Source organism: Acetobacterium tundrae, from assembly GCF_008086615.1.
Classification (GTDB): domain Bacteria; phylum Bacillota; class Clostridia; order Eubacteriales; family Eubacteriaceae; genus Acetobacterium; species Acetobacterium tundrae.
The window spans coordinates 1-57671 of record NZ_RXYB01000001.1 but is presented as its reverse complement, the minus strand read 5'-3'; the positions used below and the strand labels follow the sequence as shown (position 1 = coordinate 57671).

Here is a 57671-nt window from a genome sequence, read left to right as displayed (position 1 = left end):
GCTGCTCTAAAAATACGCGTAGATCCTGACTCATTACTTACCTCACCTTTTTAATATTTTTAATTACGGTATAACGATCTAAACGACAATTGCTTAAGCCTGACTCTCAATGAGAAAAAGGCAAAAACAATTGTCGTTAATAAAAATTAATTAAATTATAGCAGAAACATCAGTATAAAACTTTTATTTAACCAGTCCTGATTTTAAAACAGCATCATAGGCTAATTTTGTAATAACAGTAGCCACAATCCAGTTGACGGCAATAAGAATTAGGGTTTCGATAATGGCGACATCAAGAGGTATTTCCAAAATAAAGATCATGCCAACCGTAACGATACAGTTACCTAAAATACAAACGCCTGCCTGAGCCAGAATATGATGGGACCATTTTGTCATATCGTATTTTGAAGCGACAAACGAAACCCAAATTGTGCCAACGGCATTAGCAAATATAAAAGCTACCCACAAAGGCGAATACATCACTGATGTTAAGGCTTCTATCTCTGCCGCAATGATTCCACCGGGCTGTTTGTAGATAAGCGTAATAAAGGCTGTAAAAAATGCCCAGCAGCTACCATTTATCAGGTACATACCGGCTTTTCCCCATGGTAACATATTATCAATTTGACCGGTAATTTGGCAGGCAATTACAAAAACAATCCCCATTACAACTGCGCCGATTAGCGATTTTGTGTCCGTTTTAAAAATCTTTTTTCTCTTCAAAGCTAGTTCATTTTCCATTTTAATCTCCTTAGTATTTTATATTTATAAAAACATGATGCATAACATAATTGAGATATACATCATGATAATAAACAAGATCATGATCCCTTCAAAAGGTCTTAGTCCAATTGTCTTTTGAAAGTTTCTTGTCTCATATCTGCCAAAGCCTCGCAGCTCAACCGAAAGTGATGCGTCGTTGGATATTCTCAGGGCCCGGTAAATCAGCGGCATCACGGCGGCTGGCAAATTTCTGATATGTTCCATCACCGTGTCACAGGGAACCCCTCGGGCCGAATTGCTGTCACAAATCGAATGATATTCATTGACCATTACCGGAAAAAAACGCGCCGTAATGGGCACCAGCATGGCATAACGATAGGGGATATGCCATTTAATCAGCATCTGCGCAATATCCGTGGCATCGGTGTTATAAGCAAATTGGATGGCACTGATGGTAATCACACAAATTCTTAAAAATCCTAACAGTGAGGCAATGAGTGAACCGTTGTAAACAGTTAAAATCCACCAGGACCAAACCGGCTCACCGACTCTCCCAAATAATAAATTAATAATCAATACCTGAGAACCGGCAATCAACAGCAGGATTGCAATCACTTTAAAACGTTTAAGACTTTTTTCAGTAATAATTTCGGTTATCAGAATGGTTAGCAATAGCACCAGATCCAGCATCATATTCCTCGAAATTAATGCTGTTAGAACAAGAAACAAGCACCAGGTCAGCTTTAGACGCGGATCCCAATTTTTTACATTTATCATCGCTAAACCTTCCTCCCTACATAAGTTCCATTTTTATTAAATCATCGGTAAAGCAGTCCATCTGGTCTGCGTTGAAATCTAGCACCAGTTCGTGTCGATTCATGACCACGATCCGATTAGCAAAATATTTGGCATCACTTAAGTCGTGGGTAACTAAAAGGACCGTTTTCCCCTGCTGGGCAAGCAACAAAAGTTTTTCCATCACCAGCCTGCTTTGACTTTCATCCAATCCGGATGTCGGTTCGTCGGCGATGATAAGCTCCGGTTCGCTGATGATGACGGACCCCAATGCCAAAAGTTGACGCTGACCTCGGCTAAGCCGTTGTGGATGCACCTCCTCTGAGCCTTCAAGACCGATAAACGCCAGAACATCCTGAATTTTTTTGTTTTTTTCCGCTTCCGAATCGTCCTTACGCTTTAAAACATATCCAATTTCCTCTTTTATGGTGCTGCAGAAAATCTGATCATCCGGATTCTGAAAAAGAAAACCGATTCGTCTCCGGAGTTCGCCGATATTTTTCTTTGTTACGGGCGATCCAAACAATTCGATGGAGCCTTCGGTCGGCTTTAACAACCCCTCGATCAGTTTAAGCATCGTCGATTTGCCCGATCCATTCTGTCCGATCACCGCGGTAAAGTCCCCTTTTTTTAACGTAAAATCAATGGCTTTGCATCCGACGATGCCGCCCTTATAAATATGGGAGGCCCCCATCAATTTGACGATATCTGTTTCATGATCAACCATTAATTCTATTGGTCTCCGTTTTTTTTCTTTTTGCTGGTATTTATTTTTGTATTCTTCGGTATTCATATAATCCTTTACGGTGCCGTTTTCCATAACAACAACCCGATCGGCATATTTTAAAACCTCTCTTGATTTGTCCATAACAACCATTGTCGTAATTTTTTCATTCTTGTTAAGCCATGAAAGATACTTGTAGAGTTCCGCACTGGTTTTGGGATCAAGCTCTGCCGCTGGCTGATCCAGCAGTAAAATAGGCGCTTTTAATGTCAGGATGCTGCCCAAAACAACTTTTTGAGCCTGGCCCCCGGACAAAGCATCGGTATACCGGTGTGCAAAGTCCTGGATGGAGAGAAATGACATGATTTCTCCGACGCGGGATTGTATTTCCTCGCTGCTCAAATTCATATTGGCCACCCCAAACCCCAGCTCATCATAAACGACTCTGCTGATCATCTGATTTTGTGGCTCCTGCATCATATATCCCACATAATCCGCCATTTCACAAAGCGGAATTTCTTCCACATTCCGATCGGCCACTCTGACTGTCCCGTCAATTGTACAGGGATAAAATTTGGGTGCAGCCGAAGTAATAGCATGAAGCAATAAGGATTTTCCGGAAGCCGTTCCCCCTGTTACCGCAATAAAATCACCTTGATTGATGTCCAGTTTTATATTCTTTAAAGCCGCCTCTTTCTCCTCTGGAAAGACCAATGCTTCTAAATCAATGCTTATAATTGGTTTCATTCAGTTAATAATCCCCTTCTATACAAAAAAAAAGCTTCGACTATAAATAGTCGAAACTTTACCTTCGTTTCTCAAAATCAATTTCTGGCAGGTCTCCTGACTCAGGTTTATCAGTTTTTGCGCCTTCCCGTTTTACCAGTGACATATACAAAAACAAAACCATTCACAGTGATGGGTTCGTACAGGACTTACACCTGATTCCCTATTCTCCTCTTACAAGGCACCACAAATCTTCAAATATATTCTATTAATTCTATAATAACGGATTTAAACATAATTGTCAAATTAAATATTTAGGATTGTCAGAATATAAACCAGGGCTATGGTAAGCAAAATAATGGCATTCCATCTCAGCAACTTTATATCGGATAAATCAAACATTTCTTTTTTATTGATTAATATCAGATTGTAAATACCCCCGCCGATAACAATGACCATGATGATGATCACAATTTCGCTCATCCGGGCATAGGACTCCAAGATAACCAGAAATGCCGCGACGACATAAAGAGCGCCATAAAGGTTAAAATTTCTTTTGTACTCTCCTGCTACCGGCCCTTCTAATGCACCATTTATCAATTGTTTCTGATATTTACCATAATAAACGATTGACAGGATCCCAACGACTAAACTCAAGATGAAAATAACGTACTGCAAAACCTCTTGCTCAATAATATTCATATTATCGTCTAATTTCCAGCATTTTCAGTTTTAAATCATTTTCAAGTTTCTGGAGTTCGGCTTCGGCTGACTTTCGTTTCTGTCGGCCTTCATCCTGAATCTTTAACACCTCATCAAAGGTTGTAATTAACGATTCGTTGGTTATCTTTAGGGTTTCGATATCCACAATTCCCCGTTCGGATTCTTTGGCTGTATTAATGGTTTCCATTTTTAAAGTTTCGGCATTTTTTCGTAACAGCTGATTGGTCATATCCGTTACTTGCCGCTGGGCTCTGGCGGCCTCACCGGAATGAGCTACGCCCAGAGCCAGCACCATCTGACTTTTCCATAAGGGAATGGTATTAACAATGGAGGACTGAATTTTTTCCGCCATCAAGGTGTCATTATTCTGAACCAGTCGGATTTGCGGTGCCATCTGAATTGAAATCAATCGGGTCAATTCGAGATCATGAAGCTTCTTCTCAAAGCGGTTGGCCATTGCCGAAAAATCATTCACTGCCTGGGCATCTTCGGGCAATCCACTCATTTGGGATTTCTGTATAAGGGCCGGTAAATCGGTGCTTTGAATCAGTTGGATCTTTTTCTTTCCCGCCAAAATATACATCGATAACTCTTTGAAATAAGTTTTGTTGACTTCATAAAGTTTATCCATCATAGCCACATCTTTCATCAGCTGAACCTGATGTTTTTCCAAAGATTCACAGATCCGGTTGATATTGGTTTCTGCGGCGGCATATTTAACCTGCATCGAGCTGATTTTATTAGCATTTTTTTTAAAGAAACCAAAAAAGCCTTTTTCTTCTTCTGCGGATTCAAAGTTTCGCAGCTCTGAAACCATGTCCCCAAGCATTTTACCGACTTCTCCTAAATCCTTGGTTCTGACGTTGCTCAGAGCGGTCTCAGAAAATTCCGCAATTTTTTTCTGAGCACCCACACCGTACTGCATAATCAGCGCCGAGTTGCTGAGATCAATTTTTTCTGCAAATTCATTGACCATTTTCTGTTCTTCCGGGGATAGGCGAGCTTCATCGAAAATTTTATCTTCGGTTGCCATCTGATTTTTTTGATTGACCACTGGTGATTTTCCCTCGTCAAAAGGGTCAAAAGTCAGGGTCGGGGTTACCTGGTCAAAATCTTTCAGTCCATCATCCATATTTGTCTCCTTATTCAAAATCTTTTTTTGTCAGTCCCTCTTGGGCCAACATGGTATTTAATACTGAAATGTCCGTTGAAACATCTAATGCTGTATCTTCGTAAAAACCATCTAAGAGATTTTCAAACGCGTGATTAATAGTATCCATTGTCTCTTCAATTTCTTTTTTGGTGGCCATAATATTGGCTCCCTGAATCGGCTCTGCATCCATGTCCTGGTAAACCTTAACCAGCTTAAGGGTTGTTGGCAGATAATAGTTCATAAATTTTCGGATTTCCGGAACTTCCTTGGGATTTTCTTCAATGTAAACAAATATTTTTGTAATTATAATTTCCAATCGGTCAAGCTTGTTGGAAATAGCTTCTCCGGGGATGTCGTCATTGGCCTTTCTGATCTGTCTGATGGTCTGTTGTCCCTCGTCGATAACATCCTGTACCGCTTTCATATCAGGGTTACTCCGATCAATCACTCTTTGTCGTTGTACGTCTTCTTTGCGTTTCTGTTCTTCGTCCTGAAGGCGCTTTCCTTCTTTCATTTTCCGGTTGGCTTCATAAGCTTCATCGCTGATCAACAGGTAAAGTCTGTCCTCATCAATGTGTCCCTGAGGAAACATCCCCACTTGAATCATTTTTTTCAAATCCTTAACGACATATTTTGAATTGCGTCCCAAAGGCTCGGCCAATTCTTTAATTTCACAAAACGGATGGCCTTTAAGGCGTTGAACATATTGTCGGAAACGCTTGACTCTTCCTCTTAAACTCGATCCTTTTGCCACCATGCCAATGCATAATACCAAAATAAACAAAAGCGTCCCCAATGATACTTCCATTGATCCCATTGAGGCATGAATCACGTTGGACAAAATAAGAACCGCAAGCGAAAAAACAATCGCCAAGCCCATTCCGATGCTTCCAAAAACGATCAGCAGCATTCCAGAGATTCGGCCATGAGGTGATTTTGTGATAAGGTTTGTCTTTTTGTTGGCAATACTCCGATAATTGTTTTGTTTTTCCACTGTTTTATTCTGTTTTAACTCCTTAGTTTCTACGGTTTCGTAATCTGAAAACTCCATCGGTCGATCATACGTTTTGCTTTTATTATTAATGTTCTTATATTGCTTTGAATAATCTTTGCTTTCATTCCAATTACGAGTGCTTTTTTTGACTTCTTCCAATGCTCGATTCACTGTTTCTGTGATATTCTGATTCAATTTTTTGAAGTCAGTTGAACTTAGGGCATCCTGGATGATACCTTTGATATCATCCCCTATATTCGAGTATTCCTTTTTTCCCATCGCGTAACCTCCAGCTATGCTATTAATTATATCTTATTAAATATCAAAATACAATTATCAATACACGCCTTTATGCTTAATCTTAAGATAACTTCTCAAATTGTAGGTATTTGTACCCACAACAAAAAAGCCTGATTCAATCAAGCTTAGGATTGTCGAAAAATTTGAATTATATTTGCAAATTATTTGTCAGCCTTTTGTTTCTTATCCTTCCGTTTTTGCATACAAAACGGCAATTCTAAATGACATCCCAACAATAGTTCCTCATTAAGAAGAATATCATCTGTTTTGCCATCTGCAAAAACACTGCCATGATGTAAAATAATGACACGATCACAGATATCAAGAGCCATATCCAAATCATGGGTTGCGATAATTTTTGTCATTTCCAATTTTTCCAGCGTATTGATGACGTTGCGTCTTGCGCTGGGATCTAAAAACGAGGTAGGTTCATCAAATAATATAATCTGAGGATTCATGGATAACACCGAGGCAATGGCAATAACCCGTTTTTCACCTCCCGAAAGACGATGAGGCATTCGATCCCGAAGATGGGTTACGCCCAGCATTTCCAAAGCATTGTTGACCCGTTCTTCCACTTCTTCATCAGATAAAAGCTCATTTCTGGGACCGAAAGCAATGTCATCATAAACTTTAGTCATAAACAGTTGATCATCGGGATTCTGAAATACCATCCCAACCTTTTTTCGAACATCTTTCAGGGTTTTCTTTTCTACCGGTAAATCCCCTATTTTTATGGAACCTTCCTTTATTTGGGATATTCCAATAATCAGCTTAAAAAGGCTGGATTTTCCGGCTCCGTTGGCTCCCACCAGAGCAACGCTTTCGCCATCATTTATTTTTAAATCAATTTCTCGAATGGCAATATGTCCATCGGGATAAGCATAGCTTAATTTTTCTATTTCTAACACAGTTTACCTCTCTATAAAAAGCTGCCAATAATCTGGCTTAAATCAAAAAATCGCATCATTATCAATAAAAAAGCGGTTCCCAGCAAAAATATCCAATCCGCCGACTTAATCGGATCTGGTTTTGCATATAAGTAATGTCCATCATAACCCCGGCACTTCATGGCGTAATAAATGTTTTCGGCACGATCAAAACTTTTCAACAGTAATTGACCTACAAAAATACCCATATCTTTCATTTTTATACCTTTGCCTCCCGGCGACCTTAGCATATAAGCGGTGTACATATTTGAAACCTGCTCAAGCAGTACTGATATATATCGATAGGTCAGCATAATCTGTTCAACAATCAGTTTGGGAACCTTGATGGATAATAACTGATAGGAAATCTGAGGCAAGGAAGTTGTTGCTATTAAAATAAGAACCGCCATCACGGTGAAGACCGTTTTGATTGTAATGGAAAAGAAGGAGATCACACCGTATGTAATCGGGATTCCGCCAATCATTAATGCCAAATTCTGATTAAATATGATGTTTGAAATCCCTGCAAAAAAAGAAAAAGGCAAGGCAACCAGCATTCGAGTCAGCAATGGCTTATAGGGAATTTCAGCCAAGGCCATTAAAATAACCGGATAAAATGCTAAAACCACCAATCCTGTAATATTATAAGGGTCAAACGACACAACAAGAACAATATATAAAAGCGTGATCACCAATTTAACCATTGGATGCAACTGATGAATAATCGTTTTTCCTTCGGCCATTTCTTCTAGCGAGTTGATGGTATTCATGGAATCCGAAATATTTGCCATAAGTAATTCCTTCCCGTAATTTATAGTCTAACTAAAGAATAACCTCTGCTTTTCAGCAGAGGTTACCAGCAGAATCTTTTATTAGTTTATCACAAGTAACTATAAAAGATAAATAAATTTTTGCTTTTTTAAGCATCCGGCTGATTTTTCTTTTTATTCTTAATGGCATAAATCAACAATCCGGTTCCACCTGCCAATAGCAAGGTAATCCCTCCGCCGATAATCCCAGAGAGACTGGTACCAGCAGCTGAACTCTTTTCACTCGTGGATTTGAAGCTATACCCCGGTAAAAAGGCGGTTGCTTTCTGAATGTCCGCCGCCGTTTCATAAACGCTGCCATCAGCTGCCAATTCAGTTGTACCGGTTACATTTTTCATTGCCCATTCCAAACCATCTGGATTTGTAGAAGCAAAGACGGAAACTCCGCCACCGATAACTACGGCAAACACCAGTAAAATTCCCACAACTTTCTTAATCGATACCGTCTTGGCCAACTTCTTGTTTGCCACTGACGTTTCCAGTAATTCCGGTCGCATTTTATAAACGAAAACTAGTATTCCTCCGGTAACAATCCCTTCCACAAGACCAATAGCCAAATGGATTGGTATCATTAATCCCAGGAACGTAACGAAAGGTAGTTCTGTGATCCCAGATGAAAGGGTTTCAACCACAACTGAAAAGGCACCAAGTGATAAAGCAATCACGACTGAAATAATTGATGCGGTCGTAATACGAGTGGGCGTCAATCCTTTCTTGACAATCGGCCTAAAAATAAGAGGATAGATCACCAAACATGAATAAAATCCCATATTCCATAAATTACAGCCTAATGCCAGCAAACCTCCGTCAGCAAAAAACAAGGCCTGAATCAGTAATACTGCCGTTATTGTTAAAAAAGCCGGGAACGGTCCCAGCAGCGCCGCCAATAGAATACCGCCGCCAATGTGTCCACTGGAACCGGTACCGGGAATTGTAAAGTTAATCATTTGACCGGCAAAGATCACCGCTCCCATAACACCCATCAGGGGTATTTTCTTTTCATCTAAATCGTCCTTGCATTTATAAGCTGAATAAGCGATTGCTCCAGCACTTGCCGCAAGCATGATTCCTCCTACTGCTGGTGAAACCAGCGCGTCTGCCATGTGCATAATATAGTCCTCCTTATTTTCAAACTACAAGAAATGCGCTTCATGAGTTTCCTTGGCAACTGTCAGTGAGTGACGTATCCATTTAGCTGCCTGTCTTCGTACAAAAAAATACCATGAAGTAATAAACCTTGCTTCTGCAAAGAAAATACCTTCATGGCATCGTTAATTTTATTAAATTTCTCATATTTAAGATCTTCTGAAGATCTTTGTTTAATTATAAACAATCTTTGTCACTGCTGTCAAGAGTAAAATTATTTTAGGCTGCAAAGGTTTTTTTCAGGTCATCGTCTATTTCTGGTATTTTCATTTCTGTTTCTCTTCTCATTACTATTACTATTTCCTGATCTGCCTTCATTACTGTTGCCGTTTTTAATTTTGATTTTTTTATACTTAGTTTTATTTTTACGCATAAAATCGACATACATTATTCTCAGAATTGCGGCAATGATTATTAACACCACAATTGTGATATACCAGTACATGATGAGATAGTCTACCCATTTTCGAGTCTGCATGGTATTAGCCGCATAAATGGGTGTGGACTCTACGAGTTTATCTCCATTATAAACATCGACTTCACCAATTTCATCCCCTTCGTTCACATCGCCTTTAAGACTGGCAATGGTTTTATCTCCAATCAAGCGGTTTCCATCCCATTTTATTTTAGAAGTGTAACCATCCATGCTTGCTTCCGGAACGAGGCTGATTAGAGGTTCATTTGTCTTTAACTTTAATGTATTCCCATCAAACACATGATAGTTTTCTATCTTAACCTCACCATAATAATTATCATCACTGGTCCAATCAATAAAATCGTATTCTTTGATTAAGGCATTGATCGTCGCACTGGCTTCTTTGAAAACGGTTGTTTCATCACCATCCAGTATAACGCCGATGATATTTTCTCCGTTCCCTTCACCTTCAAAAACAAAACATTTTCCTGCTTCATCTGTAGAACCGGTTTTGCCGCTTGTGGCGTAACCATTGAAAAGTGGATTAGTTCCTGCTGAAAGATCATTCGACACACGATAATCGTCTGATAACTCATCAAAACTGCTGTACAGCAAAAGGTTTGTATTGTTCCATTTATGTTTGACCATATTTGTTTGGATCTCATGGACCTTGGCCCGGGTTACCATTCTTACTGGATCATCGCTAAATGCTACTTCAGCCAACTTCAGCATATCGGCCGGAGTTGTATAATGATTGGCATCCTGCAAACCATGAGGATTCACATAATTAGTCCCTGTCATTCCCAGTTCTTTTGCTTTGTCATTCATGGCCTTAATAAACCGGTCATATGCTTTTGACGAATCAAGCGTTGTATCCCCGGCTATTTTCCGGCCAATGTTAACAGCAATGGTTTCTGCCGCATCATTACCTGATGGTAAAAGCAAACCATAGAGAAGTTCCCTTAAGGTAATGGTTTCTCCAACTTCCAGACCCGCCACACTGCTGTCTGCATCAATATTTTCTATTTCATCGCCCACCGTAATGGTGTCATCAAGATTTCCGTTTTCAACCGCCACTAAAGCGGTCATGAGTTTAGTGGTACTTGCCGGATAAAATTTTTGATCCTGTTTTTGTTGATAAAGAATATCTCCACTATTCTTTTCTAAAATTATTACCCCTTCATTTGTACCAAAGGTCGGAAGACCAGCTGCAAAAATGTTGGGTGTAAAAAAGACAAGACTAAGAATTACTAACAGTCCTATTTTTCGTCTCATATCCCCTCCCAAATCTTCTATTTAATATAGCGCGTTTCCTTAAACAATTCCTTGTTTTCTTTAATTGCTTCTTCGCTCCCCAGGACACACAAGACATTTTTCTTAAGGACGCTTGAAATCATATCGCAAAAGCTTCTTAATTGTTCAACAGACGTTTCTAAAATTTCTTTTCGTTCTTTTTGCAGATCTTCAACCGTTACTCCGCTAAAATAGAAATTATCCGAAATTTCACCCTTTACCGAAGCACTCAACGGTACATCTTTACTGCTGATGGTACCAATAATATATTTTTCCAATTCTCGCTTTGAAAGATCAAGATTTTTAATATAGTCAATCGTGCCCGCATAAGCATCCAAAGTCTTTTTTAACTTTGGATCCCGATAGGAGCCAAAATACAAATCACCGCCTCGGCCAATGCTAAAGAACGCACCATAGGCACCCCCTTGAACTCTCACTTTGTTCCATAAATAATCCATTGATAAAATACCTTTTAAAACAAGTTGCGCTCCTGAATACTCAAAACCCAACTCCCGAATATTATATCCCTGAGAGACATACTGAATTTTTGCCGCCGTTAAAAAGCCCTCATTACCAATCCTTATTTCGAAATTAAAGGGATTTATTTTATCTTCTCGCTGTTGAAGCTGTGATAGATACGTTTCTAACGCACTCAGGGTTTTCTCTTTTATTTCTTTTGTCCCGGTGATACTGATAATCGGTTTTTGAGTGGTAAATATCCGCTTTGAAATTCGCGTCATCTTTTCTGCCAGTGCAGCGAATTTTTCATCAAAATTAGCTTCCAGATCAGCAATAAAACGATAGAATTCAATCCCACCGAACTCTTCAAAAAGGCGCGCCGATTGTGAATAATAAGACTGCAGCCGCTGAACGCCTACCACATGTCCGGCGGTTAAAAACTGCGTTTCCTTTTGGGTTTTAATCTCTCTAATCATATCATAGATCAGGTTTTTTTCATTATACTGAGTTTGCGTCAACACGTCTGTCATCAGATTGATCAAGGTTGGTATTTTTTCAGTAATAGCTTTTCCTTTGATATAACAATTGGATCGAAAATCGCCTAAATGATGAACATCATCGTAAGACTCAATACCGAAGGAAAGTCCGCCTGTATTGATTTCAATTTCTTGACTCAATCGATGATAATCCATATTCTTGGTACTCAATCCACCTAACATTTTACACATAAGCGACAGATATTTTAAGTCTTCCTGGGGAATATCACTATAATCAAAATAGAGTTTTAAATATGAAATATCGCCTGTAAATCCGGGATGAAAAAGTAATGTGGTATCCAGAGTCTCTTCAATCTCCAAGGGGTACTTTCGTCCTTCTTTGTTTATATCCTCTAAAGAAAGTTTCGGAATCTTTTCTAAATTCTCAGGACTATCTTCTTCGTTTTGTCTTTTCATCAATATTTGGGTTTCGTTAACCAGATTCAGCAGTTCTTCCTGAGATAATCCCGCCTTGTAGGCGGCAAGCTTTTCTTCCAGTTTTCTATCTGCCTGTTCTTGAAGGTTATTATCTGGAACAATGGTCACCAATGATTTAAAGGTGTTGTCGATCAGTAAATGTTGGATCAATTTCTCAAAGTAACCGTCTTTCCAGCTGGATTTAAACTTTTTAAAAGCTGCCTTATATTTTAAATAATCCGTTGGATCATTTCCATAGAGCCAGTTATCCATAATATCGATGCCATAGATCAAACCTTTTGGATACGAACCGTATTCTCCCTCAATATGGGAAAATTCATAAATATTTATCCCCGCTTCCACACTCAGGGGATCCAGACCATCTTTGACAAGTTTTTTTAAAACATCTTCAATCGTTTTTACAAAAAGTTCTCCATCTTTTGCTTCTGTATTTTTAAGGGTAATTGAAAAGCAAGGCTGTTTTAATGAATTACTGTATTGATAACTCACGTCTTCAGCAATTTGAAGCGCCAATAGGGCTTCCTTTAATGGTGATGAATTATTGCTTAATAAAATATGCGATAGGATATCGAAGGCCAATGCTTCTTCATAAGGCAGTGTATTTCCCAGAACCACATTGAATGCCAGATAAGCCCTGTTTTCCAGGGGTTCTTCTTTTGAAACACCATAAGAAGCCACAAGATTTTGCTGCTTTTTAAATGGTGCTTGTTCTTTTATATCACTATCCACCGTTTGTTTTTCAAAATCAGATAAATATTCATCATTGAGATATTTTAAATGATCTCTGACATCGCCATCTCCATACAGGTAGATGTAGCTGTTGGATGGATGGTAATATTTTTTATGAAATGCCAGAAAGGCTTCATAAGACAGTTCCGGAATAACTTCTGGATCCCCACCGGATTCAAATCGATAACAGGACTGGGGATAAAGGGATTCAAAAACTTTATTCTGAAGAACCTCTTCTGGATTTGAAAAAGCCCCTTTCATTTCATTATAAACAACGCCGTTATAAATAATGGGGTCCTCACTGTTTTCAATATGATAGTGCCAGCCTTCCTGATAAAAGGTATAAGGATTTTCATAAATATTGGGATAGAATACCGCATCCATATAGACATCCATGAGGTTCATAAAATCTTTGGCGTTTGTGCTGGCAATCGGATACATTGTTTTATCCGGATAAGTCATGGCATTTAAAAACGTGTTGAGCGAGCCCTTGGCCAGTTCTACAAAAGGTTCTTTAACCGGATATTTTCTGGATCCACATAAAGTTGAATGTTCAATAATATGCGGCACTCCAGTACTATCTGTTGATGGTGTTCTAAAACTAATGGAAAAGACTTTATTGTCGTCTTCTGCTGAAACATATAAACATTGGGCACCGGTTTTTTCATGGATAAACATCCGTGCAAACCCATCAATTTCTTCCACAAATTCTTCTTTTTTCAGAATAAACCCATGAACATTCTCTTCTAATTTAAACATTTTTTCTTGTTGTTTCATTAATTCTTCTTTCAAATGCCTCTCCTTTTTTTATCTATTTTTATTCTATTATTCCATTTTTCTTAAGATATTCTTTCATTTTTCGTTCGTGACCCATTTCGGTCGGTTCATAAAAATGAGTGCCCACCAAATCATCGGGAAGATATTGCTGAAGCACATAGTGCCCTGGATAACTGTGAGGGTACTTGTAGGTCAGTCCTCTCCCCAGTTTTTCACTTCCAGAATAATGTGTGTCCTGTAAGTGAGCCGGGACATTGCTGTTGGATGCATGCTGAACGGCTGAAAGTGCCGCATCGATTGCCACATACGAAGCATTGCTCTTAGGGGCACAGGCCAGAAAAACAACTGCCTGCGCCAGATTGATTCGTGCTTCCGGCATGCCGATAAATGAAACGGCATCTGCTGCCGCCATTGCCACCGGCAGCGCCATGGGTTCTGCATTGCCGATATCTTCTGAAGCCGAAATAACAATCCGGCGGGCAATAAATTTAGGATCTTCCCCCGCCGTTATCATTTTGGCCATCCAATACAACGCTGCATCGGGATCAGAACCCCGAATGCTTTTGATAAATGCGGAAATCGTATCATAATGGTTGTCTCCGTCTTTATCATATTGAACGGCTTTTTGCTGAATGCATTCCTGGGCTGTTTCCAGATCAATATGAATCACACCATCTTCATCTTTATCAACGGTAAGAATGCCAAGTTCCAAGGCATTTAAAGCCCTGCGCACATCTCCATTGGACACTTCCGACAAATAGCTGATGGCCGCTTCGTCACATTTTACTTTCATAACGCCATAGCCGTTATCTTTGTCGGTAATTGCTCTAGAAATAACGCTCCGAATATCTTCTGGGGTGAGTTTTTTAAATTCAAATATGGTTGACCGGGAAAGCAGTGGCGAGTTAATCTCAAAATAGGGGTTTTCAGTTGTTGCCCCAATCAGCGTCACCAAGCCTCTTTCCACACTGGGTAACAAAGCGTCCTGCTGAGCCTTGTTAAAACGATGAATTTCATCGATAAACAAAATGGATTTTTTATTGTAAACGCCCAGATTGTTTTTTGCTTTTTCTAAAACATCGGTAATTTCCTTTTTCCCGGAGGTTACCGCATTCAATTCATAAAAGGATGAATTCGTGCGGTTTGCAACAATTTTTGCTAGGGAAGTCTTTCCGGTTCCCGGGGGGCCGTAAAAGATGACTGACGACAGTTTATCCGCTTCAATGAGTCGATACAGCAGCTTGCCCTTTGCAATAATATGTTTTTGTCCAACAAATTCTTCAAGAGTTCGAGGGCGCATTCGAACCGCTAATGGCGCATTATCAGCCATTTTTTCCTGATAATTGATTCCAAAAAAACTTTCCTGCATGTTTCCCTCACCCTTCCTTCTCTATTTCTTCAATTTCAGTTTCTGTTAGTTCAAAATATTGATACAACCATTGATCAACCGTATTGAGAATTTCCAAACGATTCATTTCATTCTCAAGCAAGCTAATCTTTATGATTTTATCATAGAATCCATTGAATAGCCTAGTGCTTTCTTCATCCAGATCCGGTATTCTGAGTTTTAATAAGGTATTGGGGTAGTATTCATAAAGCTTGTCCCCCAATTTTTTAGCAAAGGATTTAAAATAATAGTTATAAAGGTGACTATTTAACAGCACCACTAAAAGTTCTTCTGTGACCTTATGATAAAGCCGGGGCTTCAGAATCAATCCATACACATCCGCACTGAAATAACTTTTTTTATCATCAATGGCAAAGCGGTTTTTTGTCGCCTTATAAGGATAGATAATTTTTTTTCTTTCGAAATGGCTGGGATTCCGGCCCCATTGAAGAAAATACCAAGGCAGCTTTCCGTTCTGGCATTCCCTGCGTTTTTCCAGTTTTTCCCGATATTTTCGTAAATGCTTCAGAACCACAGAATCGGATTCTATGGCATCAATCTCGTTGGTGTAAAGAATTTTTTTCTGCGGCTCGGCAATGGTAAAAGTTCTGACATCTTTATTTTTTATCCACGGTTTCAGATGACTTTCTTCAAAATTTTTCAGGTTTTCATCATTATTATCAAAAATGAATGCTTTGTCATTTCCGGTGATAATCCCCTGAAAACTATGAACGATATTATCCAAAGTAAACGGTGTCTTTTTTTCAATTTTTTCGATGATCGCTTTTGTAATCGGAGAATATAGCCGCCAGAGATCATCACTCAAAGAATTCTGGGAAACAAAATAAGATTCAAAAGGTTTCTCTTCTAACTTATTTCCCCCATCCAATGAATTGATTAAATGGGAATAGGAGTCAGGTTTATGATTTTTTATAAAAAAGCGTTTTATCCTGATCTCGCCGTTTTTTTCTGTCTTTTTATTTTTTCTCAGCCTGATAATCGCCGGGTCGATCCCCACTCCCGGAATAATACGGATACCATTGAAATCAACAATTTCTTCAATTTCAAAAGCACTTTTGATAAAACTGCGAAGGGGTTTCCCATAATAGGCTTCTAAAAAATAGCGGGAAGTGATGTGAATTAATAGTCCATCCTGTTTCAATAATTCCCAGCCCCGATTGATAAAGCAATAGGACAGATCTCCCTTATCCTGATAGACTAAAGGATATCGATTCTTCAGCTTTTTCATATAGGCACTGTCTATTTCTTTGTGACCCACATAGGGGGGATTCCCAATAATGATATCCACTGATTTCTCAATAATCAGCTCTTCGGTGAGAATATCACCACATTGAATCCCCAATGGTCTGACATAAGTATTTCCCTTTAAAACAAGAATAAGTCGAGTTACCAGACAAGCGACGGAATCCCGGTCAACCCCAACCAGAATTTTTTCCAGCAGTAATCGATGAAGTATTTCTTTTTCTTCGCCGCACATGTTCTCTCCATACATTTCAAATATTCGCTCGTATACGGCATTTAAAAGGGATCCACTCCCACATGCCGGATCAAATATGCGGATGGTTTTATATTTTTCATCCACTTCGTACTTTTCCAGTGCTTTTGATGCCATATAATCCGCTAAATTTTCTGGTGTATAAAAAACACCATGGTTTTTTTTATGGTTTAACATCATACTCTCTTCATAGAGGTCGCCAATAATTCTGGGATTTTCTCCTTCAAATGAAGGAGCCGTCGTCACAAAATCACAGATCCACTCCCAGATCATGTTTCCAAGGGGTTCTAAATCCTGATCTTCCTCTTCCCAGAATATCTTTTCAATGGCTTTCCCCTGCCATAAATCGATAAAATAATCGAAAGTGAAATTCTTTTTTAATTCTTTTTCATATTGAATAAAATCAATATGATGATTGTTAACAAGATACTTTAAAAAAATACACTTCAATAAAAAAAGTGTATTACCTCTCGTGTGGGTAAGATAATTGTATTGATTGAAAAAAATAGACATTTTATCTGCAATGCATTGGAGATTCATAATTACCTCTTTCGATTAGAATGTTTGTTTGGCTTTTGGTTTTATTATAACATTTTTATGATAAAAAGAATAAAGATTTGAGGGTTTATAGTTTGACAAAAAAAAGCTGTGAAAATTTAAAATTTTCACAGCTTTTAATTCCTTATTGGTGCGAGAAACGGGAATCGAACCCGTACGCCTTTCGGCACACGCCTCTGAAACGTGCTTGTCTGCCAGTTCCAACACTCTCGCATGACATTCATTTTCAAGTACCGTTATAGATTACCTTTTTTTTTATAAATTGTCAAGTTCTTCCTTGTTTTTTCTCGCATAATAATCAACTTAATCACAATTCAACAGTTATTCTAATGCCGCCTAACAAAAACTCAGCCAAACTTAAAAAAAGCAACGGCGGCAATCCCCACCTGAAAAAGCAGTATTACCGGTAATCCCAGCGAAAATTGCAAGTGCTTTGTCTTATGATGAAAAACCTTCATACCTATTATTCCGCCAACGCTTCCCCCCACTACACTGAAAATCAGCAAGGTTTTTTCTGGTATTCGCCAGGCATCACGTTTTGACCGTCTTTTGTCTTTCCAGAACAAAATAAAGGTGACGAGATTGATTGCTATAAGATATAAAGTTAAGTAAAGAATAAAAATTTTCATGATATTATCTTTCTAAATTTATTTTGCGTTTTAATCTGTGATCCATAGCAGTTAAAAAAAGATCATCGCCAACTTCTTTAAGGCCAATTATTTTATCTATTGTGAGACAATTATATCCAATAATAAATAATCAGCCTTAAAAACAGACTATAGCTTTCTCTTTATCTTTCCATTAATCCTGGATAGAGAGGATATTTTTCAGTTAGATAAGCAACTTTTTCACGAGCTAAATCTAAATCCTTCTTAATTAAAGCCGCTTCAATCGCATCAGCAACTATTTCCATATCATTCTCATTTAAACCTCTGGTAGTTATTGCAGGTGTTCCCACTCGAATTCCACTGGTTACAAAAGGACTTTCTTTATCATAAGGAATGGCGTTTTTATTGGCTGTAATATTAACTTTACTCAATGTTTCATCAGCTTCTTTTCCGGTTAATCCCACTTTGCTGACATCCAGCAGCATCAGATGGTTATCTGTCCCCCCAGATATAATTCTAAATCCACGCTTTTCGAGAGCCGCTGCCAGGACTTTGGCATTTTTGACAACCTGTTCCTGATAAGCCCTAAACTCTGGAGTTGCCGCTTCTTTAAATGCAACCGCTTTTGCTGCGATCATATGCTCTAAAGGACCACCCTGTGTTCCGGGAAAAACCCCTTTGTCGATGAGTTTAGCATACTCCTTTTTGCATAAAATAATGCCGCCTCTTGGGCCTCTCAATGTTTTATGCGTCGTCGTAGTTACAAAATCTGCGTAAGGCACCGGGCTTTGATGCTGTCCTGCTGCAACAAGTCCTGCAATATGTGCCATATCCACCATTAAATAGCAACCTGCCGCTTTCGTCATTTTGGATATGCGCTCAAAATCAATAGCTCTTGGATATGAACTTGCGCCAACAACCACTAATTTAGGATGGTGTTCCTTTATAAGTTTTTCTATTTCATCGTAATTGATCATTTCCGTATCCTGATCAACACCGTAAGAAACGAAATGATAATATTTTCCAGAAAGATTAGCTGGACTTCCGTGAGTTAAATGCCCACCCTGATCCAGACGCATACCTAAAACCGTATCACCTGGTTCCAAAATAGCCATATAAACAGCTGTATTTGCTTGAGCACCGGAATGCGGTTGCACATTGGCATGTTCGGCACCAAAAAGAGCTTTTGCTCGATCAATGGCAACCTGTTCAATCTTATCCACATGAACACATCCTCCATAAAATCGATGTCCCGGGGTACCTTCTGCATATTTATTGGTTAAATGACTTCCCATGGTACTCATAACCGCTTCTGACACAAAGTTTTCAGAGGCTATTAACTCTAAATGACTTTGTTGCCGATGTAATTCCTTTTCCATGAGTTCGTAAATCTCTGGATCTGCAACCTTCACTTCTTCAAAAAACATACTTATCCTCCATAAAAACTCTTTCTATTGTCATTTACCGATTTGATAGCCTCTCTAAGGATGCGGCAATACTTTTCATATAGCTCGATAATTCTTCAGTCTTTTTCTTAAAATAAAATACAAACATTATGCCTGACATTAAAAAAAAGATAAGCAGTATCGGGATAATATTCCATGCCACACCAGCCATACTATTAACAAATTCATTCATATTGTCCTCCAACAGGCAAACTGTCCTCCTACAGGCGACACTTGTACGGCAATAACATTTACTATTGTAACACTTTATTTTGACATTGCAATACATTATAGGATATTTTCTTATTTATTCGTGTGATTTGAGCAAATTACTGTTCATTCAACTTACTCACTAATATATTAACGGTAATTACTTTAGTGTGTTTATTTTTGACTCTCCTTCGGATTAATAAATACGCCTGATTTTCCGCCTGATTTTTTTGCTAAATATATTTTTTCAATCGTCATTTCCCGATCAACTGCTTTACACATATCATAAATTGTAAGGGCTGCTATGGATACCGCCATTAGCGCTTCCATTTCCACACCGGTCTGTCCGGTATTTTTAACAGTCGCCTCAATCAAAATTTTTGAACGATCCTGATCAATTTCAAAAGCAATATCGCTTCCTGAAATAAAAATATTATGACACATGGGGATGAGATCAGCGGTGTGCTTAACGCCCATAATTCCAGCAATTTGCGCGACTCCCAGGACATCCCCCTTTTTCATTTGTCCATCAATTATTTTTTGCAGAGTCTCTTTTTTCATAGCAATTGAGCCCTTGGCTATGGCAACCCGTTCGGTTGTGTGTTTTTCTGTAACATCCACCATTCGGCCTCTTCCAGCTTCATTAAAATGGGTAAACTCTAAATTCTCTTTTTCCATATTCAACCTCCAATTTCATTCATATTTCTCAATAATTGTTTTTCATTTTCATCAATATGATGTTGTTCCGGTTTTTCGCCAACGGCCTGTTTCACTATCTCTTCATAGCTCTTGCCTTCTTTTCGAAGGGCTACGATATCAATTTCGAAGTCCGAATGAAGACAGGGTTTAATTTTGCCGTCGGAGGTAACCCGAATGCGATTGCATTCTTTACAGAAATGTTTGCTAATTGGATTAATCAGACCGACTTTTCCTTTTGCCCCAGGCAGCCGATAATATATGGCTGGCCCTGATTTGTCCAGTTCAATAACTGACTGCAGTTCTGGCACTTGTCTTAAAACCTCATCATTTGACAGGTATTTATTTTCAGCAAAACCGATTGATTCTCCCAACGGCATCAGCTCAATGAAGCGAATATCCACTTCATGATCTTTTGTAAAGTTAACAAAGGAACCGATTTCATCATCATTAAAGCCCTTAATAAGAACGGTGTTGATTTTTATGGGATGCATTCCCACTTCCTTTGCCGCTTCAATTCCTGCCAGTACATCTTCAATATGCCCCCAGCGCGTTATTTGATGATATTTATCCGGATCAAAGGTATCTAAACTGATATTCACTCGTGTTAATCCCGCTTTTTTTAATTCTTTTGCATATTTTGGCAATAAAATACCATTCGTTGTCATCGTTAAATCTTTTATTTCTGGAATCATGCCAATCTCTCGGACCAGGTCCACAATACCATGCCGAACCAATGGTTCCCCGCCAGTCAACCGAACCTTGTCAATGCCTAACGCAACGCCAGCTTTTATTAGGTCGAGCATTTCTTCAAAAGATAGGTTCTTAGTATGAGCGTGTTTCTCAACCCCCTCTTCCGGCATACAGTACACACATCGCAAATTACACAAATCTGTTATGGAGAGACGCATGTAATTAATTTTTCTACCGTAATGATCCTTCATCAGTTTCCTGCTTTCTCCCCTGTGTCTTCTAAGGGTTTTTCTGTCTCTTAGCTTTTCAATAACATAACCCTGATTCTTAGTTTTTCAACATATTTTTCTGTTGTTTCTATTCTAACGATTTTTCTTTAAAAAAACAACCTGAATTACGCTCTTTAATTATTCATTAAAAATTGTTATACTGTAGGAGAAAATCTTTTAAAGTGTGAATTTTTCACATTTAATATTTAAGGAGAAAATAATGTATCGAACAGGAATAATGACCTTAAGCGATAAAGGCTCCCAAGGTCAACGAGAAGATAAAAGCGGCCCTTTAATTCAAACGATGCTGGAATCAGTGGGGAATTATGATGTCGTAAAAACGACGATACTCCCTGATGATGTCGACACCATCAAAGAATCTCTGATTGCCTGGGTTGATGCGGATAATCTGGATTTAATTCTAACCACCGGCGGTACGGGATTTTCCCAACGAGACTGGACACCGGAAGCTACAGCAGCCGTATGTGATCGAATGGCCCCAGGCATTCCAGAAGCAATGCGATATTATAGCCTACAAATAACACCAAAGGCGATGTTAAGCAGAGCAACCGCTGGGATCCGGAAAAGAACACTCATTATCAATCTTCCTGGCAGCCCGAAAGCTGTTAAAGAAAACCTCGAAGCCATTTTACCTGCACTTGACCATGGCTTGGAAATGCTGTTGAGTTCCGGTTCCGCTGATTGCGGTGAACCGATCAAATAATCTGTATAAAAAAAACGCATCTCACTAAACCGAGGTACGTTTTTTTTTATTTTTAAAGCTCTAGCCCATTAAGAATATCACGTAATTGTACCAGCTCATCCGCTGTCAATGTGATCCCTTTTCGCATTTTCTCATGATCCGCATTCCAATCTCTCAGATCGTATTTTGGATCACGTTCGTTCCAACTAACCAAGTTTAATTCTTTTTGCCACCCATTCGGCAATTCGCTTAAAACACCTATTTCTTCTACAACTTTAAAAGTAATTGCTGCTGCCATCTCGTCCTCACTTTTTACTGTAATAATTCATCTAGTTTTCCACTAAAATCAATTTCTTTAAGTTCTGAAAAACCTCCGATAAAAGTCTCGCCAATAAAGATAAAAGGTACCGTATAATGATTCGTTTGTTCCTGTAATTGTCGCCGGGTTTTGTCATCATTATAAATATCAGTATCGGTATATTTTAGCCCCTTATCATCCAGAAGTTTTTTTGCCCCATTGCAATACGGACAGTGTGCCCAAGTGTATAACTTAATTTCCTTTTTCATCGGTCATCCTTTCCAACTCTCATAGTTTGTTCTTAGTTCGTTTTTCTCTACATTCATTCATTTTAACGCTTATTTTCTAACTGTCAACAAATAATTCTTAAAATTTTGTAGAATTATTGAGTTATTTATCGTATTATTATTCTAACAACAAATAAAAGGAGATAATGATGCAAAATGTAACTGTCGTGGATCATCCACTCATCACACACAAATTAACCCACCTTCGAAAGATAGAAACCTCTTCCCGAGAATTCAGGGAATTAGTCAAAGAACTATCCAGCCTCATGGCTTGGGAAGTGACTAAAAACTTTCCATTGAAAGATATTGACATTGAAACCCCCATATGCCAAACAACACAAAAAGTTCTAGCTGAAAAGGATGTCGTTATTGTTCCCATTTTGCGGGCGGGACTGGGGATGGTCGAAGGATTCACTAATATTATTCCCAAAGCAAAAATTGGCCATATCGGGCTTTATCGAGACCCTGAAACCCTACAGGCGGTTGAGTACTATAAGAAACTCCCGTCTGATATTGCGGAGAGAGAAGCGATTATCGTCGATCCCATGCTTGCTACCGGTGTCTCTGTCATCCACACCATTCGACTTTTAAAAGAAGCCAATTGTAAGAATATCAAAGTTGTTCATATTCTTGCCTGTCCCGAGGGAATTAAAGCCGTAACAACCGCTTATCCGGAGATACCGATTTTCTGCGCTGCCATCGATGATCACCTCAATGAACATTCCTATATTGTTCCTGGTTTAGGTGATGCCGGAGATCGGCTTTTCGGAACAAAATAACACTCAATTTATTAAATTGGAGGCTACCATGAAACGATCAGGATATAACTTATTCACTGCAATAGCTCTTATCGTTGGGATCGTCGTTGGATCAGGTATCTTTTTTAAAAGTGATAATATTCTTATTGCCACCAATGGAAATGTTTTTTTGGGAATTCTCATCTTTGTTGTCGCTGCGATCAGTATCGTATTTGGGTGTTTGACCATTGCCGAACTGGCAGCGAGAACAGATCTTCCCGGAGGGATCCTTACCTATGCTAAAGAATTTATCAGCCCGAGTATGGGCTGTGCCTATGGTTGGTTCCAGACTTTTATTTATCTGCCAACTATCACAGCCATTTTAATCTGGGTATCCGGCATCTATTTTTGTATTCTGTTTAATGTGAACCAAACTCTGGAAATTCAAATTCTGTTGGGAATTTGCTGTTTTTTTGTTTTTTATATCATAAACATCCTTTCAGCTAAAATCGGCGGAGGGTTTCAAAGTATTGCCATGATTATTAAACTTCTCCCCCTCATTGTCATTGGGATTGTCGGTCTAATATTTGGCGGAACAAACACCACCTTTGCTAATGATGCCCTTTCCCAAGTATCATCCACAGGCTGGCTCGGCGCCATCGCTCCAATTGCCTTTTCTTTTGACGGATGGATTATCTCCACAACAGTAGCCTATGAAATAAAGAACAGCAAGCGCAACCTTCCTTTAGCTCTTTCAATTAGTCCACTCATCATTCTGGTCCTCTATCTCATTTACTTTGTTGGCATTTCCAATTTAGTCGGACCCACCACCATTATGAAAATGGGTGATGCTCATCTGGATTTTGCCGCGAATATGATTTTTGGTCCCAGCGGAGCAAAGATCGTCATGTTGTTTGTTTTTATTTCTGTTTTGGGCACCTTAAACGGATTGATCATGGGTATGATCCGCCTGCCGTATGCTTTGGGTTTGGATAACATGATTCCAAAAGCAACTATCCTTGCACGCATTTCTCCCAAAGTCGATTTTCCAGTGAATTCAGCACTCTTTTCCCTCGTCCTCATTGCCTTTTGGTTGGTCGTTCACTATTTCACTCAAAAATTCGCATTGTTCCCAAATTCTGATATTTCTGAAATCGCCATTGTTACCAGCTATCTATTGTATCTGGGCTTATATTATAAAGTTTTTATTTTATGGAAAAAGAAAGAAATAAAAAGCTTATTTAGAGGACTTATCTGTCCGATTTTCGCATCTATTGGTTCCTTGATTATTTTCTCTGGCGGTCTTCAAAACCCACTATTCGGATTATATCTTAGCATTTGCCTGATTGCCTTTGGATCCGGCTACGCTTACTACCGCTTTGGCGTTTTAAAAAAGAAAATACAAATAAAATAAATTTTTATTTTATGTTAGATTATAAATATTAGGGTATATAGTTAATATAGCTTTTCTCCTCAAAGCATATACAATAGAAAGATGGCCATCCCTTTATTAGGGATGGCCTCTTTCTATTTATAACCTGACTGATTTACACATATACGATGTTGACCTCTTTGTTAAAGCAGCGAAGTAAATCAATCAACTCTTGGGTAATCCGCCATTTTGTAGTCAATTCTTCGGGAAAATCCGGATTTTGATGATCCGGGTTAATCGAATTTCCCATGATGATATCAATCGTCGTACATTTGTTAATTAGATAATTTGCCAGCATAGAAGCCCCGTTTTTTGCTTCGAATATTTCATGGCCACATCGGTTATTCAGATATTCTTTAAGTAAGTGAACCGTTTCTCTAATCGTCAAAACTCCTTCCGTTACCAAATCCACACCTTTCATATACCCAACCGGTGGAACTCTGTCAGAAATGGTGGAAAGATCAATTTCAATTTCTTCCCCATATTCCCGCGACACAATATTTCCAGCCGTTCCTCCGCAGATAATTTTTTTCCCCCGAGCCTTATCCAGCAATCGCTTGACTTCAGCATCCTTTGACTTGTCAAGAGGAGGCCCTGAGAATATTGTCAGATAACTTCTCTCTTCAGCTCTAATAACAACTGCTGTGGTATCATCTCCCGGTTCCTCTCCGTAAAGGTTGTAACAGGTATCAATCAGCGCCATGGAAATTTCCTTTGCGTTTTTGTTTTCATAAGTTCGTGCCAATATATAATCTGACGCTTCCTCCCATTGCCATCCAAAGTTTAAAAGATTCCCTATTCCGGCATGAATGACACCATCACTAAAGAAAGCCAAAATATCGTCTTTTTCAATTTTTATCGTCGTTTCAAAAACGGATTTTTCTTGAAATTGTATGGGTTTTCTATCCAATTCAATAATTTCTCCATCACGAATGAATATCAGTGGCGGATTGTCAAACTCAAGAATATAGGCTGTCCGATTGCGAAAAACCTGTACAATAGTAAAAGTAGAATAAGCAAGATTACGAACCTTGCATTTTGGCAAGGTCTCTTCCAATGTCTCAAGGACATCCATAATTCCCATTTTTTCTTCCAGCATCGTTGCGGTAATGGTCGAAGTCATTGTTGCCAATATATTGGCTTTAACCCCGCTCCCTAAACCATCCGCCAATACCACGATGATACTTTCATCATTAATCCGAATTTCGACATTGTCTCCGCAAAGTTCTTCATGAACTTTATTGACGCTGTCATGGGCAATATCCATAAATAAAGACATTAAAATTCATCCTCCCGATTTCCCACAATTTTTTGCAGTTTTGTCAAGGTTACCTTGGTTTCAGCCGTTGTTTCCCCCAGTAATCCGGCAATCTCGTGAGCAACCCGCATCTGTTTGTCGATGACTCGCTGTGCCATACTAAGGGTTTCTTCCTGCATTTTTAGAAAATCCTGTTCCCGTTGCTCCTGTTTGGTAATGTCAATAAAAATTCCCATATACAATTCTTCTTTCGGTATATAGGTCAGTATTTCCATAAAGACCAGGTTTTCACGTTCATAAATCCCTTTTCCTGTATAGAGGCAGTTTTTTTCATAATTCAGTTTTCTAAATGGATCATAATCCAGAACTTCCATAAAATTATAATGGAAAACATCTTCCTTTTTAACTTTAAACAGTTTCTCCGCTGCACCATTAAATTCAATAATACGATAAGTTTTGTCAAGAATCGCAATTGCATTTGGGGTTGTTGTGACAATGATATTCGAAATGGCTTCGTTTTGACTCGATATCAGCGGCAAACACATTTCGATTTCTGCCATATTCCAATATACCGCCCTAGCCTTGTCTCGACAGGTGTCATATCCGCAAGTTCCACAATTCAATTCATCCCGCTTATTGAATTTTGACATTTGTCTCAGAATTTTCTCAAGTTCCTCTTCCGGCACTTTCCCAAGATGATGAACCGGACGCTTATGAAAACTTCTTTTCGTATCGATTTCAGGAATCTTTTCCACTGATAATTTGTTTTTGTTCATGTCAATATAAGTTTGCAGCATTTCCACCTTTTCATATTTGGATAACCGGCTATGGATATTCCCCGGGCCATTAATACATCCTTCCTCACAGGCATTCATTTCGATCCAATATTTTTTGTCCAAATTTTGTATTTCATCCATAAATAGAATACAGTCTGCTACTCCATCGATTTGTAAAATCTTTCGACTGCCGTCTAAATCTTCAACACAACTTTTTGAAAGTCCTCCAATTTGAGAATATAATCTTCCAATGTTTGTTCCGATGGCATCGAATGCTTCCACATCTGATTTAGTGGCATCGATATTTTTTTCCTTCATCCAAACATCAATTTCATCAAACGTCAGCACGGCATCAATGATTCCACTTACTTCTTCTTCAAGAACCTCCATTTTTTTTGCAAGGCAGGCTCCCGCATATACGATCTTTGCATCAGGATATTTTTCTTTTAAAATTTTTCCGTGGGCAATCATGGGTGAAACTTGTTTACTCAAAGAGGAAACAAATTGAGGATAATATATTTCGATCAGATTTTTGATAGCAGCACATGAAGACGCAATGACAAACTGATTATTACTATAATAATCTTTTATATAGGAATTAGCGACGGCATCTCCCCCAATCGATGTTTCTTCGATAATGCTAAACCCGAGTTCTCTAAGCGCTCCAATATATTGTCTGGGATGATCCATATAATAAGTTGACGGAAAAACGCCTTCTAAACTCAATACCACTTTTTCATTTTTTAACCATTGTTTGACAACTGAAACATCGCTTTGAATTTCCTTTGCATTATGGGGACAAATTTTAATACAGTTTCCACATCCGATACACATCGTTTCTATGATCTGCGCATGTTTGTCTTTCAGTTTTATGGCCTTGATGGGACAATTTCGAATACACTTATAACAATTTCGACATTTTTCTTTAGAAAAATTAATAATACCCAATTAATTCTCTCCTATTATCTGATTAAAAATTTTTTCAACATTCTTCATTGAAACAGCATAAATAACATCATTATATTCAACCGAAACACCTTCAGCACAATGTCCCATACAAAAGGAACCAACCAATTCAATTTCTTCTTTTAGGCCCTGCTCGTCAATCAGTCGATTGAATGCCTGCACCACCTTATAAGATCCATTTACATGACAAGCACTGCCAACACAAACTCTTATTGTTTTCATCTCACGTTCCTCTTCCAAAAATCTAATTACTTCATATTATCATCAGAAAAATTGACTGTCAATGTTTCAATAAAAATGTTATGATAAATAAATTAACTTAGTTGCTTTTTCAAATTCAGATAATTTATCACTTATTATATTTAACCGCTTTCAATCTATGACTACTTATATGCACTTTTATTTACCCTGTAATTTTTTACTTAAACAATATTTTTATCCTCCTTACAAGCATGAATATAAGCTATTCCTTAATTTGTTCCTAAATTCTCTTCTTCCTTGACGTTAGGCATATTATTTGCTAAAATCATACTAATTGAATATTAATTTATTGACAAAATAAAAACCAATCCTTTCAGTGCTTTTTATTTTTTTGCCAGTAAATGTTCGTTGAAAATGTCCATGCTTTTGATTATTATGAGAACTGATAGTATTGATAAAATTTCAGAATGCTTTAAGCAGTTATTTTACTTTTCCACTGTCCCTTTTGCGCATATTTAATAGCGATTTTGAACCAATGGAATTACTGTTTTTTTATCGTATTTAATTAATTGACTGTTCCTTTTTCATCTGAATATTATTTACTTTCCACTAAAGAAAAAAACAAATTTGACGAAGATTAATATGTTAATAACAACTAATTTAACTGGTCTTAATCTTTTACAGACCATAATGAATTGTCTTTGTTAAATTTAAAGGAGGATCAGTTTTTGAACATTGGTTATATCATTGCTTTTGTATTTTCCTGGATATCCATTATCGCCGCATTCCTTATTGAAGGTGGCAGCATCGTATCCTTATTATCACCAACCGGGTTTATGATTGTAATCCTCGGAACGCTTGGTGCTACTGTTATGTCTTTCCCCTTGTCCGACATAAAACACGTCCCCAAACTATTTAAAGTTCTTATTAAAAATGATAAGAATGATCTACTGTCTTTAATTGAACAAATTAAGGCCATGTCAAAAACAGCGAGAACAAAAGGGATTTTAAGTCTTGAAAAGGAAATTGTTGATCAAACCGATATTGACCCTTTTACCAAACGCGGACTAGAATTCATTCTAGACGGTCTCGATCCGGTGAAAACAAGGGAAGCGCTGGAATCAGATCTTGAGATGATGTCGCACCGGCACAAATCAGGGGCAGCGGTTTTTGAAGCCGCCGGCGGTTATGCACCTACCATGGGTATTATCGGAACGGTTATGGGTCTGATCAATGTATTGGGTCAAATGTCTTCAAACCCGGATGGGTTAGGCGAATCCATTGCAGTCGCCTTTATTTGCACTCTATATGGTATTGCAACTGCAAACCTTATTTGGCTTCCCATCGCAAGTACTCTTAAAATGAAAAGCAAAGAAGAAATCGTTCGTAATTCAATGATCATCGAAGGTTTAATTCTTCTCCAAGAAGGCGCAAATCCTAATTTTATTGAAGACAAACTTAAGGGCTATCTATCCAAAGAAGATTTAGCAAAAGCCGGCGGCGGAGACTCTAAAGACGCGAAAAAATCTTCAGGTAAATCAAAGAAAAAAGATAAATAGAAGGAGTTTGAGCTAATCAATGAAACACCAAGAAGAACCGGAAAAAGACAACAGCGAGCGATGGATGCTCTCTTACCTAGATTTTATTACATTACTCTTTGTTTTTTTTGTACTTCTGTATTCCATGAGTAATGTTGACCAACAAAAATATGAAGCATTGGCAAAATCACTCAATTCTGCCCTGGCTGGTGATCAGCAGAGCATTGCCGGCGCACAACAAGGCAGTCCTGAGGAAATGCTTGCCGGTATTACGACAACTGCGAACAATGCAACTGCTGATCAAGGAAATACAGTAGAAGAAGATCTTCAAAATATTGTTAATTTAGTAAACACATTAATCACCGAAAAAGGTCTTCAAAATCAGGTTACCGTAAACATGGGTGATATCGGTGTCTGGATTACCTTTAAAGATTATGTCCTGTTTGATTCCGGAAGCACAGCGATAAAACCTGAAACGGTGAATATTTTAACCGATCTCGGAGGAATTTTAAAAACGGTGGATAATTATGTCCGAATCGAAGGTTATACTGATAATGTACCTATACAAAATAGCATCTACAGCAATAATTGGGATCTTTCTGTCATGCGTGCTTCAAAAGTTCTAGATCTAATTGTAACAAATTCCGGTTTCCCTTCAGAAAAGATCAGTGCCATCGGCTACGGGGAATATCGACCGGTGGCAACAAATGATACCGAAGACGGACGATCTAAAAACAGAAGAGTTGATATTGTCATATTAAGAACAGATTTTAATGCCACTGAAGCAGTTCATTAGTTATCACACTAACTATATTTTGCCCTGAAATGTAAACATAGACTTCATTATACCTATACTATTGTAAATTGAAAGAGAGGCCCACTTTATGAGATTTGTACCGACATCTTGCTTGCGAGAAGGAATGACCCTAGGTAATAACCTTTGGGGTAAAAACGGAGAACTGGTACTGGCACAAGACGTTGTCCTGACACAAGAATATATCCGTAGAATCGGAAATCTTAATTATAATGGTATCTATGTGGAGGATGCTGTATCAAGAGATTTAGAAATTGCAAATATTATCGATGATCGTATTAAGGCTCATACTGTTAGTTGTGTTAAAGATGTATTCATTTGCGCTGAAAATACAAATACAATAACAAAGCAGAGCTTCACCGAAATGCAGAATCAAATTGAAACCATTGTTGACGAAATTTTGAATAATAAAAGTACCATGGTTAACATGATCGATTTAAAAGTCTTTGATGACTATACTTATTTTCATTCTGTCAACGTTGCCGTTTTATCAATTGTGCTGGGCGTATCCATGGGTTTAAAAAAACAAGTATTGAGTGATCTTGGTATTGGTGCCATATTACACGATATCGGAAAAATATTTGTTGATAAAGATATTCTACTCAAAAACGGTGCACTAACCAATAATGAGTTTGGTGAAATTAAAAAGCACAGTCAGTATGGTTATGACTATATAAAAAAAGAATTCAATATGAATCAGTCTTCCAAACTGGGAATTCTTGAACATCATGAAAAATATGAAGGCGGAGGCTATCCAAACAGTAAAATGGGCGAAAATATTTCATTGTTTGGCCGCATCATCGCCATTGCAGATGTTTATGATGCGATGACTTCCGACCGATCCTACCGAAAAGCAATTATACCTTCGGAAGTGATCGAATACATTATGGGAAATTCCGAAATTCTTTTTGATCCTGAGCTGGTCAATATTTTCATTAAAAAAATCGCCCCCTATCCGACCGGAACTTGTGTGGAATTGAGCAATGGTTTATCCGGTATTGTCACTGAAAATTATGAAAACTACTGTATGAGACCTAAAATCAGGATTTATAAGAATGGAAATCAAGATGTTAAAATGTATGATATAAATTTAGCAGATAAACAGTTTCTTAATGTGACCATCACCAAAGTGATTGAACTATAGAAAAAACACTAAATTGCTTCAATAACCCTAGGTAGAACTTGGGTTTTTTTATTTTACATTCTTTTAAATTACGATAGAATCTTCGGAAACATAATCATACCATCTCAAAAAAGGAGTTATGATGACAGTACTCAATAATGATCCCCGTATTAATCGTAATAATTCATATAGCCTTCGTCAAATCATCCTTTTTCTTACCAGTCAAACCATTTCCCTGTTTGGCTCTTCTATTGTAGCCTATGCCATTATTTGGTATGTAACTCTAACGACTGCTTCCGGTTTTATGATGACTATTTCTACCTTGTGCAGCTTTCTCCCCCAAATTTTAGTATCTCTTTTTGCCGGCGTCTGGGCTGACCGCTATCATCGAAAATACTTGATAATCCTGGCCGATGCCCTCATTTCACTGGCAACACTCGTTCTGGCAATTCTTTTTTTTATGGGTTATCAGGAGCTCTGGCTGCTTTTTTTAGTTTCGGGCATTCGCTCATTTGGGGCCGGAATCCAATCCCCAGCCGTTAATGCGCTGATTCCTCAACTCGTTCCAGAAAATAAATTGATGAAAATCAATGGGATCAATGGCAGCATTCAATCCCTAACCTTTATTGTCGCTCCTGCCATCAGTGGCGGTTTACTTACTGTTTTTCCCCTTGAATATACTTTTCTTATTGATATCGTCACTGCGATGATTGCTGTGGGAATTCTATTTCTCATTCCCATTCCGATTCATTCCAAAGCTCTGGAAAAAAAAGCAGCCTCTGTCTTATCTGATTTAAAAGAAGGGCTGAAAGTCATTCATCATGACCAGTTTATCAAGACTCTTTTTATTTACTATGCCCTGATCATGTTTTTTATCACTCCGGCGGCTTTTTTAACACCGCTTCTCATTACCCGCCTTTACGGAGGTGAGATATGGCGATTAACATTCAATGAAATTTTTTTCAGTGGCGGCACAATGTTTGGCGGAATCATCATCACAATCTGGGGCGGTTATAACCGTCGAATCAAAACTGTTTCAGTCGGATCTTTCGCCTTCGGTCTCGCAATTGCGGCCATGGGATTAGCTCCAAATTTTATTCTCTATTTACTATTTATTTTTGCATCCGGTTTAGCAATTCCGTTTTTTTCAGTACCAACTACCGTACTGTTGCAGGAACAGGTTGAGGCTGATATTCAAGGACGTATTTTCAGCATTTTACAGCTTATTGGGACCACCGCACTCCCTCTGGGTATGCTTATCTTCGGCCCAATGGCTGATTATATTCCCATTGAATTTTTGCTCATCATTACCGGAATTCTGATGACTTTATGCAGTTTTTCAATTATTAAAAACAAGTCGCTGGCAACCGAAAAGAATCGGTAAACTGAATTTTACGCTTTTCCCATTTTTCTCCATTTTGGCAATGGAATAGCAGCACCGATAACAGCACCGATCGTCATTGGAATAATTCCGTTAATCGGGAAACAAATAAGCAGCAGGAAGATAACTGCCATCGGCTTTCGCATAATTGTAGCTGTTAACGCGGCTGTCACGACTGCCACACAAAAAACAGGATCAATTGGAATCACAAGGGCACAGGCATAACCTATGGCAACCCCTGAAAAAATTGTTGGAAAGATATTACCACCGCGCCAGCCCATTTCAACACAAATGTTTCCCATCAGTAATTTCACTGCGCCAGTCAGGAGCAGCACGCCAAAACCGATACTCTGCCATGAGTTCATCACAACGGTCATTTGCTGTTCACCGGCAAACATGGTATATGGCAGAAATATCCCCACTCCGCCAAGAATCATTCCTCCCAGGATGGTTTTTAGGATGATATATTTATTTAAAGGCCTCACAATTACTTTCATAACACGTTGGAAAACAAAATAAATCATTCCGGCAATCACACCAATCAATGCCAAAGGAATGGCTGCCAGCCACTCACCTCCAGATACGCTCTCAATGGCCGGAAAGCGCCCTAAGCCCATGCCTCCTCCAAAGATACTGGTTAACAGGTTTAAAGCGCCAAAGCCCCCAAGAATTCCAACAAAATACATGAATATTTTTGTGTTTTTAGGAATCACAGTGGGCTTGGTTTCATCCTCAATCTGATTCGCAAAAGCAAATAAAGGGGAACCAAATATGACACCAACGGTAGCCGCCATCCCAATTTGAGCCAGCTCTTCAACCTCAGAAAAGATAAATTCAAAGCGATCTGAAAACCAAAAACACAAACCCACAATCACACCGGTCAGCCCGGCTTCGGGTCCAATACTTCCGCCAAAAATCAAAGGCAATAAGGCGGCAACTGCCACAACCGGAATATTATTATATGGTACTTTATTGCCTTTTTTAACCTCAACCATAATTTCACTCATTTCATGAGGATACGGTCCAAATCGCTTTGACCAGATGCCGATGAGCGCCCCGCCGAGGGCACAAATAACAACCGGATAAAGGGTAAAATTTACATGAGTTGGTACAAACTCCCAGACAAAGCCAATACCTAGATCCATAATATACAGCAATATCCATGTAACCCCGCCGACAACGCCGCCCAATAAGGCTACAAAGAAACTCATAATTAATATCTTTTTTAGTTTAATCCCCACCGCAACCTCCCGTTTTTAGTATTAAATATATTATATCTTTTCTATTTATTATAATCAATGTAATGGTTTAAGGATGCTTTAATAAAAGCCTCCCCGGACTGCCGCAAAAATAAAAGACAAACCCCAAAATTCAGGTTTGTCTTTTTAATTTAACTATTCGTAATATATTTCATCAATGGCACATCCGGCCGGAACAATCGGATAAACGCCTTCTTCATTGGAAATTTTAATATGAACCAATAATGGGCCTTCTTTATCTTTAATTATTGTCAGAACATTTTTCAGTTCTTCCAAGTTGGTTACCTTATATCCAGGTATGCCACTGGCAGCCGCTAACATCAAATAATCGGTACATTGAACAATATCCGTTTGTGCATAGCGTTTTTCATTAAACAACTTTTGCCACTGGCGAACCATCCCCAAAGCTTCATTGTCAAAAAGGAAGATTTTTAAGGGGATTTGATACTTGCTCACGGTGATCAATTCCTGACAGTTCATGCGAAAACTGCCATCTCCGGCAATCAGAATGACATCGCTGTCATGATTTGCCAGCTGAACGCCGATGGAAGCCCCCAGACCAAAACCCATGGTGCCTAGACCACCAGAGGTAACAAGCTGAGCCGGACGTTTGACGTTCCAATATTGGCCCACCCACATTTGATGTTGACCAACTTCAGTAACCACAAAGGCCTCCGGATAAGCAGCATTAATGGCATTAATAATACTTTTAGGATTATAATTGTCCTTTGGACAATACGGGATCGCCCAACTCTTAATTTTTTCATACCATTCCGGATAGGTCTTTTCCGCTATTCCTTTGGTAATCAATGGCAGAACATCTTTAATATTTCCATGAATGGCAATGTCTGTTTTCACATTTTTTGCAAATTCCGTTGGATCCACATCAATGTGGATCAATTTTTTATTTCTTACAAAAGCCTCGCAGTTTCCAGTTACACGATCACTAAACCGCGCACCAATACCAATCAGCAAATCCGAATTGATTACCGCCATATTGGTTTCCTGAAAGCCATGCATGCCAACCATCCCCATGGACAGATGATGATCTCTGGGAATGCCGCCTAACCCCATCAGTGAATTTGCAACCGGGATCCCGGATTTTTCAGCAAAAGCCAACAGCTCCTGATGTGCTTTTGATTTTAAAACACCCCCACCCGTATAGATCATAGGGTTTTTAGCCGCATTGATGGCGGCAATTGCTTCTACAATTTTGGACTGATCAATTTCTGGATACGCCGGTTTCAGTTTCGGAATATCTTTCCATTCATATTCGGTTTTTGACGTGAATATATCTTTGGGGATATCAATAACAACCGGACCTGGCCGTCCGGATTGGGCAATCACAAATGCTTCCCGAATGGTTTCCGCTAAATCTGCAACATTGGTGACCAAATAATTATGCTTGGTAATCTGCATGGTGACACTGGTAATATCAATTTCCTGAAAAGAGTCCTTACCCAGAAGCGGCGTAGCAACCTGTCCGGTTATAACAACCAAAGGCACGGAATCCATATAGGCATTGGCAATACCGGTCACAGCATTTGTTGCCCCCGGTCCGGAGGTTGTAATCGCAACCCCCACCGTGTCACTGGTTCTGGCATAACCATCCGCTGCATGGACCCCATTTTGTTCATGACAGGGGCCAATTTCAGTAATATTATGATCCATTCGGTAAAAGGCATCAAACAAGGGAATAACAACCCCACCAGGAAATGAAAAAACATGCTTTATCCCTTGTTCTTCCAAACAACGAACGGTTATTTCTGATCCCATTAACAAATTTTTCTCTTCCAAATTTTCACTTCCTTCCTAATAACATTCATTTATAATTTGGTCTTATTTATTTTTCAAATACCGCGCCCGTTGATGCAGAGGTTACCAGTTTCCCGTAACGTGCCAGATAACCAGTTTTAATCTTAGGTTCAAGCGGTATCCAGGCGGCTTTACGTTTAGCCAGGACTTCATCACTCACATTCAGTTTAATCGAGCGGCCCGGTATATCAATACTGATGCGATCGCCTTCTTCAATAAGACCGATGACCCCACCGGCGGCGGCTTCTGGAGAGACATGTCCAATACTGGCCCCGCGGGTAGCACCAGAGAATCGACCATCGGTAATCAATGCCACATCTTTATCTAAACCCATTCCGGCAATGGCGGATGTCGGAAATAACATTTCGCGCATTCCCGGACCGCCCTTAGGACCTTCATAACGGATGACGATGACGTCGCCCTTCTTGATTTTTCCGCCGCGAATCGCGGTCGTTGCATCCTCTTCTGAATTATAAACTCTTGCCGGACCTTCGTGGGTAAGCATTTCCGGTGCAACCGCTGCCTGTTTCACCACGCAGCCATCAGGTGCCATATTACCAAATAACACGGCTAATCCACCTGTTTTGCTGTAAGGATTATCCAAAGGGTGAATAACATTAGGATTCTTAACCGTCACCCCAACAAGATTTTCGGCGATGGTTTTACCGGTCACAGTCAGAAGTGTGTCATCAATGAGATTCCCATCAGCCAGGGTCTTCATCATCCCCTGAATTCCCCCAGCATAATAAAGATCTTCAATATGATGATCTCCAGAAGGCGCCAATTTGCATAAATGAGGCGTTTTTGCAGAAATTTCATTCACTTCCTGTAAATCGATAATGACTCCAGCTTCATTTGCAATGGCTGGTAAATGGAGAATACTGTTAGTCGAACCGCCCATCGCCATATCGCAGGTCAAAGCGTTTTTAAAATTGGCTTCCGTTAAAATATCTCGCGGTTTAATATCTCGTTTCAACAGCTCCATAACCTGAATTCCGGCTTTTTTTGCCAGCCGAATTCGTTCCGCAAAAACAGCTGGGATCGTCCCATTTCCTGGCAGTCCCATTCCCAATACTTCCGTAAGGCAGTTCATGCTGTTGGCAGTAAACATGCCGGAACAGGAACCACATCCGGGACAAACCGAATCTTCAAACGACTTTAATCCGGATTCATCAATTTTTCCGGCATTAAATGCACCAACCGCTTCAAACGCTGTATTCAAATCCTGGTCTTTCTGTCCAAATGCCTTACCGGTTAACATGGCTCCGCCACTGACAACAACGGCAGGAATATTTAACCGTGCGGCGGCCATGAGCATGCCAGGAATTATTTTATCGCAATTAGGAATCAGCACTAATGCATCTAAAGCATGGGCAGTCGCCATGACTTCGATGGAATCCGCAATGAGTTCTCGGGAAGCCAGAGAATACTTCATTCCGCTATGTCCCATGGCAATCCCGTCACAAACCGCTATTGAAGGAAATTCAATGGGCGTTCCGCCACCCATTCGCACTCCTTCTTTAACCGCTTTGGTGATCGTATTCAGATGGATATGTCCTGGAACGATTTCATTGAATGAATTAACAACCCCAATCAGTGGTTGTTCAAGCTCTTCATCAATATAACCCATGGCCTTAAATAATGAACGTTGCGGAGTCGTTTCTACTCCTTTTTTTACTTGATCACTTTTCATTTGATATCCTTTCACAATGTTAAAAATAACGCGGCTTACATTAAAGCCTCTTTCACCTTACCGGTTAACTCAATTATCAATTAAAGAATTATTTATATCGTCTTAGAGATTTTCAATAATGCGTTGACCCATTTCAACCGTTCCGACCTTTTTCATTCCTTCGGAATAAATATCAGCAGTACGATATCCTTGAGACAATGTTTTCTTTACAGCCGCTTCAATGAGATCTGCTTCTTCAGTTAAATCCAAAGAGAAACGCAGCATCATCGCCACGGAAATAATTGTCGCGATTGGATTGGCAATATCCTGACCGGCAATATCGGGAGCTGAACCGTGGATCGGTTCATACATACCAAATTTTCCATCTGACAAACTGGCTGATGGCAGCATTCCGATGGAACCGGTAATCATGCTGGCTTCATCGGACAGAATGTCTCCAAACAGATTGCTTGTCACAATAACATCAAATTGCTTGGGATTGATGACTAATTGCATCGCAGCGTTATCTACATATAAATGATTCAATTCGACTTTCGGAAAATCTTTGGCAACTTCTAAAACAATACTTCTCCAGAAACGAGAGACGCCAAGAACATTGGCTTTGTCAACATTAGTTACTTTTTTATTCCGTTTCATGGCAATTTCAAAAGCTTTTCGGGCAATCCGCAGCACTTCCGGTCTGGTATATTTCATAACATCCCAGGCGGCATTGTCACCGTCCTGGCCTTTTTCGCCAAAATAAATACCTCCCGTCAATTCACGAACAACCATCAGGTCCAATTCATCGCCAACAATTTCCGGTTTTAACGGACAGGATGCCTTTAATTCTTCATACAGAATGGCGGGGCGCAGGTTTGCATAAAGACCCAGGGCTTTTCTTATTCCTAATAATCCGGCTTCAGGACGTTTGTCGCCAGGAAGATTGTCCCATTTAGGACCGCCAAGTGCACCAAGTAAAACCGCATCGCTTGCTTTACAGATATCAATAGTTTCCTGCGGTAATGGCGTATCACAAGTATCAATGGCAACCCCACCGGCAAGAACTTTAGTATAATCAAAGGAATGGTTAAATTTTTCGCCAATTTTGTCAAGTACTTTGGTACTGGCCCCTACAATTTCAGGGCCGATTCCATCACCTGGAATAACAGCTATTTTATAATTCATGTATAATTCTCCTATTTTCGTTTTTGATTGATTTTTTTCGTCTTTATTTTTATAATTTTTTGTTAATGCTGTTAACCAGACCGCCGACGGCAATCAGGTTTTGCATAAACTCAGGGAATGCCTGCCCCTGGAAGGTTTTGCTTTTCGTAACATTGGTAATGATACCCGTAGCGAAATCCACTGCCACTTCATCACCCGCTTCAATATTGGCCACTGCTTCAGGACATTCCAAAATGGGTAACCCAATATTAATTGAATTTCGATAAAAGATGCGGGCAAAATCGGCGGCAATGACACAAGCAATCCCGGCCGTTTTAATGGCAAGGGGGGCGTGTTCTCGGGAAGAACCGCATCCAAAATTCTTATCTGCGACAATGATGTCCCCTTTTTTAACATTCTTGACAAAATCGGCATCGATATCTTCCATGCAATGTTCCGCTAATTCTTTGGGGTCACTGGTATTAAGGTAACGTGCTGGAATAATGACGTCGGTATCAACATTATTTCCGTATCTGAATACTTTTCCTTTAGCTTTCATAATTTCTCCTTTTTCGATAATTCCGTTGGATCTGCAATCCGGCCTAAAATAGCAGAAGCTGCTGCTACCTCAGGATTTGCCAAATATACTTCTGAGTCCACATGACCCATCCGTCCAACAAAATTTCGGTTCGTAGTGGAAACACAACGTTCACCACTAGCAAGGATACCCATATGACCGCCTAAACAAGGTCCACAAGTTGGTGCACTCACCGTGGCTCCTGCTTCGACAAAAGTTTTAAAATAGCCAAGTTCCATACACTGTAAATAAATTTTCTGGGTTGCGGGAATAATGATTGTGCGAATGCCTTTAGCAACCTTATGTCCCTCAAAAATCTTTGCTGCTTTCGCAAAATCTGACAATCGGCCATTCGTACAAGATCCGATAACCACTTGATCAATATAAACAGGTTCAGTGATTTCATCTGTTGTCCTGGTGTTTTCAGGCAAATGAGGAAAAGCAACAGTGGGTTTAATCGTTGATAAATCAATTTCGATGATCTTATCGTATTCGGCATCGTCATCGGCTGCATAAACCGTGTATTCTTTCTGAGAATGCGCGGTTATATACTCAATGGTTTGCTCATCCACAATAAAGATGCCATTCTTCGCACCAGCTTCAATCGCCATGTTTGCAATGGTGAAACGATCATCCATCCTAAGATTTGCAATTCCTTCGCCAACAAATTCCATGGATTTGTAAAGAGCGCCGTCCACGCCAATCATGCCAATGATATGAAGAATTAAATCTTTACCTGAAACGTACTTATTAAATTTTCCTTTGAGCACAAATTTTATTGCTGCGGGAACTTTAAACCAAGCTTTTCCCGTTGCCATGCCAGCCGCCATATCGGTGCTGCCGACACCGGTTGAAAAAGCTCCCAAGGCACCGTAAGTACAAGTATGGGAATCTGCACCGATAACCAAATCGCCGGCAACCACCAGTCCTTTTTCAGGAAGAAGTGCATGTTCCACGCCCATTTGGCCAATTTCAAAATAGTTTGTGATGTCATGTTTTTTCGCAAATAGTCTCATCTTTTTACATTGTTCTGCTGCTTTAATATCTTTATTTGGAGCAAAATGATCTGGAACCAGCACTATCTTATCTTTATCAAATACCGTTTCAGCATTGATACCTTCAAATACATCAATCGCTACTGGTGCTGTAATATCATTTCCCAACACCAGGTCCAAATCTGCCATGATTAAATCTCCTGGTTTTACCTCGTTCAACCCGGCATGGGCTGCTAATATTTTCTGAGTCATCGTCATTCCCAATGTCACTCATCTCCTTCTAATTTCGAAAAAATTGTTTCAATTTACATTAATTTATATTCTTTCAGCTTGCGTTCCATATCGTTTAAAAGTTTATACTCAATGGAATCAATAAGGGCGATCAGACTAGCCTCAATAACGTCCGTAGAAACACCGACATTTGTCCAGATATCGACGCCATCGGAACTTTCGATAAGGACCCGTACTTTTGAAGCAGTGGCCGCTTTCGAATCGATGACCCGAACTTTAAAGTCGGTCAACCGAACCTCGCTTATTTTGGGAAAAAACACTTCCAGAGCTTTTCTCAATGCCTTGTCCAAGGCATTCACCGGTCCATCACCTTCAGCTGCATTGATTTCGGATTGTCCATCAACATTGATTTTAACCACGGCCGAAGAACTAAGGCCTTCTTTCGTATGTGGCTGTTCGCCAATCGTTTTGAAGTCTTCCAGTGTGAAAAACGGTTTGTATTTACCAAGTTCCTTGCGAATCAAGAGTTTTACACTGCTTTCGGCTCCTTCAAATTGATAGCCCTGGTATTCCAATTCCTTAATTCGATCCATCACCCGAGTTGTTTCCTCAGACTTTTTGGTTAAGCTGGGATCCACTTCGTTAATTAGCTGAATAATGGTGCTCCGGCCGGAAACTTCAGACATTAATATCCGCCGTTCATTGCCAACTGATTCCGGGGGAACATGCTCAAAAGATGCCGGATTTTTCATGACGGCATCAATGTGCATTCCACCCTTATGGGCAAAGGCGGATTTTCCAACAAAAGGTTCTCTTCCACTCAAAATATAATTTGAAATTTCGGCAATCCGGATCGCTGATGATGTCAGCTTTAAAAGTTCATCTTCGGCCAAGCAATTGTATCCCAGCTTCAATTGAAGATTCGGAATAATGGAGGATAAGTTCGCATTACCGCAACGTTCGCCATACCCAAGGAAAGTCCCCTGGACCTGTCTCGCACCGGCTTGAACCGCCATAAGGGAGTTGGCCACCGCCACCCCACTATCATTATGGCAATGAATGCCTAATGGAATATCCAGTTTCTTTCGCACATCGGTAACAATCTCCTGAATCTCAACGGGAAGAGTTCCGCCATTGGTATCACACAAGGCCAGACAATCGGCTCCACCTGCCTGCGCCGCCAATAGTGATTCAATCGCATAAACGGGATCGTTTTTGTATCCATCAAAGAAATGCTCGGCATCAAAGGTCACATCTTTGCCCTTTGCCTTAAGATAAGCCATTGTTTCTTCGATCATCCGCAGATTTTCTTCTAGTGTTGTTTTAATAATATCGGTAATGTGAAACGTCCAGCTCTTCCCAAAAATTGCCACTGCCGGAGTTTGGGTTTCCAGTATCGCCTTTAGATTTGCATCTTCTTCAACCGCAATGCCACCGCGACGGGTGCTGCCGAAAGCAACCAGTTTGGCATGTTTCAATTGCATCCCTTTGATACGATTGAAAAATTCTATATCTTTTGGATTGGAACCGGGATTGCCGGCTTCAATATAATCTACCCCAATTTTATCCAGGGTTTCCATAACTCGAATTTTGTCTTCAACAGAAAAAGAAATTCCTTCTGCCTGGGCGCCATCTCTCAGTGTTGAGTCGAAGATTATTATTTTTTCAGACATTCCAATCCTCCTTTATCAGGCATTTGAACGATTTTGATCTTCGGTTTCTTTAATATACAGCATTTGATTGACTGCATCGACATAAGCTTTTAAACTGGCATCAATAATATCCGTGCTTAAACCCCGGCCATGATAAACATGGGTACCGTCAGATATTTTTACATGCGCTTCGCCCTGAGCATCGGTACCATCGGTAACCGCCTCAACACCATAATCAATTAATGTTAGCTCATACTCCACCAATTCGCTGATGGCTTTAAATCCAGCACTGATGGGGCCATCTGCCAAAGACACCCCTTCTATTAAGTTGCCATTTTTTCTTAATCGAATGGTTGCAGCTGTTGAAATAGTATTTCCGGTACTGATAATGAAACGATCAAGGGAATAGACTTCTGGAATAGCCAACTGTTTTTGTTCCACTAAGGCTAAGATATCTTTATCCGAAATATCTTTTTTCTTATCCGCTAAAACTTTAAACTGTTCAAAAAGCTCGATCACTTCTTCAGATGTAAAATTGCTGTATCCCAAAGAATCCAGTTTTTCGACAAAAGCATGCTTTCCGGAATGCTTGCCTAAGACCATTTTTGTTTCTTTTAATCCAATCGATTCTGGCGTCATAATTTCATAAGTTTCCTTATTGGCCATCATACCATGTTGATGAATTCCGGCTTCATGAGCAAAAGCATTTTCTCCGACAATCGCTTTATTGGGTTGAACTTTTACTCCAGTTAATTTGGTTAACAATCGACTGGAGCGATAAATCTCAGTCGTTTTAATGTTTGTTTCGACCTGGTAAATATCTTTACGCGTTTTTAAAGCCATGACGATTTCTTCCAACGCTGCGTTTCCTGCCCGTTCGCCAATCCCATTCACCGTACATTCAGCCTGTCCGGCGCCTGCCTGGACTGCCGCTAACGTATTTGCGACACCCAAACCCAAGTCATTATGGACATGGACTGAAATTGTCGCTTTATCGATGTTCGGCACATTGTTTCGAATACCTTCAATAAACTTAAAATGTTCCTCAGGAGTTGCATAACCCACTGTATCAGGGACATTAACAATTGTCACGCCTTCATTAATTACGCCTTCCAGTATTCGATACAAAAAATCCGGACGAGTCCGGGAGGCATCCTCTGCTGAAAATTCAATCTCACCAAAAATATTTCTGGCAAACCGTGCCATTGCGATGGCCTGTGCTAATACTTCCTCTGGAGACATTCGCAGCTTATACTTCATGTGTATATCTGACGTTGCCAGGAAATAATGAAGTCTCGGGTTGGCAGCTCCTTTTAGTGCTTCGTGAGCTGTCATAATGTCTTTTTCTGTGCTTCTTGCTAAACTTGCAATTGTGACATCTCTTATTTCTTTGGCAACCAGTTTTACGGATTCAAAATCACCGGGAGAAGCAATGGCAAAACCCGCTTCTATGATATCAACATTAAGACGTTCGAGTTGTTTTGCCATCTCTAATTTTTCTTTTAAGTTCATGCTACAGCCTGGCGATTGTTCCCCATCCCGAAGGGTGGTATCAAATATTTTAATTGTTCTGCTCATTGCATCTCCTCCTATTATTTAAAAATAATGATTTATTTTATGTTTTAAAAAAGGGCAGAAGGTCTTCTGCCCTGATCATGTGAAAAATTATAAATTTAATCGGTCTGAGTTATTTTTTGATCCAGGACATCATCGTTCTTAAATCTGCGCCAACTTTTTCGACCTGAGTTTCGCTTCCGATTCGACGTTTTGCATTGAAATAAGGGCGACCGACCTGGTTTTCAAGCAGCCAGTTGCGGGCAAATGTACCATCTTGAATATCGTTTAAAACACCCTTCATCGCTTTTTTAGTTTCAGCTGTAATGATCTTATCTCCAGTGATATAGTCGCCATATTCAGCCGTATCACTGATCGAATAACGCATGAAGCTAAATCCGCCGCTATTGATTAAATCAACGATTAATTTCATTTCGTGAACACATTCAAAGTAAGCACTTTCAGGTTGGTATCCAGCTTCAACTAATGTATCAAAGCCAGCTTTCATTAAGGCCGTTACCCCACCGCAAAGAACGGCTTGTTCCCCGAATAGATCAGTTTCTGTTTCTTCTTTAAAGGTTGTTTCCAGGATACCGGCACGGCCTCCGCCGATTCCTGAAGCATAAGCTAAACCGATATCATGGGTATTTCCATCGGGATCTTGCTGCACCGCAATTAGGTTTGGCACCCCTTTGCCTTCTTGATATTGACTTCTTACTGTATGACCTGGTCCTTTTGGTGCAATCATAAATACATTGACATCTGCTGGTGGTTTGATTTGTCCATAATGAATGTTGAAACCATGAGCAAAGGCAAGATAATTTCCTGCTTCAAGGTTTGGTAAAATACTCTCTTTGTAAATACTGGCTTGTTTTTCATCGGGAAGAAGAATCATAATGATATCTGCAACTTTAGCAGCTTCTTCTGATGTCAGGACTTTTAACCCATCAGCTTCTGCTTTTGGCCAGGACTTGCTACCTTTGTAAAGACCGACCACGACATTTACCCCAGAATCTTTTAAATTCTGCGCATGTGCATGTCCCTGACTTCCATATCCAATTATCGCAACAGTTTTTCCATCTAATAATCCAAGATTACAATCCACATCATAAAACATTTTTGCCATTTGTTAATTTCCTCCTAAATTTTTAATCTTTCTTAATTTATATAAATCCACTTTTTAAGTGATTATTATATACAACGGATACCATGATTGGCTTAAAAATAGTACATAGATTTGGATGAAACGTCTACGAAAGTTGTGGCCTTTAAGGGGGCCACAACCTCATGCATTAGTTTCATTTGCCAAATCAAAGATTTGGATGAAACGTCAAAAAATCCACCTCTGTTATAACAGAGGCGGATATATTATCCACGGTACCACTCTAAGTATGAAATAGCCTCACAACTATTCCCTCTTCTGGTCTGAACGCATAGCGCGAACCTAACCATAGTCATTTAACGCTGACTTTCCAAAACGGATTACGGCCTTCCCTACTAATTTGGTAAATTTTCAGGTTGGCAGCTCGCAAGCGAGTATTACATACCATTGAATTATTGGAATTACACCAGTCTCCAACTCTCTTAAAAACAATATTTGGTATCTTTCTCTTGGTCATCGCCGTTGTTTTATTTGTTTACTTTGCTTATCTTTTTGTCATTATATCTATTTCTATTATCTTTGTCAATCACTAAATAGGAAAGAAATCATGATATCGATTTCTAGTTTTAAACTTCTATAATTTCGTATTCTTTGCTTCCCAATCCTAATTTAACTGCATGGTCGATGCATATTTTCCAGTCAGTTCCCGGATGGGTCAAGGCAAAACAGTCTTCTTCCCTCGAATCACTCACATGCTGTTGATGAATCTGCTCATCTAAATAGCTGCCACTGATAATCGGAGCTTTATTACAGGCATCAGCACATGCAACATCCAGCGCAACAGGATCAATGGATGCAAAAATACCAACATCCTGAATAATTGGCAAATCATTTTCAACATGACAATCACAGTTAGGTGAAACGTCCATTACAAAACTAATATGAAACTGCGGGCGGCCAGCGACAACGGCCTTGGTGTATTCGGCGATTTTTTTAGTGAGTATCTCCCTGCTTTCATCGAATTTCGGTGAAATTGCATCAAAGGGACAAATACCCACACAACGTCCACAGCCAACACAAAGATCAGGATTGATACTTGCTTTACCTTCATCACCGCCATATGATATTGCCTTCATTGCACAGATTTTTGAACACATCTCGCAACTGCGACATTTTTTTTCTTTAACATAAGGTTTGCTGGACGAATGCATTTCCATCTTTCCACGACGAGATCCCGAACCCATTCCAATATTTTTCAGAGTTCCTCCAAAACCGGTATCTTCATGCCCCTTAAAGTGAGTCATGGAAATGATGATATCCGCATCCATAATGGCCCGACCGATTTTCGCATTTTCAACATAATCTCCGTCCTCTACCGGTACCTCGATATCATCTGTTCCCTTTAACCCATCTGCAATTATCACATGGCAACCGGTCACAAACGGATTATAGCCGTTTTCATAGGCGGCGTCCAGGTGTTCCAAAGCGTTCTTTCGACGACCGACATAGAGGGTATTACAATCGGTTAAAAATGGGTTTCCGCCGGCTTCTTTAATCATATCAACAATTACCTTGGCGTAATTTGGTCTTAAGTAAGCGAGATTTCCCGGTTCGCCCAAATGGATTTTAATGGCGGCAAATTTATTTTCGAAATCAATCGTTGCTAATCCTGCCTCCGATACAAGGTTTTTCAGTTTTTGCAAAATATTGTTTGCCCCAGTCGTTCGAAATGTTGTAAAGTAAACTTTTGATTTTTGATTCATGTGTGTTCCTCCTCTTATCGTTTTTTTTTGAAAAAATCTTTTAATAAATCTTCGCACTGTTTTTCACAAATACCGGCATATATTTCCATTTTTCCTGGCAGCATGGGATGTTGTCCTAAACGTGCTGTGGACTCAACCCCGCCGAATTTTTTTTCAGTGGCGCCATACACAAGCATTGGTATTCTTGCTTGTATAATCGCACCCATGCACATGACACAGGGCTCCGCTGTTACATACAATTGACAGTCATTTAAACGCCAGCGTTTTAGTTTTTCTGCCCCGGCCCGGATAACCAGCATTTCTGCATGGGCAGTTGGATCTGGCCGCGTTTCTTTTTGGTTATGGGCCTTTGCAATAATTTTTCCTTTGTATACTAAAACTGCACCGATGGGCACCTCTCCTTTTTCTGCCCCGGTCTGAGCAATCTCGATTGCCATCGCCATATAATCCTGAAATGTTTTATGTTTAGAGATTTTAGCACCTCCTCTATCATTTGTATGATCGGTCAAACGCATTGACTCAATTTGCCAATCATCTTCAACTTGAAAAACAAAGCACTCCCAATAATGCTCTAAACCAATCCCCTTCACCATAACCTGTTTTAGGATTATTTGAAGACTGTTTCTGGGCAGTTGCAATCGGCTGAGGATCTGATACCGATTCTGGCATTGTTCCAGCGGTAATGTTTAAATTGTTAACTGCTGCTAAAAAGCGTTCGCTTCCGGCTTCCTGTAAATATGTCGTAAATACTTCATCACATGCCGAATATTCATTAAGGATGCTGGCTGTTGCTAATTCTGGATAATCGCTGCTGGTTGCTAAATAGTTATTGCAGGCGATGGAATACATTTGATTGGGATCTAAATCCACGCCGCCGATTTTTGCTGAAAAAACGCGATTTCCTTTTGATTTACTAAGATCATATTGGGCTTTAATGCCCCCCCATTGCAAATAACTGCCACTATTACCCGGCCAAGAGTTGTCATTTTTATCCATCGCAATTTGATTGTTGACACCAATTTCGATACTGGTCTCCATCATATTTAAGATATCGGCGCCGGAAACTTTTTTAGTCACTAAATAGTTGCCAAAAGGAAGGACATCAATGACCTGGCCTTTGGTAATATCGCCTGCCGCTATTTCAGCTCTTATTCCGCCGGCATTTTCAATGGCAACATCAGCGCCGGTTCCAAAAAGATAACTATCAGCAAGGGCGCGTCCCAAGTTCACTTCTCCCAAACGGACATCTTCCCAGATATTCCCGTTGTTTCCGCCAAGTTTTACCGGCGAATTTCCAATGACTTCATTTTTTATCGGATCTTCCCGGGCTTCGATTGTCGCAATCAGATTGGCTACTGTTGGATCTGCGGGAATGAGCTCATCCGTTGCCTGGCTTGCCGTAATCAGCGATTCGGTTTTATTTTCGACCGTATATGACGGTTCATCCACCTGTGTCGCTATGCCTTCAGTGTCATTCGCTGGAATTTCCGCTTGTCCTGAAATCTGGTCCTTATCACCTTCAGCTCCACTAACCGCTGCTTCTTCAAGATCATGCTCTTTTAAGGTGATCTCAACTTCACCAACCGCACTGGAATAGCAACCGGTTTGAACGATTAAGGTTCCGTTGACTTCCGAATTCTCAACATCGTGAGTATGTCCATCCACAATGACATCAATTCCGGGGACTTCCTGAGCAACAACTTCACTTCGCATCAATTCGCCATTATTAGAATCGCCCATATGGGTCAGTGCCACAATCACATCACAACCCTGAGCCTTCAGAGCCACAACGGAAGTCTTGGCCGTTTCAATAATCGATTCCTCAGTTCCGAAGGTTAGGCCTTCAACATTACTGGGAGCCGTATCAGAATAAATATCAGGACTGATCAAGCCGAATACCCCGATTTTTATGATTTCTCCGTTGACATTTATTTCTTTTATCAGATATGAATCATTGAAAAACGGCTCTCCGGAATCGGTATAACGCACATTGGCGCCTAATATTTTTGTATTTGCCATTGCTCCAAGTTCTAAAAGCCTGGCGCTTCCATAATTGAAGTCGTGATTTCCCGGCGCCATGGCGTCAAATCCGACAGCCGCCATGATTTCCGCAATGCTTCCCCCTTTTTCAATCGTCGCAAAGGATAGTCCATGAAAGGTATCTCCGGCATCCACGGTCAAATCCGGACTCTCCTGATTGATGATGGTTTTAAGCTTGGCATACCCAATGGTTTTATCGGCGCTGTAATCATACCGGGCATGGGTATCATTGGTATGGATGATCTTTAGCGTAATCGTTTCATCATTATTTACAGTCGCTCCGAAAACGGTTGATCCCCACAGTCCGAAAACCGTTAAAATCATCAGCAATAGACTAAAAACCTGTTTGCAATTTCTCATCTTCTCTCCTTGATGTTTCATTTTTTACATTCTCATATCTTGATGTTCATTATATATTTTTTTCGACTTTTTGAAAAGCTTTAAGTATCAGAAATACCCTTTGGGATTCCGCTTGTCAACCAACCTTAAATCAAATAAAAAACTGCCTCCCGATTTTAACCAGAAGACAGTTTGTTTTAAATTTTCGTACTATATTTTGAGCAAATATTTTTTCGAACCTAATTATTTTCAGTTTATGACAATACCGCCCGATTTGTGTATTTTAATAAAACCTTACCGATAGCGGTGGTTAAAATACCTGCCACGATCGCTTCCGGAACTCCATTGATTCCAATGACTGTTAAGATTACTCCATAGAGCGTTGAAAAGCCTACATTCTTAGCCTGGGCATAGCTTTGGCCAAAAAACAAATAGATGCCATTCATAACTAATAGGGTATTCGTGAGTGATCCGCCCACTCCGGCAACACTCAGTGCCAACACATCATTATTTTTAATTTTTTTCATCCCTTTGTAAAGATAATAAGGAACAACCCCCACTAATATTCTGGGTACGAAACAAATAACTAAACTCCAGAAATTTCCGGAACTGGTTCCAATGGAATAAAATGGAGTAAATACGAAAGATGTGACCGTCGGATTAAACGTATTATTAATTAAACTCGTCAAGCCAAAGACAAATCCCAGAAAAGCACCATAAAATGGTCCCAGAAGAATACTACCGATAATAACCGGGATGTGGATAATGGTCGCCCGCGTGAACCCCAGGGGGATATACCCCAGAAACGGTGTTGCGGCCAAAAGAACAATGATCGCTACAAAAAAGGATACTTTGACCAAATCGTTGGTCTTTACGTTTTTCATTTGATTACCTCCCGCTATCGTTCCAGTCATGCCGGATACAATGCAACTATATTTTAACTTCTTTTTAATTAAAATTCAAGGAAAACTTGTGTTTACTCTTATCCCTTATCTTTGATATAATAGATGAGTAAAATTCAAATAAAAACGGGACTGTCGCAAATAAAGTTCAAAAAGGAATCCAGATGAAAAAACTATTGAAGAATAAAACGGTGGTACTTGGTATTACTGGAAGTATTGCTGCCTATAAAATGGCTAATGTCGCCAGCAGTCTTGCAAAAATGGACTGTGATGTGCAAGTCATTATGACAAAAAATGCACAAGAATTCATTTCACCTCTTGTTTTTGAAAGTTTGACCGGGAACAAATGCATTGTCGATACATTTGACCGCAATATAAGTTATGATATTGCCCATGTTAGTTTGGCAAAAAAGGCCGATCTCTTTATGGTCGCACCTGCCACTGCCAATATCATCGGTAAAATCGCCAATGGTATCGCCGATGATATGCTGACGACCACCATTATGGCTTGTCGGTGTCCAAAACTTATTGCTCCGGCCATGAACACGGCCATGTACGAAAACCCCATTCTCCAGAATAATTTATCACAACTAAAGGAATTTGGTTATCAAATCATTGATCCCGCCGTTGGCATTCTTGCCTGTAAAGATTTTGGGACTGGAAAACTTCCCAAAGAAGATTTGCTGGTTGCTCATATTCTCCGTGAAATTGCCTATCGTAAAGATCTTTCGGGTAAAAATATATTGATTACCGCTGGACCCACCTGCGAAGCGATTGATCCGGTTCGGTATATCACCAACCACTCCAGTGGTAAAATGGGTTATGCTTTGGCAACCGCGGCTATGCTTCGCGGCGCGGCGGTAACCTTGATAAGTGGAAAAACAGCTCTTGTTCCACCTGCTTTCGTTAATCTCGTCTCCGTATTTTCCGCCAGTGAAATGTGTGCAGAAGTGATGGATCATTTTGAAGCAACCGACATCGTCATTAAATCTGCTGCCGTCGCTGATTTCAAGCCCAAAACCTATTCTGACGAAAAACTGAAAAAGCGAGCTGGTCTTCCCGAAATACAGTTAACTTCCACCATTGATATTTTAAAAACGATCGGTGAAAAAAAACGGTCTGATCAATTTATCTGCGGTTTTTCAATGGAAACCGAAAATATGATTGAAAACACCACGGAAAAGCTTGAACATAAGAATGTCAATATGATGGTTGCCAATAACCTCAAAGAAAAAGGCGCCGGTTTTAATACATCCACCAACCGGGTCACGATTATAACCCCGGATAGAGCAGAAGAACTTCCGCTCTTATCAAAAGATGATGTGGCTCATCGCGTTCTTGATGCGATTATAGATGAACTGTAATGACCATTTCACAACTCAGTCATATTGCCATGGAAATGGGTGTTATTTTACTTTCAAACGGTGCCGAAACCTACCGAGTTGAGGAGTCGATGCACCGTATCTGCATTGCTTTAGGCGCACGAGAAGCTGAAATTTTTTGTGTTCCGACAACGATTATTATCTCAATCACGATGGATGATATTGAAACCCTTACCCTAACCCGACGTATTCATACCCGCGTAACGGATTTAACAAAGGTTGATGAAATGAATCATTTATCACGGCAAATTTGTTACGAGGCCATTTCTTATGATGAACTGCTCCTGGAAATTAAGCATATTAACAACGCGCCTTCTTATCCTTACCTTCTGCAAGTTTTAGCTTTTGCCTTTATTTCACAAATGTTCACTTTGTTTTTTGGCGGGAGTTTTAAAGACAGCTGCATCGGTTTTATTATCGGAATCGGCACCAAACTGTTGATGGATATTATGAGTCGACTGGAGACAAACAACTTTTTTATTAATATGGTTGGTGGCTTTATTGCCGCCACCGTTGCAGTCACTGCGGCCGGTCTGGGATTGACCACTCATATGAATACCATCATCATCGGATCGATCATGACGCTTGTTCCCGGACTTGTCATCACCAATGCAATCCGGGATATTATTGCCGGAGATTATCTGGCCGGCTTGACAAAAGGTATCGAAGCACTGCTTATTGCCGCCTCTATTGCCGCAGGCGTTGCTGTACCGCTTAGTCTGCTAAGACCTTTCTGGGGAGGATGATCCAATGACTTATTTTTTACCGTGTCTTTACGCTTTTGGTGCATCTTTTGCTTTTGCCGTTGTATTCAACATCAAAAAGAACAAACTTCTTTTTTCCGCACTTGGCGGTTTTGTCGGTCAATTAACCTTTGCACTCTTTCAATTAATCATCGGCAATGATGTTATCCTATATATGCTTGCTGCTATCGCCATCTCTCTCTACGCCGAAATCATGGCCCGGGCGACCAGTTCACCCACCACAATTTATCTGGCTGTCGCCTTGATTCCCCTCGTTCCAGGCGGTGGCATGTACTATACCATGTTGTATTTTATCAATGGCGAAACGGACCTTGGCGTTTCAACCGGCATCCATACCCTTCTTATCTCAGGTGCCATGGCAGTGGGCATTATCCTGGTTTCCTCTTTGGTCACGCTGACTCGAAAGATAATGATTCGAAGAAGACTTTCAATAAGAAAACAATCCAAACAGGATTTAAATGAATCTGAATAAAAGCGACCGGCATCACAGCCGTTTGAGTTTGTCGGTAAATTTCTATAAATCACCTCAATAAAGCAGGATTTACATTTAGTATATTTCAGCACATAAAACAGGGGCGATCGATGATCGCCCCTGTTGAACTAAAAGTAGCCAAAACCAAATTAAATTTGTCAGGAGTCTGAACTGACTAAATTAATTTCTTGTTAAATCAGCAGCAATTCCCGCCGCCACAGCCTTCACATCCTGATGAACTTTGTGATTTCTTAATCATCTCAATAATATCTTCTCTGGTCATTCCGGCCCAAGTGGCAAGATCTGAATTTGCTGGATAGTCTCCCATTTTTTTTATTTCATCATCCACCACAGTGATCGGAAGCGCTCCCATCCCGACGTTGATTAAAGCATCATTTACTTTTATATTTTGAACAAAAACCTCCGGCGCACTTGAAAGATTATATCTCACAATTTTTTTGCCCATTCCTTCCAGCTCGCTGATAAACGTCGCGATTCGCAATAATTCCGGATCCACACCCGGTCCACAGACTCCCGTTGAACAACACATTGCTGGTTCAAATATTTCTACTTTACTCATTTCAATTCTCCTTTTAATTCTTTATTTTTCATAACCCTGAGGATGGATTCGATGCCATTCCCATGCCGTTTTTATGATGGTATCTAGATCAGAATATGTGGGCGTCCACCCTAACTGACTTTGAGCTTTTTGTGAAGACGCAATGAGCACCGCCGGATCACCAGGTCGCCGACCAGCCATTTCTACTTCAAATTCTTTTCCGGTAATACTTTTTGCCCGTTCAATCACTTCTTTCACCGAAAAGCCATTGCCATTGCCCAAATTAAACACATCACTTTGACCACCCCGAAACAATTTTTCCATTCCCAAAATATGGGCAGTTGCGATGTCCGTCACATGAATGTAATCTCGAACGCACGTTCCGTCGAATGTTTTGTAATTATCACCAAAGATAGATATTTTTTCCCGCTGTCCCAAGGCCGTCTGTAATATCAATGGAATCAAATGACTCTCAGGCGTGTGATCCTCTCCAATTTCACCAGAGGGGTAAGCACCAGAAGCATTAAAATATCGAAAAATCATATAACTCAATCCATGTGCTTCGCCAATCCATTTCAACATTTTTTCAACTGCTAATTTTGTCTCACCATAGGTATTTGTGGGTTTTTTTGTTGTTGCTTCGGTAATTGGCAACTCCTCCGGTTCCCCATATACTGCCGCTGTAGAAGAAAAAATAAAATTTTTCACTTTGAATTCTACCATAGTTTCTAAAAGACACAGTGTTCCGTAGACATTATTGTTATAATATTTTATGGGCCGTTCCATGGATTCGCCGACCTGGGAATTGGCACAAAAATGCATGACGCAATCAAACTGATGCTTTTGAAACACTTCTTTTAAAAAATTTTTATCCCGAATGTCTCCTGTTTCAATTATCACCGCTTTGGGAACTGACTCGATATGTCCAGTTGAAAAATTATCTAAAACAACCACTTCATAATTTTTATTCAAAAGTTCCCTGACAATATGAGAGCCAATATAACCAGCACCTCCGCATACTAATACTTTCATTTGAACTCCTTTTTAAGATCTAACTAACTTTTATATTGTAACACGTTTACCATCCGCTCACCAGACCCTGACATCTAATAGTTCTAAAAAAATATTATTATTACTTTCATTCGACTTTAATTTTTTTAAATTAACTTTTATTGTATATTATAATAAAATGTATTATAATTGAAAAAAAAGCATCCAAACAATGTTGCAATTCCCATCAGATTATTCAATACTCGCTTTTATCTGTAAATGCAAGGAGATGTGAAGAGTGTCAGATTCAATTATTACCAAAAAAGCTCTAGCGATGGCAATGAAAGCGTTGATGGAAAAAATGCCCTTCAATAAAATCAATGTCGGTCATATTTGCGATATGTGTGATCTGAACCGAAAAAGTTTTTACTATCATTTTAAAGATAAATATGATTTGGTTAACTGGATTTATTATACCGAATTTATTGAAACCATACAAACTCAGTTCTATAAGGATGGTTGGGCTTTTCTGGATGATATTTGCCGATACTTTTATAAAAATCGAGTTTTTTATATCAATGCATTCCAGGTAAGTGGTCAAAATTCTTTTCAGGACTACTTTAGAGATATTTTACATCCATTTGTTCTTAATTATTTAAAAGAAATACTGACCACCGATGAAAATCCAGAGTTTTTCACAATATTTTTCACTGACGCTTTTATTGTTGCCATTGAAAGATGGCTAAAAGAAACCCCTTGTCGTCCGCCAGATGATTTTATTAATTTATTAAAAACATCTCTCGGAGGCCTAGCCAAAAAAATTGTATATGATATGAATGAAGATAATCTAACCACCATATAAAATCCAGGGAACCGCTTTAAACCTATAAAAGCGATTTCCCAGATACATTAATTGGCATATTTTTCTTTAAAATTTCCCGTAAGCTGCTTTTAAGCAGATTATTATTTTTTCCATCTATTTCTCCCGCTGATGTGTAAAGCTGTCCATTTGAATTGAATCCAATGGAATGGCTATCTTCTGAAATAATCTGATTGATATAACTTATATCGGAAGTAAACTCCATTAAGAAAATAGGATATTGCTGTTTTTCACGGACCCTCAATACATAATTTCTGACTTCTTTTTTTACCTCAAAACTACATAACTTTTCTTTAATTAAAAATGCAAAGGTGCTCGATGTCCGTAACGCACGTTTAATCCAGTCTCCCGTTATAATCTCTGCAAATTTATTATCATTATAAAAGGAATGAACGGCATACAAAAAACCATTTTCTGTTAGGAAGCCTGCCATTTTTAAAAATTCTTTGGATTCAGATAATATTGAAATCATAAAATTATGATATTTATATAATTCTTCAACAATTTGTGTTTTTATAAACTCCCCTTCTAAAAAAATCACAAATGCACAATCTGGAAATTTTTTCAGTAAATAGACTGCCTGTTGTATTTTACTGGTTGGACAGAAAATCAGATACACATAAATCCCTAATTTTTCACCTTGTGAAATTACTTTTTCAATCTCATATTCTGTTATTTTATTTTGCGGACTCTTCATTGAAAAAGCAATTGTCCAAGGTATATTAAAGCGATATTTCTTCTCATTTTCTCTAATTTGTTTAGCACCATTCGTACAACCATTATAACCAAGATTGATACCAAATGTTTTTAATGTCTCATGATTTACTTTAGTAATAATATTTTTTGCATGTTGATAATATGGACTTTCTTCATTTTCAAGCATTTTCTGAGCAATCTCAAAAAAATATTTTTGGAACCGACCATTTGAAAAATTTTGCCCTAGATCAACTATGTTCCGGATACTACGTTCTACATCTGTCTCCATGTCAATTAGCACTTTATCAACGGTTAATTCAACGATTGTTTTGGTAATATCTGCCTTTTCCAAAAATAGTCCTCCTTGATCTTTTTCTGTTTCAACTATATATCTTTTCATTTTTTTGTAATAGGGACAATTTTTTATTAATGTCCCAAAAGGTAACATTTTATTATATTGTAACAAATTTACTCAAATTTTTCCTTTTGTCCAATGACAAAAATCAAACTCATTATTAAAATGAAGCTAAGCTTATAAACTTAAATAAAACTTTGAAAGGATTCGCAAAAATGGCTGACAAAACGATAAAGGAAAATGTAAAGTCTTTCGCTGGAAAAAAAGTATTCGATTATCTCGGAGAAGATCCTGATAAAAATCTTCCCAAACTGATGGACTGGGTAGACCGATTTGATGTCAATGATCTATTTGTTTCTCAAAGAAGGGTATTTCGTAATATTTTAGATGATCCTGCTGGTAATTGGTACCAATTAATAAAAAGTCTCTGGACTGATATTGATGTTGAAGTCCGTAAAACATTTTTTAATAATTTTATTGTAAATACTGCATTAATTGGATGTGGACGGCAGGAAAAAGCTAAAGAAAAATACCATTGCAATATACCATGGGCAATCTTAATGGATCCAACTTCTGCCTGTAATCTTTCCTGTATCGGTTGCTGGGCAGCTGAATATGGTAATAAATTAAATATGAGTTACGAAATTCTTGATGATATCATAAATCAGGGTAAAAAAGTAGGAACTTATATGTATATTTATTCCGGCGGTGAACCACTCGTACGAAAAAAGGATATTATCAGACTCTGTGAAGCTCATCCAGACTGTGAATTTCTTTCTTTTACCAATGCAACCCTCATTGATGAAGATTTTGCCGATGAAATGCTTCGCGTAAAAAATTTTGTACCAGCAATTAGTATTGAAGGTTTTGAAGAAGAAACTGATTTTAGAAGAGGAAAAGGCACCTATCAAAAAATCATTCAGGCAATGGAAATATTAAAAAGGAAAAAACTACCATTCGGTATTTCCTGCTGTTACACCAATAAAAATGCAGAAATTATTGGTAGTGAAGAATACATCGATGACATGATTGAAAAAGGCGCAAAATTTGCCTGGTTCTTCACCTATATGCCAGTTGGTTTGGATGCCGTTCCAGAACTAATGGCATCTTCATCACAACGGGAATTTATGTATCATCAAATTCGAAAATTCAGGGAAACAAAAGAAATTTTCACCATGGACTTCTGGAATGACGGAGAATATGTAAAAGGCTGTATCGCCGGTGGAAGAAACTACCTTCATATCAATGCCAATGGTGATATTGAACCTTGTGCTTTTATTCATTACTCTGATTCCAGCATTTATGATAAAACCCTATTAGAAGCTTATCAATCACCTCTATTTATGGAATATCATCAACATCAGCCTTTTAATGAAAACCATTTGCGTCCTTGCCCGCTGCTGGATAATCCCGGTGAATTGACAAAAATGATAGAATCTTCCAAAGCAAAATCAACCGATTTTCAAAATCCTGAAAATGTCGTTGAACTATCATCAAAATGTAAAAAAGCAGCCGATAATTGGGCTCCGGTTGCTGAAAACCTGTGGAAAGGCTCTCATCCCCAAATATAATAAATAAACAAACTAAAAGGAACCCCTGTGGGGTTCCTCAGAGCGAAGACAAACCCGATTACAAGTAAACAAAGCTGTGATCGGGTTTTTATATTGCTGCCGGAAAATGAAAAAATAGGAAAAAACGTGAAGGTACTACAAAACGGATTCGTTTCCGGTACAGCAGATTTGCCAGTTTTTTCATATTCAGACATGCCAAAGTTAGCCCGATCTGCATGGCAACTCGGGCCTTCCCGACATACTGTGTATAGCGCATCCCGTGATGTTCCTTGGCCGTGCCAAAGACTCGTTCGATGGTTTCTTTACGCAGTTGGTATTCTTCTTTGCGTCCGATTGTGTGCCGGATTTCTT

Annotated in this window: 52 protein-coding genes, 1 tRNA gene, 1 pseudogene and 1 riboswitch (1 of these 55 running past the window's edge); of the genes and pseudogenes, 12 read left to right on the top strand and 42 right to left on the bottom strand. The window is 39.3% G+C overall.

Translation table 11 applies throughout. The features are described from left to right. The 20 genes from FZC40_RS00265 to moaA form a co-directional block, all read right to left on the bottom strand. Positions 1-34, bottom strand: the 5' end (the start) of a protein-coding gene (locus FZC40_RS00265; RefSeq protein ID WP_148601948.1) for a UbiD family decarboxylase. 1328 nt of this gene lie to the left of the window's left edge; the window shows 34 of its 1362 coding nt (coding positions 1-34); the start codon lies at positions 32-34; its stop codon lies beyond the left edge, outside the window. Between the two features lie 149 nt (positions 35-183). Beyond that, on the bottom strand, positions 184-741 hold the full coding sequence (locus FZC40_RS00260; protein ID WP_148601947.1) for a hypothetical protein: 558 nt from the start codon (positions 739-741) through the stop codon (positions 184-186). 24 nt (positions 742-765) lie between these two features. Beyond that, complete coding sequence (locus FZC40_RS00255) at positions 766-1500, bottom strand: energy-coupling factor transporter transmembrane component T family protein (RefSeq protein ID WP_148601946.1); 735 nt, start codon at positions 1498-1500, stop codon at positions 766-768. Between the two features lie 16 nt (positions 1501-1516). Then, positions 1517-2989, bottom strand: a complete 1473-nt coding sequence (locus FZC40_RS00250) for an ABC transporter ATP-binding protein (RefSeq protein WP_148601945.1) — start codon at positions 2987-2989, stop codon at positions 1517-1519. A 69-nt stretch (positions 2990-3058) separates the two neighbouring features. Beyond that, positions 3059-3232: riboswitch (cobalamin riboswitch) on the bottom strand. 42 nt (positions 3233-3274) lie between these two features. Continuing rightward, on the bottom strand, positions 3275-3670 hold the full coding sequence (locus FZC40_RS00245; RefSeq protein ID WP_148601944.1) for a hypothetical protein: 396 nt from the start codon (positions 3668-3670) through the stop codon (positions 3275-3277). A 1-nt stretch (position 3671) separates the two neighbouring features. After that, a complete protein-coding gene (locus FZC40_RS00240) occupies positions 3672-4823 on the bottom strand; it encodes a toxic anion resistance protein (protein WP_148601943.1) in 1152 nt (383 codons plus the stop codon). Between the two features lie 10 nt (positions 4824-4833). Next, positions 4834-6117 carry a 5-bromo-4-chloroindolyl phosphate hydrolysis family protein gene (locus FZC40_RS00235; RefSeq protein ID WP_148601942.1) on the bottom strand — a complete coding sequence of 428 codons (1284 nt, stop codon included), beginning with the start codon at positions 6115-6117 and terminating at the stop codon, positions 4834-4836. A 182-nt stretch (positions 6118-6299) separates the two neighbouring features. Further along, entirely contained in the window at positions 6300-7049 is a 750-nt protein-coding gene (locus FZC40_RS00230) for an energy-coupling factor ABC transporter ATP-binding protein (protein ID WP_148601941.1), read from the bottom strand. An 11-nt stretch (positions 7050-7060) separates the two neighbouring features. Further along, positions 7061-7858 carry a cobalt ECF transporter T component CbiQ gene (gene cbiQ, locus FZC40_RS00225; RefSeq protein WP_148601940.1) on the bottom strand — a complete coding sequence of 266 codons (798 nt, stop codon included), beginning with the start codon at positions 7856-7858 and terminating at the stop codon, positions 7061-7063. A 128-nt stretch (positions 7859-7986) separates the two neighbouring features. Then, complete coding sequence (locus tag FZC40_RS00220; RefSeq protein WP_148601939.1) at positions 7987-9006, bottom strand: energy-coupling factor ABC transporter permease; 1020 nt, start codon at positions 9004-9006, stop codon at positions 7987-7989. 281 nt (positions 9007-9287) lie between these two features. Continuing rightward, entirely contained in the window at positions 9288-10733 is a 1446-nt protein-coding gene (locus FZC40_RS00215) for a D-alanyl-D-alanine carboxypeptidase family protein (protein WP_148601938.1), read from the bottom strand. A gap of 17 nt (positions 10734-10750) precedes the next feature. Next, positions 10751-13705, bottom strand: coding sequence for an insulinase family protein (locus FZC40_RS00210; RefSeq protein ID WP_243135603.1), 2955 nt, complete (start codon positions 13703-13705; stop codon positions 10751-10753). A gap of 25 nt (positions 13706-13730) precedes the next feature. Further along, positions 13731-15059 carry a replication-associated recombination protein A gene (locus tag FZC40_RS00205; protein ID WP_148601937.1) on the bottom strand — a complete coding sequence of 443 codons (1329 nt, stop codon included), beginning with the start codon at positions 15057-15059 and terminating at the stop codon, positions 13731-13733. A 7-nt stretch (positions 15060-15066) separates the two neighbouring features. Further along, positions 15067-17133 (bottom strand): Eco57I restriction-modification methylase domain-containing protein, encoded by a 2067-nt coding sequence (locus FZC40_RS00200; RefSeq protein ID WP_148601936.1) that lies wholly within the window; start codon positions 17131-17133, stop codon positions 15067-15069. 146 nt (positions 17134-17279) lie between these two features. Beyond that, a tRNA-Leu gene (locus FZC40_RS00195) sits at positions 17280-17364 on the bottom strand. Between the two features lie 134 nt (positions 17365-17498). Continuing rightward, positions 17499-17780 (bottom strand): DUF1294 domain-containing protein, encoded by a 282-nt coding sequence (locus tag FZC40_RS00190; protein ID WP_148601935.1) that lies wholly within the window; start codon positions 17778-17780, stop codon positions 17499-17501. A 161-nt stretch (positions 17781-17941) separates the two neighbouring features. Continuing rightward, entirely contained in the window at positions 17942-19192 is a 1251-nt protein-coding gene (locus FZC40_RS00185) for a serine hydroxymethyltransferase (RefSeq protein WP_420534728.1), read from the bottom strand. A gap of 28 nt (positions 19193-19220) precedes the next feature. Further along, positions 19221-19397, bottom strand: a complete 177-nt coding sequence (locus FZC40_RS16985) for a hypothetical protein (protein WP_170253980.1) — start codon at positions 19395-19397, stop codon at positions 19221-19223. A gap of 191 nt (positions 19398-19588) precedes the next feature. Then, on the bottom strand, positions 19589-20092 hold the full coding sequence (gene moaC, locus FZC40_RS00180; RefSeq protein WP_148601933.1) for a cyclic pyranopterin monophosphate synthase MoaC: 504 nt from the start codon (positions 20090-20092) through the stop codon (positions 19589-19591). Positions 20093-20094: 2 nt separating this feature from the next. Beyond that, positions 20095-21054, bottom strand: a complete 960-nt coding sequence (gene moaA / locus FZC40_RS00175; protein ID WP_148601932.1) for a GTP 3',8-cyclase MoaA — start codon at positions 21052-21054, stop codon at positions 20095-20097. 238 nt (positions 21055-21292) lie between these two features. Here moaA and mog point away from each other — a divergent pair, with 238 nt between their 5' ends. Continuing rightward, positions 21293-21796: a molybdopterin adenylyltransferase gene (gene mog / locus FZC40_RS00170; RefSeq protein WP_148601931.1), complete on the top strand. Its 504-nt coding sequence runs from the start codon at positions 21293-21295 to the stop codon at positions 21794-21796. Between the two features lie 52 nt (positions 21797-21848). On the opposite strand, the gene FZC40_RS00165 is transcribed toward mog, so the two are convergent. Both FZC40_RS00165 and FZC40_RS00160 read right to left on the bottom strand, forming a co-directional pair. Next, complete coding sequence (locus tag FZC40_RS00165) at positions 21849-22073, bottom strand: YdbC family protein (protein WP_148567772.1); 225 nt, start codon at positions 22071-22073, stop codon at positions 21849-21851. A gap of 14 nt (positions 22074-22087) precedes the next feature. Beyond that, complete coding sequence (locus tag FZC40_RS00160; protein ID WP_148601930.1) at positions 22088-22342, bottom strand: glutaredoxin domain-containing protein; 255 nt, start codon at positions 22340-22342, stop codon at positions 22088-22090. 167 nt (positions 22343-22509) lie between these two features. On the opposite strand from FZC40_RS00160, the gene upp reads away from it, so the two are divergent. After that, on the top strand, positions 22510-23139 hold the full coding sequence (upp, locus tag FZC40_RS00155; protein ID WP_148601929.1) for a uracil phosphoribosyltransferase: 630 nt from the start codon (positions 22510-22512) through the stop codon (positions 23137-23139). A 28-nt stretch (positions 23140-23167) separates the two neighbouring features. After that, positions 23168-24511 carry an APC family permease gene (locus tag FZC40_RS00150; protein WP_148601928.1) on the top strand — a complete coding sequence of 448 codons (1344 nt, stop codon included), beginning with the start codon at positions 23168-23170 and terminating at the stop codon, positions 24509-24511. 133 nt (positions 24512-24644) lie between these two features. Here FZC40_RS00150 and FZC40_RS00145 read toward each other — a convergent pair whose 3' ends face one another. Genes FZC40_RS00145 through FZC40_RS00135 form a run of 3 tightly spaced genes read right to left on the bottom strand, consistent with a single transcriptional unit; the run spans position 24645 to position 27769 of the window. Beyond that, on the bottom strand, positions 24645-25808 hold the full coding sequence (locus FZC40_RS00145; RefSeq protein WP_148601927.1) for a SpoIIE family protein phosphatase: 1164 nt from the start codon (positions 25806-25808) through the stop codon (positions 24645-24647). Next, a complete protein-coding gene (locus FZC40_RS00140; RefSeq protein WP_148601926.1) occupies positions 25808-27511 on the bottom strand; it encodes a [Fe-Fe] hydrogenase large subunit C-terminal domain-containing protein in 1704 nt (567 codons plus the stop codon). Before FZC40_RS00140 ends, FZC40_RS00145 begins: the two co-directional genes overlap by 1 nt. Further along, the gene (locus tag FZC40_RS00135) at positions 27512-27769 is read right to left on the bottom strand and encodes a (2Fe-2S) ferredoxin domain-containing protein (RefSeq protein WP_279233297.1); all 258 of its coding nucleotides are present in this window, start codon (positions 27767-27769) and stop codon (positions 27512-27514) included. A 689-nt stretch (positions 27770-28458) separates the two neighbouring features. Here FZC40_RS00135 and FZC40_RS00130 point away from each other — a divergent pair. From FZC40_RS00130 to FZC40_RS00115, 4 genes are all read left to right on the top strand, one after another. Continuing rightward, positions 28459-29289, top strand: coding sequence for a flagellar motor protein (locus FZC40_RS00130; RefSeq protein ID WP_186843627.1), 831 nt, complete (start codon positions 28459-28461; stop codon positions 29287-29289). Positions 29290-29308: 19 nt separating this feature from the next. Then, positions 29309-30064, top strand: a complete 756-nt coding sequence (locus FZC40_RS00125; RefSeq protein ID WP_148601923.1) for a flagellar motor protein MotB — start codon at positions 29309-29311, stop codon at positions 30062-30064. A gap of 88 nt (positions 30065-30152) precedes the next feature. After that, positions 30153-31226: an HD-GYP domain-containing protein gene (locus FZC40_RS00120; protein WP_148601922.1), complete on the top strand. Its 1074-nt coding sequence runs from the start codon at positions 30153-30155 to the stop codon at positions 31224-31226. A 121-nt stretch (positions 31227-31347) separates the two neighbouring features. Then, the gene (locus FZC40_RS00115; protein WP_148601921.1) at positions 31348-32589 is read left to right on the top strand and encodes an MFS transporter; all 1242 of its coding nucleotides are present in this window, start codon (positions 31348-31350) and stop codon (positions 32587-32589) included. An 8-nt stretch (positions 32590-32597) separates the two neighbouring features. On the opposite strand, the gene FZC40_RS00110 is transcribed toward FZC40_RS00115, so the two are convergent. From FZC40_RS00110 to FZC40_RS00050, 13 genes are all read right to left on the bottom strand, one after another. Further along, entirely contained in the window at positions 32598-33827 is a 1230-nt protein-coding gene (locus FZC40_RS00110; protein WP_243135595.1) for a chloride channel protein, read from the bottom strand. A 153-nt stretch (positions 33828-33980) separates the two neighbouring features. After that, positions 33981-35642, bottom strand: a complete 1662-nt coding sequence (ilvB, locus tag FZC40_RS00105; RefSeq protein WP_148601920.1) for a biosynthetic-type acetolactate synthase large subunit — start codon at positions 35640-35642, stop codon at positions 33981-33983. Between the two features lie 46 nt (positions 35643-35688). Next, the gene (gene ilvD, locus FZC40_RS00100; protein ID WP_148601919.1) at positions 35689-37353 is read right to left on the bottom strand and encodes a dihydroxy-acid dehydratase; all 1665 of its coding nucleotides are present in this window, start codon (positions 37351-37353) and stop codon (positions 35689-35691) included. 102 nt (positions 37354-37455) lie between these two features. Next, the gene (leuB, locus tag FZC40_RS00095; protein WP_148601918.1) at positions 37456-38517 is read right to left on the bottom strand and encodes a 3-isopropylmalate dehydrogenase; all 1062 of its coding nucleotides are present in this window, start codon (positions 38515-38517) and stop codon (positions 37456-37458) included. A gap of 49 nt (positions 38518-38566) precedes the next feature. Beyond that, positions 38567-39055: a 3-isopropylmalate dehydratase small subunit gene (gene leuD / locus FZC40_RS00090; RefSeq protein WP_148601917.1), complete on the bottom strand. Its 489-nt coding sequence runs from the start codon at positions 39053-39055 to the stop codon at positions 38567-38569. Next, positions 39052-40332 (bottom strand): 3-isopropylmalate dehydratase large subunit, encoded by a 1281-nt coding sequence (leuC, locus tag FZC40_RS00085; RefSeq protein ID WP_148601916.1) that lies wholly within the window; start codon positions 40330-40332, stop codon positions 39052-39054. Before leuC ends, leuD begins: the two co-directional genes overlap by 4 nt. A 41-nt stretch (positions 40333-40373) precedes the next feature. After that, entirely contained in the window at positions 40374-41972 is a 1599-nt protein-coding gene (gene cimA / locus FZC40_RS00080) for a citramalate synthase (RefSeq protein WP_148601915.1), read from the bottom strand. A 15-nt stretch (positions 41973-41987) separates the two neighbouring features. Then, a complete protein-coding gene (locus FZC40_RS00075) occupies positions 41988-43529 on the bottom strand; it encodes a 2-isopropylmalate synthase (protein WP_148601914.1) in 1542 nt (513 codons plus the stop codon). Between the two features lie 109 nt (positions 43530-43638). Further along, entirely contained in the window at positions 43639-44631 is a 993-nt protein-coding gene (gene ilvC, locus FZC40_RS00070) for a ketol-acid reductoisomerase (protein WP_148601913.1), read from the bottom strand. 602 nt (positions 44632-45233) lie between these two features. After that, the gene (locus tag FZC40_RS00065) at positions 45234-46370 is read right to left on the bottom strand and encodes a DUF362 domain-containing protein (RefSeq protein WP_148601912.1); all 1137 of its coding nucleotides are present in this window, start codon (positions 46368-46370) and stop codon (positions 45234-45236) included. A gap of 14 nt (positions 46371-46384) precedes the next feature. Further along, on the bottom strand, positions 46385-46807 hold the full coding sequence (locus FZC40_RS00060) for a nucleoside deaminase (protein WP_243135592.1): 423 nt from the start codon (positions 46805-46807) through the stop codon (positions 46385-46387). 100 nt (positions 46808-46907) lie between these two features. Further along, entirely contained in the window at positions 46908-48770 is a 1863-nt protein-coding gene (locus tag FZC40_RS00055) for a bifunctional metallophosphatase/5'-nucleotidase (protein WP_186843628.1), read from the bottom strand. Positions 48771-49003: 233 nt separating this feature from the next. Further along, positions 49004-49633 (bottom strand): ECF transporter S component, encoded by a 630-nt coding sequence (locus FZC40_RS00050; protein WP_148601909.1) that lies wholly within the window; start codon positions 49631-49633, stop codon positions 49004-49006. A gap of 182 nt (positions 49634-49815) precedes the next feature. Between FZC40_RS00050 and coaBC the strand changes: the two genes are divergently transcribed. From coaBC to FZC40_RS00035, 3 genes are read left to right on the top strand one after another with little or no spacing between them, the layout of a single operon-like run. Next, complete coding sequence (gene coaBC, locus FZC40_RS00045) at positions 49816-51015, top strand: bifunctional phosphopantothenoylcysteine decarboxylase/phosphopantothenate--cysteine ligase CoaBC (protein ID WP_148601908.1); 1200 nt, start codon at positions 49816-49818, stop codon at positions 51013-51015. Continuing rightward, entirely contained in the window at positions 51015-51779 is a 765-nt protein-coding gene (locus FZC40_RS00040; protein ID WP_148601907.1) for a threonine/serine exporter family protein, read from the top strand. Before coaBC ends, FZC40_RS00040 begins: the two co-directional genes overlap by 1 nt. Before the next feature lie 4 nt (positions 51780-51783). Further along, complete coding sequence (locus FZC40_RS00035) at positions 51784-52269, top strand: threonine/serine exporter family protein (protein ID WP_148601906.1); 486 nt, start codon at positions 51784-51786, stop codon at positions 52267-52269. A 196-nt stretch (positions 52270-52465) separates the two neighbouring features. On the opposite strand, the gene arsD is transcribed toward FZC40_RS00035, so the two are convergent. Further along, the gene (arsD, locus tag FZC40_RS00030; protein WP_148601905.1) at positions 52466-52849 is read right to left on the bottom strand and encodes an arsenite efflux transporter metallochaperone ArsD; all 384 of its coding nucleotides are present in this window, start codon (positions 52847-52849) and stop codon (positions 52466-52468) included. A gap of 21 nt (positions 52850-52870) precedes the next feature. Beyond that, a complete protein-coding gene (gene galE, locus FZC40_RS00025) occupies positions 52871-53860 on the bottom strand; it encodes a UDP-glucose 4-epimerase GalE (protein ID WP_148601904.1) in 990 nt (329 codons plus the stop codon). A 256-nt stretch (positions 53861-54116) separates the two neighbouring features. On the opposite strand from galE, the gene FZC40_RS00020 reads away from it, so the two are divergent. Continuing rightward, positions 54117-54680: a TetR/AcrR family transcriptional regulator C-terminal domain-containing protein gene (locus FZC40_RS00020; RefSeq protein ID WP_148601903.1), complete on the top strand. Its 564-nt coding sequence runs from the start codon at positions 54117-54119 to the stop codon at positions 54678-54680. 22 nt (positions 54681-54702) lie between these two features. On the opposite strand, the gene FZC40_RS00015 is transcribed toward FZC40_RS00020, so the two are convergent. Continuing rightward, entirely contained in the window at positions 54703-55746 is a 1044-nt protein-coding gene (locus tag FZC40_RS00015; RefSeq protein ID WP_148601902.1) for a hypothetical protein, read from the bottom strand. Positions 55747-55964: 218 nt separating this feature from the next. On the opposite strand from FZC40_RS00015, the gene FZC40_RS00010 reads away from it, so the two are divergent. Next, on the top strand, positions 55965-57320 hold the full coding sequence (locus FZC40_RS00010; RefSeq protein WP_148601901.1) for a radical SAM/SPASM domain-containing protein: 1356 nt from the start codon (positions 55965-55967) through the stop codon (positions 57318-57320). 160 nt (positions 57321-57480) lie between these two features. Here the strand turns inward: FZC40_RS00010 and FZC40_RS00005 are convergent. Then, a pseudogene (locus FZC40_RS00005) lies at positions 57481-57671 on the bottom strand (transposase); the annotation flags it as partial.

What these genes read in the sequence shown, in the direction of transcription:
- FZC40_RS00260 (WP_148601947.1), bottom strand. Translation starts at nt 741, where the DNA reads ATGGAAAATGAACTAGCTTTGAAGAGAAAAAAGATTTTTAAAACGGAC.
- FZC40_RS00255 (WP_148601946.1), bottom strand. Translation starts at nt 1,500, where the DNA reads ATGATAAATGTAAAAAATTGGGATCCGCGTCTAAAGCTGACCTGGTGC.
- FZC40_RS00250 (WP_148601945.1), bottom strand. Translation starts at nt 2,989, where the DNA reads ATGAAACCAATTATAAGCATTGATTTAGAAGCATTGGTCTTTCCAGAG.
- FZC40_RS00245 (WP_148601944.1), bottom strand. Translation starts at nt 3,670, where the DNA reads ATGAATATTATTGAGCAAGAGGTTTTGCAGTACGTTATTTTCATCTTG.
- FZC40_RS00240 (WP_148601943.1), bottom strand. Translation starts at nt 4,823, where the DNA reads ATGGATGATGGACTGAAAGATTTTGACCAGGTAACCCCGACCCTGACT.
- FZC40_RS00235 (WP_148601942.1), bottom strand. Translation starts at nt 6,117, where the DNA reads ATGGGAAAAAAGGAATACTCGAATATAGGGGATGATATCAAAGGTATC.
- cbiQ (WP_148601940.1), bottom strand. Translation starts at nt 7,858, where the DNA reads ATGGCAAATATTTCGGATTCCATGAATACCATCAACTCGCTAGAAGAA.
- FZC40_RS00220 (WP_148601939.1), bottom strand. Translation starts at nt 9,006, where the DNA reads ATGCACATGGCAGACGCGCTGGTTTCACCAGCAGTAGGAGGAATCATG.
- FZC40_RS00215 (WP_148601938.1), bottom strand. Translation starts at nt 10,733, where the DNA reads ATGAGACGAAAAATAGGACTGTTAGTAATTCTTAGTCTTGTCTTTTTT.
- FZC40_RS00205 (WP_148601937.1), bottom strand. Translation starts at nt 15,059, where the DNA reads ATGCAGGAAAGTTTTTTTGGAATCAATTATCAGGAAAAAATGGCTGAT.
- FZC40_RS00200 (WP_148601936.1), bottom strand. Translation starts at nt 17,133, where the DNA reads ATGAATCTCCAATGCATTGCAGATAAAATGTCTATTTTTTTCAATCAA.
- FZC40_RS00190 (WP_148601935.1), bottom strand. Translation starts at nt 17,780, where the DNA reads ATGAAAATTTTTATTCTTTACTTAACTTTATATCTTATAGCAATCAAT.
- FZC40_RS16985 (WP_170253980.1), bottom strand. Translation starts at nt 19,397, where the DNA reads ATGAATGAATTTGTTAATAGTATGGCTGGTGTGGCATGGAATATTATC.
- moaC (WP_148601933.1), bottom strand. Translation starts at nt 20,092, where the DNA reads ATGGAAAAAGAGAATTTAGAGTTTACCCATTTTAATGAAGCTGGAAGA.
- moaA (WP_148601932.1), bottom strand. Translation starts at nt 21,054, where the DNA reads ATGAAGGATCATTACGGTAGAAAAATTAATTACATGCGTCTCTCCATA.
- mog (WP_148601931.1), top strand. Translation starts at nt 21,293, where the DNA reads ATGTATCGAACAGGAATAATGACCTTAAGCGATAAAGGCTCCCAAGGT.
- FZC40_RS00165 (WP_148567772.1), bottom strand. Translation starts at nt 22,073, where the DNA reads ATGGCAGCAGCAATTACTTTTAAAGTTGTAGAAGAAATAGGTGTTTTA.
- FZC40_RS00160 (WP_148601930.1), bottom strand. Translation starts at nt 22,342, where the DNA reads ATGAAAAAGGAAATTAAGTTATACACTTGGGCACACTGTCCGTATTGC.
- upp (WP_148601929.1), top strand. Translation starts at nt 22,510, where the DNA reads ATGCAAAATGTAACTGTCGTGGATCATCCACTCATCACACACAAATTA.
- FZC40_RS00150 (WP_148601928.1), top strand. Translation starts at nt 23,168, where the DNA reads ATGAAACGATCAGGATATAACTTATTCACTGCAATAGCTCTTATCGTT.
- FZC40_RS00145 (WP_148601927.1), bottom strand. Translation starts at nt 25,808, where the DNA reads ATGTCTTTATTTATGGATATTGCCCATGACAGCGTCAATAAAGTTCAT.
- FZC40_RS00125 (WP_148601923.1), top strand. Translation starts at nt 29,309, where the DNA reads ATGAAACACCAAGAAGAACCGGAAAAAGACAACAGCGAGCGATGGATG.
- FZC40_RS00120 (WP_148601922.1), top strand. Translation starts at nt 30,153, where the DNA reads ATGAGATTTGTACCGACATCTTGCTTGCGAGAAGGAATGACCCTAGGT.
- FZC40_RS00115 (WP_148601921.1), top strand. Translation starts at nt 31,348, where the DNA reads ATGACAGTACTCAATAATGATCCCCGTATTAATCGTAATAATTCATAT.
- ilvD (WP_148601919.1), bottom strand. Translation starts at nt 37,353, where the DNA reads ATGAAAAGTGATCAAGTAAAAAAAGGAGTAGAAACGACTCCGCAACGT.
- leuB (WP_148601918.1), bottom strand. Translation starts at nt 38,517, where the DNA reads ATGAATTATAAAATAGCTGTTATTCCAGGTGATGGAATCGGCCCTGAA.
- leuD (WP_148601917.1), bottom strand. Translation starts at nt 39,055, where the DNA reads ATGAAAGCTAAAGGAAAAGTATTCAGATACGGAAATAATGTTGATACC.
- cimA (WP_148601915.1), bottom strand. Translation starts at nt 41,972, where the DNA reads ATGTCTGAAAAAATAATAATCTTCGACTCAACACTGAGAGATGGCGCC.
- FZC40_RS00075 (WP_148601914.1), bottom strand. Translation starts at nt 43,529, where the DNA reads ATGAGCAGAACAATTAAAATATTTGATACCACCCTTCGGGATGGGGAA.
- ilvC (WP_148601913.1), bottom strand. Translation starts at nt 44,631, where the DNA reads ATGGCAAAAATGTTTTATGATGTGGATTGTAATCTTGGATTATTAGAT.
- FZC40_RS00065 (WP_148601912.1), bottom strand. Translation starts at nt 46,370, where the DNA reads ATGAATCAAAAATCAAAAGTTTACTTTACAACATTTCGAACGACTGGG.
- FZC40_RS00060 (WP_243135592.1), bottom strand. Translation starts at nt 46,807, where the DNA reads ATGGCAATCGAGATTGCTCAGACCGGGGCAGAAAAAGGAGAGGTGCCC.
- FZC40_RS00055 (WP_186843628.1), bottom strand. Translation starts at nt 48,770, where the DNA reads ATGAGAAATTGCAAACAGGTTTTTAGTCTATTGCTGATGATTTTAACG.
- FZC40_RS00050 (WP_148601909.1), bottom strand. Translation starts at nt 49,633, where the DNA reads ATGAAAAACGTAAAGACCAACGATTTGGTCAAAGTATCCTTTTTTGTA.
- coaBC (WP_148601908.1), top strand. Translation starts at nt 49,816, where the DNA reads ATGAAAAAACTATTGAAGAATAAAACGGTGGTACTTGGTATTACTGGA.
- FZC40_RS00040 (WP_148601907.1), top strand. Translation starts at nt 51,015, where the DNA reads ATGACCATTTCACAACTCAGTCATATTGCCATGGAAATGGGTGTTATT.
- FZC40_RS00035 (WP_148601906.1), top strand. Translation starts at nt 51,784, where the DNA reads ATGACTTATTTTTTACCGTGTCTTTACGCTTTTGGTGCATCTTTTGCT.
- arsD (WP_148601905.1), bottom strand. Translation starts at nt 52,849, where the DNA reads ATGAGTAAAGTAGAAATATTTGAACCAGCAATGTGTTGTTCAACGGGA.
- galE (WP_148601904.1), bottom strand. Translation starts at nt 53,860, where the DNA reads ATGAAAGTATTAGTATGCGGAGGTGCTGGTTATATTGGCTCTCATATT.
- FZC40_RS00010 (WP_148601901.1), top strand. Translation starts at nt 55,965, where the DNA reads ATGGCTGACAAAACGATAAAGGAAAATGTAAAGTCTTTCGCTGGAAAA.